Origin of the sequence: Oceanobacillus saliphilus, assembly GCF_023522835.1 — a bacterium.
GTDB classification, from domain to species: Bacteria; Bacillota; Bacilli; order Bacillales; family Amphibacillaceae; genus Oceanobacillus; species Oceanobacillus saliphilus.
On sequence record NZ_JALCZU010000001.1, the window covers coordinates 668996 to 712128 of the forward strand.

The following is a 43133-nucleotide window of genomic DNA, read 5'->3' on the forward strand; positions in this document are numbered from 1 at the left end:
CCTTCTTTATTTGCCCACTCCCCCATATCTAATTCCTCAAAAAGCATCTCGACCCGCTTCGGATCAAACTTTTTCCCTGCACGCATTTTCCCCATTAGTGTTACAGCCTGCTTCGGGGTAAGAAAACCTAATGGTACTTGGGACTGCGGCTGCACGGAACAAATCGAGCGAGCTCGAGCAGGTGACCCGAGTACCGATTCGCCTAACAACGTAATATCCCCACAATCAGGGGTTATTAAGCCTAATATTTGGTTCACTAACGTCGTTTTCCCAGCTCCATTCTGCCCGAGAAGCCCAAATATTTCACCTTCTTGAATACGAAGGGAAATGTTATCATTCGCAACCATCTTGCTGTTCCTACGACCAGTAAATACTTTTGTTACAGACTTTACATCAAGAGTCATGCGTTTGACCTCCCTTTGCAAGAGCGACACATTTGATAAAATCAATCACATCTTTATTCATTGGATAAAAAGCAATACCTTCCTGTAAGTTTTGCAGAGCTTCCCACATATTTCCAAGTAATTCTTCATCATTTCCAAACATTTTATCTGCTTGGTCTGCCCAGCTTAGCACGAGTTGCTCTGCCTTTTCTGAGTTAGGATCAAGGTGTAGGTTATTTCTAATATCACCAACAACCCTTAACCATGCCTGGATGTCTTCCTCACTCATATTTTCAACACTCATGTCTACAATCTTCTTCATTTCATCTTCGTTAAGATATTCTTTATATTTCTCTAAAACATCTCCCGGATCTTGTTGATACAACTTAATCATACTGAAAATAATTGGCCAATTGATTTCCCCTTCAAATTCAATGGAATACGAAACGCCGAGAAGTGCTTGTTCTAACATTTTTAAACGTTCTTGTTCCCGTTTAACCAGCTCTAATTGTTGCTGGATAGACTCCAGCCAGTTCGATGTGGAATTTTCCAATATATCTTTAATTTGTTCCAGTGAGAACCCCATATATTTTAATGCTAAAACACGTTCTAACCGCATCACATCATCTTCGCTATATAACCGATGCCCTCCACTCGTTTTTGATGAAGGTTTAATCAAACCAATTTCATCATAATAATCTAATGTTCTGACTGTTACACCTGTGTTCTTTGACAATTTCCCAATCGTATACATTCCCTCACCCCTCTTCATTTTCTTTAGTATAAAACAACACGTTGCGTGTGGTTCAATAGGTTAATGGAGAAAGTTTGTTTTTTTACAATAATTTAATAAAAAAAGAGTAAATCGTATTTTATAAGTAATACAATCTACTCTTTTGTAGATGGAGTTAAACTATTTTACTTGCCGATCGTTATCAAACAACCCTTAATACAACGAGTTCACTTCTTGGGAGAAGCACCACATTTTACAAATTTATTTCTCTAATAAAAAGGGAGATACCGACTTATTATTGATATCTCCTTTATATTCATCATGCAGATGGAACTTGCATATTTGTCATAGTTAAACCAATAAGATGAAACATAAATACAGATTCCACTTGTAAGTTAACTTTAAAACACGGTTAAGGACTTTACTGTTATAACGTGGTGGGGACTGACACTTATTCTTTTCATGTTATATCATTTAAAAAATCTTCCACCATCTTATTAAACTTTTCACTATACTCCCAAAACATCATATGTCCACCCAGAACTTCTACCTTTGATTCTGGAGACAGTTTTTTCGTAAAAGCTGTTGCTGTTTCCGCCCAATGCTCGGCAACAACTGTGAGTGTGGGAATAGATTGACTGGCTATCTTTGCTTCTTCACGATAATCAGAAAACATACCGGATGCAAACAAATTCCCGGCAACATAATATGGGGTGTTCAGTGACATCTCCACTAGCCAATACAACTCTTTCAGTTCCAGATCCCGTTGAATCATAACATTGTTTATATAGTCTGTGATAAACAATCGCTGCCCTTGGGGATTTCGCAAAAATCTGTTATAGATGGCTGCAATATCATCAAGCTGCCCCTCAACCCAATCTTCCTGAATAGCGGACAATGATTTTGGTGGCATATCGATGAAAACGGAGGCGTTCACGTTGTCTGTTCCGACTTGTTTTACATATTCCCAGATAGTTAGACACCCAAAAGACCAGCCGACAAGCGTTGGATTTTTCACTGCCAATTCTTTCAGCACTTTTTCCAAGTCCGTCCCATGTGTGACATAATCATTTCCATGAAGGGCGATAGTTGAGCGTCCGTGACTTCTTGGATCGATAACAATAACACGGTTCGTTTTCGAAAAATGTGCAACCTGTTCTACAAATACTTCCGATGAAAATGTAAATCCGGGAATAAAAACAATCGGCTCCCCACTCCCAATGTCCTGTACGAACAATTCCACCCCTGAATCTACTTCAACATAGTTACCTGCTTTGTTTTGCATTGCCTCAACTCCAATTTAAATAGTTTGAATTTTCCTATAATTTTAATTAAAAAAATTCAGTTTGTCAATTTCTTAACAACCTTGAGGTCCACGGGGACAGGTTGAGATCACTGAAATAGTACCCTTTTTTAGAGGAAAGTATCGCTGCTATCATCATCAAATTAACTGCTAATGCAGTTAATTTTGCTTGGCTTGTAAAGTCATGCCTTTTAGACCGTACCCCCTAGCACGATCTAGCCCATGAAAATAGGCTTTATTTCCATAAACTTCTCCGATGGTTACGCCACTTTCTTTTGTTAATTCTAATTAACTCATCAAACTCTTTCCCGTCGACATAGGCACCATCACCGACATTTACTGCGGTAATGATTCGGTCTTCCGTTGTTAACATAAATTCTGTTTTGTAGCCAAAGAAATGGGAGGTCTTACTTTTATGGCCAACTCTAGCGTCCTGATCTACAATAGAAAGAACCCCTTTTTGTTTTATAAATTTAGGGTCTTCTAGTATCTCTTTCGTATTGTCTAGTAAATTCTTCGTTTTAGGGCTGTTTTTCTATTTCTAAATAGGATATCAATACAAAATCATAAAAAGTGAAACAATATAAAACACTAAATAATAGGTAGAAACTCAATAATTTGTAGTGATAAAACTATATATAGATACAAAAATAGTTAATGTTGAAAATATGTATACCATTCAATTAAATTATTGTATAATTATGAAAATAAATAGAGGGAGTTAACGATCAACATCATGAATAGACTGTAAGAAAGGTATTAAAGACTTGAATTATATTAATAGGAGGATGAATTTTGAAAGCTTTCGTTACAAACAAGTATGGGTCACCCGATGTTTTAGAACTGCAAGATGTTGAAAAACCGATTTGTAAAGACAATCAAGTACTAGTAAACGTACACGCAACATCTATAAACTATGGTAACATTGTGCTTTTGCGTGGAACGCCTTTTGTTGCACGTTTTGCTTTTGGTATTACGAAACCGAAATTTAAAATTCCTGGGGGGGATATTGCAGGTACCATTGAAGCTGTCGGGAAAAATGTAAAAAACTTTCAAGTTAAGGATGAAGTTTTCGGAGATTTATCGAGTAGTGGCTGGGGTGGATTTGCAGAATATGTTGCTGTACCAGAAAACTCAATTGCCTTGAAACCTAAAAACTTTTCCTTTGAAGAAGCAGCTGCATTACCAATGGCTGCATCCACTTCCCTTCAAGCACTTCGAAATAAAGGAAATGTCCAAGAAGGTCAAGAAGTTTTAATTTACGGTGCTTCTGGTGGTGTTGGCACCTTTGCAGTTCAAATTGCAAAAGCATTAGGGGCGAACGTGACCGCTGTTTGTAGTACAAGAAATGTTGACATCATTAAATCTTTGGGTATAGATCATGTAATAGATTATAAGAAAGAGACTATTTTCGAAAAAGACAATACGTATGACTTAATTCTTGGAGTAAATGGATATCAACCAATTTCAGAATATTTAAGAGCATTAAAATCAAATGGAAAGTTTATACTTGTTGGTGGCTCTCCAAAGCAAATGCCTCAGGCCATGTTTCGTTCTATTGGAAACAAACAGATAAACATTTTCATGCAATCTCATAAACAAGAAGATTTAAAATTCATTAAGGAACTCGTTGAAAAAAATCAATTAACTGCTGTTATTGATCGACGATTTTCATTTAACGAATTGCCTAATGCTTTTAAGTATTTTGAAGAGGGCCATGCTCAAGGAAAATTAGTTGTTAAGGTTTCATCTGAAAAGACCCATTGAGACCCCACTTTGAGATCCGGAGGGCACTGAAAAACTTGTGGTTTTAAGAACATAAAAATTAGACTTTTGAAAAAATAACCATGGGAAAGAATAACAAAAAAATGAGCGTTTCTCAACATCCAAATAATTGGTATCCCTATGTAAATAAAAACTAACTCCTTTTCTGTCCATCCTTTCATGATTATTTCAACATCATCACCCTTTAGGCTTGCCAGTTCATAAAACATGTTACTTATACTGTCTTGAATAAATAAAAGCAGTAATTGGCTGTATGACAAAAGTAAGACAGACCACAATCAGTAAAGGATAATTCTTTATATCACTTAAATTACCTACCCCTTCCGATACAAATAGTACGAAGGCAGACAAGATCATTAGAGCATAATAACTAATTTTTGAACTTTGTGTATCAATATGTTGTTCCAATTCATCCATATCTTTGTTACCCTCTAAATCTCCCCATGTAAGGGAATTAAAAACATATGACAATGCTAGAAAACCAAAGAATATAGTTGCACCGTCAATTTGTTCATAACGTAAATATTTATATATAGAATATCCTATAATAACTAAAAAAGTTGTGACAGAAATAATAATAGCAAATCTCTTTGTTTTTCCCATATCAGTTCACCTCATTTGTTTGAATCAATTGTCCCGCATTTCGTCAGGTTTATTTTACTTTCATTTTATATCCTCCTTAAAAATAAATAATTGATCTACAGTTGTGTTAAGATTTTGCGATAATTTAAATGCCAATGCTAGGGTAGGATCATATTTATCGTTTTCAATAGCGTTTATGGTTTGTCTGGTAACACCACACTTTATAGCAAGTTCTTCTTGGGAGATTTTCATGCTTTTTCTAATAATCCTAATGTTATTTTCCAATTTACATACACCTCTTAAAAAGTAAAAAACTTTTTACATTTTTATTGTAAAAAAGTCACCCAAAAATGTCAAACTATTTTTACATTTTTGGGTGATGTAAATTTATTTACCATTTTGTATTTTAAATTAAATTAGTTATATAAATAAAAATCCAATAATACCTGATGCGATTAAGTAAAATGTTACCAGATTCATAGGGCAGGTTACTTGTCCCAGATAGTTAATTGTAAAAGCATTCTGTGCAATGATCTCATCCATTGCTACATGCACATTAGCAATATTGACAGGTTCCATGAAGTGGAGTGGATTTTAGATTTTTATTGCCGTCTCAGGCCAAGGAATAATAAAAAGGAACGGTATATATACCGTCCCCTAAGCGTTATCTCGGAAGCCATTCCCCATATCTTTTCATACTTACATGTTGCGTATATTCATCTACTTCTCTCAATTGTTTCACAACCGTAGGCATATCTAACCCCTCAACAATCTCATTAATAGCTGCGACACCAGATTCGGCATAGGTTTTACGTTCTTCTGGCGTTTTCAGTAGTGGTGTATATAAGTGATCGGAAGCTTGGTCAAAATAATAGCCAACCGCACCGGATTGCAATGCATACTTTCCAAGGGGAGCTGCTGGATTATCTGCATTTGCCTTCATTACTTTTTCCAAATCATAGCTAACAGAATTGGACTCTGGTACGTTAAGTGGAACATCTTCCAATCTACCTAAAATATCATACGCGCCTATTGCCATATCATTGAACTTCTCAAAGAAGTTAAATGATAAATCTTTTACTGTACCAATCGTCACCATTAAATCCATATAAAGAGCAGGTGCTTTGGTACGGTCGAAAAAGTCGCGGATCATTGGGCCAACAGTTAAATATGCAGGTCCATGTAACGTAACATAAACTTGTCTTCTGAACCCTTGATTAAGTAGTGACTGTGCAATTCGATCCAAGTATGCTGTACCATCTTTTGTCGTCATTTGTACGGTCCCACGTCCAGTAGGTGTTGCTCCTGCAAAGAAATATGGGAGATTGTGCAGAACCAGTCCATCCGCAGCCTCCGCCATTTTCAGGGCAAACGCTTCTGCCAAAACCGTTTCTGAATCTAATGGCAATGCGCCATGAGTTTCTGTTACACCGACTGGTACAAAGATAAGATCATTTCTATCTAGATAATCTTCTACTTCTCCATTTGTTAGTTTCGATAAAAATCTTGTACGCATTTTTCTCTCTCCTATCTATTTGATGATTAGTATTATTTCTCTTTAAGTAAATGAATTAGGATGCTTTCCTTCTTAATTCTAGCTCTTCATACATCGCATTTGTCTTCTTACCATTTAAGTTAAAGATTAATAATAAACCGATTAACATTAATGCAAACGCAATAATTGGCAAGCCATTATACATACGAAGAACTCCTTCTGCCACTTGTTGTGATTGTGAAGCAGATCCAGTAGCATATCCTACCCAACCAAGAGAATAACTACCTAATGCAGATCCAACCCCCATACCAACTTTGCGGGAGAAGGAATATATTGAATAAAGCGTTCCATCATATCGTTTTCCCGTTTGCAACTCTGTATAATCCAAAGCATCTGCTACAAGTGCCCATACAATCATAATAAAGACACTGCTCGCTATCATACCAATATTATAAAGCCCAATATAAAGGTAAACGTTCTCAATAGGAACCAAAGTGAGAATTGCCATTGCAATGATACTAAATACAGATGTTACAATTACTAGATTACGCTTTCCAAATGATTTTACTAATTTTGGTATGATAAGGAATAAGATTAACGTAACTCCTATTTGTACAAAGGCGTTAATTGTAAAGGCACCTGGACTACCAAAGTACTCTGCAAATACAATCGGGGCTAATTGGTTTACACCGTTGATAATAATTAAAGAACCAATAGAAGCTACCATCATCCCGATTAATTGTCTATTTTTCAGTGCTGCTGTTAAAGCATCTTTAAATTTATACTCTACTTTTTCACCAGTTGGATTGTCATCTCGCACACGTTCCGTTGAAAGCTTCACTAAACCTGTGTAAGCAAGCAATGAACAAATCGCAAAGACAATCGAGATAATGAAGAATGCATCCGGAATAATTGCACCATTACTATCATAGATAAACATTGGCACGAAAGAAAGTGCTCCAATCCCCACAATCAACCCACCAACCGCACGTGCGCGTGATAATTTCGTACGTTCAATTGGATCTTGCGTAATAACCGCTGCAAGTGATCCATAAGGAATGGAATCAGCCGTGTAAGCAATGCCGTAAAATAAGTAAACAAATACTACCCAAACATGCGTTGCTGCTGAACCCCAACTTGATACATCAGCAAACGCTAACATTACGGAAGCTGCTAAGAACCATTTGGATATATTAATATATGGTAAGAACTTGTCCCCACTTTTCCCGATTTTAAAGCGGTCTGGAATGGATCCCATAATAACATCGGTAAATGCATCAAATACCCTGGCAACTAAAAATAATGTCCCCATAAAGTATGGGCTTACCCCTAATACGGAGGTTGCAAATAATAGAAAGAAACTTCCTATATATAAATTAACAAAGCTACCCCCAATATCCCCTAAAGCATAGCCAACCTGGTCTCTCGCACCAAACTTTCTCTGTTTCATCTTAACCCCTCCTGTTTATTACTTTGTTTTGTAAACAAAGTAAATAGTGAAAAATTTGAAAGCGTTTTAAAATTATAGACTAATTATAATGTAAATGCTTACACTGTTTTTAATCTAAAGTTTCCTGTTTTTATACTAAAATTGCATTTATTCGTTAAGAGAAAATCCGGAAGCAAAACAAACTATTCATCCATTCTGTTTACATGTGCTTTCTTAAAGGCTTTAGGCGTGACTCCTTCTTCTTTCTTAAATATTTTAGAAAAATACTGAGAATTATTAAATCCAACCATGATGGCAATATCTGTCATCGAAAGGTTTGAATGCATAAGAAGTTCCTTTGCTTCTTTAATCCGCTTTTGATTACGCCAATGGCTAATCGTAGTTCCCTTCTCTTTCTTGAACGAACGCATCAGGTGGGATGGATGGACGTGTAAATCACGAGCCATCTCTTCTATCAAAAACTCATCAGCAAAGTTTGTTTCAATATAATGAATAGCTTTATCCGCAATACTTGGATTTGTTCGTTTGTCGTAACGAATAGAGGGGTCTCCATATTCATCAATCATGTTCAAATGAATCGTATCAAGTTTAGAGATTTGGTCTGTATGTTCAATCATAATGGCATATTTTTCCGAAATAAAGTGAGACTTCGCAGCGCTGAGCCCCCCTTTTTCCGCACTATAACTATAAAGGGTATTATGTGACAGCAGGAAATTCTTATAAGAACGAAGCCTGTTCCCAGGTACGCGTTTAAAAATATTCAACGTATCATCTTTCAATACCTTCAATAATTCCTGCTTATAGTAGTCCATTTTCTTCGTATCACAAGTTACGATTGCTTGAAGAAAATCTTCCCTCGTTTGATGATCGCGTTCAATTCGTTGATTCATGGAGTTGCTATTTGCTTCCATCGATGGTTTCTCCTTGCTGCATTGGTTGCTCAAATAAAACATTCTTTCGGTCCACGGGGACAGGTCTATCGTCCCGTAGTTTAAACGAAAAGCGAACCCGGACAAGGTTTCCTGTTCCACGGTCCTTACGCTAATCCATAAGCCCCTGTTGAAACGCATAGCTTGCTAGCTGCACGCGGTTCTCTAAATGAAGTTTACTCAATATGTTTTTTAAATGACTTTTAACTGTATGCTCTGAAATAAAGAGAATCTCTGAAATTTCCTTATTTGACAATCCTTTCGCTACCAATTGGAGCACTTCTATTTCACGGGTAGATAAAGGGCTTTTCTCTTTCGTTGCAGCTTTTCTTTGGGGAAATTCCTTTAAAATTTGAAAGGCAATTTCTTTGGACATCGGGACTTCGTCTAGGGCAAAGGCTCTTAGATGGTCACACCATGCTTCCGATTGGATATTTTTTAATAAATAGCCTTGCGCTCCTTGCTTTAATGCAGCGAACAAATCGGTAATATCGTCTGAGACCGTAATCATCACAATTTTTACGTAAGGGAACTTAAGCTTGATTCTTTTTGTCGCCTCAAGCCCGTCCATGATTGGCATTTGAATATCCATCAGAATAATGTCGGGCATTAATTCCTCCGTGAGCATAATCGCTTCTTCGCCATTCTTCCCTTCTCCGACAATCAGAAAGTCGTCGTGTTCTTCTAAAATTTCTCGAATGGCTTCTCTTGCATGCGCGTGATCATCAACGATTAGTATTCGAAAAGGTTGCATCTACTTACCCTCCTTCTTTATTTGCACGACGGTTTCATTGTCTATTTTCTTCATCGTAAATCCCCATTCCATATCTCTGGCTCTATCTTTCATAATTTGTAATCCATAACCTTTACTCGAGTGAATGGCTTCGTTCGTAAAACCGCTTCCTAGATCCTTAATTTGGCAAATCCACCCATCATCTATTTCCCAAGCAACAATCCATACTTGATTTGTCTTGGCATGCTTTATGACATTCATCACAGCTTCTTTTATACAGGCAAATAGCTCTACTTTCTCTTTCGATGATAGTGTTTCCTCTTGAATTTCCCATTCTAACCCAACATCCATTATATGTTGGCGCTTAAGTTCGGTTACATACTGATAAATCGTTTCTGTCCAACTAAATGCAGCTTCATCTGGTACATACTTCAAGTTTGTAATAGCTTGACGTGTATCCTCGTGCACATGCTGTAAGGTTTGCTTTATTTTTTGAAAATCAGCATCATGCTCCAAATGATTCCTCCTTCCAAACTTATTCATTTTTACAGATACTAGAAATAAAGATTGGGCAATCCCATCATGGAGTTCCCTTGCTAGCTTTTCCCTCTCCCCACGTGCAGCTTCCTTAGCCTTTGCCACCCTTAGCTCCTCTTGCATTCTTTCTAAAATGGAAAACAAGTGCCGTAAAAAGACGAAGGTAACGATAAAGACGAATATAGGAGAAAGGATATTCCCCATTTCCATGTTAATATACGATAGGAGAAATTCATGCCGAATATACTCCCAAAGTGCGATTGTAATGGTTGGTAAAAATAGAATGAGCCATTTAATTTGTTTATACTTCACGCCTTCACCACATTTCTACATATAAAATGTGTCTATATTTTATCATTTAATCACAAAATGACATCAATTTTGTGTTTAAATCACTCTTTCGAGGTATTATCTACGATCATTATTGGATTTATAATGTTTTACAGGGAACTCGCATCCTTTTTTTAGAAGCAGTTTCCTGAACATGTAAGGGAGGAATCATTTTGAAACGTATCGTTAGTGTGGCAATAGTCGTCTTAGTCATGACGTGTTTTTCTACGAGTGCATTTGCTCACTCACATTTTCAAGAATCGAATCCTGCAGATGGTGAAGTTGTAACAGAACCGTTGTATGAGATTGTTCTAGAGTTTGATGGTCAAATTGAACAAGGTAGCTTTATAGAGGTAACTACAGCAGCGGAAGAAGCTGTTGAAGTACAAGATATTATCATCGGTGAGGGTACATTAACAGGTACGTTCGCTGAGCCACTTGCAAACGATGACTATCACGTATATTGGAGTATTATTAGTGCAGATGGTCACCCACTAGAAGGTGAATTCTCATTTACGGTTGATGCCGAAGTTCCTGAAGCTGGGCAGGAAGAAACAGAAGAGCCATCTGAAACTGAAACCGTTGAGGAAGAAGCACCAACAGAATCAGCCGAGCAATTAGATGCAGAAGAAGAAGAATCATCTTCTATGATGGTTATTGTCTTTATTGCTTTAGCAATTATCGTAATCGTTGGTTTCTTCTTACTTTCGAAAAGAAAGAAATAATACATGGACATCCTAGTCATGATTAGTCAGGTGCTTTTATATGTATGCTTTTCGATTTTAGCAGGAAGTTTTCTACTCCAGCTGATTCCAAGCACCTATCGTCCGGATGTAAAAATCCCAACGAATTACTTATTGATTAGTGCCATTATGGTACCGATTTTTGCCTTTGTTCCGGTACTTGATACTACCTTATTTATTGCTCCACGCCTAGGCTTTGGTGAAGCTATAAAAACAGTTTTACTAAGCTATACGGTTGGGAATGCATGGAACTTTACCGTAATTGGTTCTGTTTTGCTAGTACTCGTCATTGCCTTGATGAGGTCGAATGAAAAGCGCACTTCCGCTTTTATAGCGCTAGGCTTAACATTCGGGCTCATGTTAAGCGTCGCTTGGTCAAGCCATGCGGGGGTTATGGAACCACTTATGGGAATTACCGGCCACTTCATCCATTTAGCAGCAATTAGCGTTTGGGTTGGTGTTGTACTCGTCGTTGGCTGGTTTGCAACGAATCATCACCATTGGCTGACATTTTTAAGCTGGTTTTCCAAGGTCGCTATTGGCTGTTTAGTTGCTACAGCGCTTAGTGGGATCCTATTAATGGATATCTTGGTTGATGGGTACGCGAATTCTTGGATGGTTTCGTATGGACAAGGTTTATTAATCAAACATTTATTCCTGATTCCACTCGTATTCTATGCATTCTTAAATGGCATCGTTGTAAAAAATTTACTATCAAAAGATGCGTCATTTAATCCAATTCCCTGGATTCGTCTAGAGGGCATCATTTTATTCGTTATTTTTACGATGACAGCTTTTTTTACCCAACAATCCCCACCACATGGCAATTCTTTAACGAATGATGACGTGTCACCTTTATTCCGCCTATTTCACGGAGGCATCATCGATTCTAGTAGTACCATTGGCTTTACGATCAACATAGAAATCGTCTATTTCTTTTTGCTATCGATTTTATTTTTAGGATTAATTATATGGTCGATTTACAAAAAAGCTTCTATTATAATAACTTTCCTATTAAGTTGCTTGTTGGTTGTGAATATCTACATCATGTTGATGATATCTGTAGTAGTTCGCTAACATACAATCATCATAGAGAATTTAAAAATGGTTCACGGTGTAATCTCCGTGGGCCATTTTAATTGCGCTTATGGGGTCAGTCCCTCACTTCACTATCGCTTTAACGTCGTAGGGGACTGACCCTTATTACCCAATAATCAGGGATATTCCATCGACAAGATATGTTACTATTTGTCGATAAGAAAAGATATCCATTTTTATTAATAGCACCTATAATGAACATATAGGTAAATATACACAGTTCGTTAACGTGGCCACGGAACTTATCGATGTATATTAACTGAACTAAGGACTTTTTACTCTGTTTGAAGTTCTTCGATTAGGTAAGCGATGAAGTATAACCTCTATATGGACACTTGGGTTATATGGAGCCAGTAGTGTAACCGGACCTCTTACTTAAAAAATTAGTTAAGAGGAGAAATTTAAGATGAAAACATTAAGAAAGTTAAGTGCGGTTATTTTAGCTGGAATATTCGTTCTTTCTACGAGTACTGGCGTCTTAGCAAAAGGAGCCGTTGAAAAGGAAAAATCAGTGGACGTGTCCATGATGGTAACTTCCGAACAAGAATTTGAAGTTATTTATACTGGAGAAGAAATCGAACTTCAAGCAATTACCCCTAAGCATGGATCTTCATTTAAGAATGAATGGAAAGTATTCTCCGATGATAATGAGGTTGATTTAGATGTAGAATTCGTAACAGAGTTTGCAGATGTGGATGGAGTTAACTCCTATGTTTCAACAGCAGTTTTTGCAGCAGAAGAAGCAGGCACTTATATTCTTACGTATTCCATTGAAATGACAGCCGGCAAAAGCCATGTCCGTTTCGCTGGAGAAGCACAAAGTGAAGAAATTGTAGTTGTTGAACCTGAAGAAGTTCACATTACAGGAGTTGTCGTTGAAAACTATTCTGTTATCGAACAAGGTTCGAACTTCCGAGCTGCAGGAGACATCTATTTTACAATGAGTGAAGGCGGAAATCAATTAGCTCAAAGCTTCAGTAATATTATCTTAAATAAAGGAAATAGCTATACAAACACGGTTGAAATTGAAGCTGATGATCAAGCGTATACGATTACCGTTACCAAAACTGGCTGGACGTTAACAAATTAAAAAAGAAGAGCAGGGACGGTCTTCTGTTTCCTATTCTTAATTACTTTAGGAAGCATGAGAACCGTCCCTGCGCATCCGTTTAACTTGTTAGACAACTGACCATTTATTCTCCTATTATTTAGTAGCTCTTATTGTTGCCAAATCGGCACGTTGTTTAAGGAATCTCGTAAAATATTCAGCCCCGAGTACCATGATAAACATGACGATCGTGACCCCGAGCATCTCATTATAGGCTATCATTCGCGAGGCACGAATCAATTCCCAGCCAATTCCTCCTGCGCCAACTACCCCTAATACAGTTGCATAACGCAGATTAATATCAAATCGGAATACGGACCATGAAATAAAAATACTCGAAATAGTAGGAAGAACTCCCTGCATGACTACTTGAATGGGACTTCCTCCTGTAGCTCTAATTGCATCAATGACCCGTTGATCAATCTCTTCAATCGTCTCTGCGTAAACTTTAACAAGCATTCCAACACTATTTACTGCCAACGCTAAAATACCGGGTGTAGGCCCGAGTCCAACAGCTATGATGAATAAAAGCGCCCAAATAAGCGCAGGGACAGCCCGTACAAATGCTGCCAATGCTTTAACGAGATAACTGATGGAAATATGGGGTGTCATATTTTTCGCGGCAAAAAAAGCTAATAGTATGGAAAATATGATCCCCCATAAAGTGCCCATAACAGCAATTTGCAATGATTCTATCGCGGCGCCAGCTATGTTGATCGGATCATCAATGACTGGGGGAAACATATTATCCAGTAATCTTTGCGTCCGGGAAAAAATGTTTGCGAGTTTTTCTGGAGCAATATCCAATTGAAGTAGACTGATCACAAAAAAAATAAACGCCAAGCTCCAAAGGATTCCCCGAGATAGGTTATTATTCTGCTTATTCATTTTACTCATATAATCTTCTCCCGCAACTTCGCTGTAATAAATTCAACGACTAAGATAAGCGCGAAAATCGCCAGTATTCCAACAGATGCTTGTTGATACTGGAATAAACTGATGCTTCCTTCCAGTGCAAAGCCAATTCCACCTGCTCCAACCACTCCAAGGACAGATGCTTCACGAATATTTAAATCCATTTTATACAAAGACCAGCCGACAAAGCCTGGTTTGAATTGTGGCCATACCGCTTGACCGATGACTTGGTACCAATTTGCTCCAGTAGCTCTTACAGCGTTGACTTGATTTTCATCAATTTCTTCCAATAGATCTGCAAAGGCTTTGCCAAGAATACCAATTCCGGATAACCCTAATGCCAGTGTCCCCGCGAGAGGTCCCAGTCCAATGGCCGCCACTAATAAGATTCCCCATACCATCGCGGGAATGGAACGCAAAAATGCGATGAACGAACGGCTCACTATAGCAACTGCCGGATGAACAGTTGTGTTTTTTGCTGCCATTAACCCAAAAAACAACGAGAACGTAACGGAAAATAAAAGTCCAACATAGCTCATATATAATGTTTCTAATATAGGCCCTACAAAAGAAGGAATTGTAGTAAAATCCGGTGGCAATAAATCCTGAAAAATGAAAATAGCCATATTTGAAAAGCCGGAAAATAGGTCCATTATATGAAATTTTGTACCGACCCAAGACCAAATGATAAGGATGGCAAGAATTCCGAGAATGAAATAACGATTATATAATAAACTGCGTTTCCTACTTTTGTACGCTTCATATTGTAATTGCTGTTTGTTTGATTGTTGCTGTAAAGCTTCTTCAAGAGGTAAGTTCATTCACTAACCCCCGTTGATCATAAATCTCATTAATTCTCTGTTCAGTCAGTTCATTTGGCTTCCCGTCAAATACGACTTCTCCTGCTTTAATTCCTATAATCCGACTAGCAAATCGTTTCGCAACATCCACTTGATGCAGGTTGACGATCGTCGTAATCCCGTCTTCTTCGCTAATGGTTTTTAAATAATTCATCACGTTAGAAGAAGATGATGGGTCTAGGCTTGCTATCGGTTCATCTGCTAGAATAAGAGCGGGCTTTTGGGCAATGGCTCTTGCAATACCAACGCGCTGCTGTTGCCCGCCACTTAGTTCATCCGCTCGTTTAAACGCATGATCCTCCAGCCCAACACGCCGGAGAATCGCCAAAGCTTCTTTAACATCTTCTTCTGAAAATCTGCCGAAAGCTCCTTTTAAAGAAGACATGTATCCAAGTCTTCCATGCAGTACATTTCGAACGGTAGTGGACCGTTTAATCAAGTTAAAATCTTGGAAAATCATCCCAATTTGTCTGCGTACCAACAGTAATTTCTTCCCTTTTACGTTTGTAATCTGTTCGTTCTGAAAGATAACTTCACCGGAACTTGGCTGATTTAGTCTATTAATTGACCTTAAAAATGTACTTTTTCCCGCTCCACTTGGACCAATAATAGAAACCAGTTCCCCTTTGTTGAATGTAAGTGTAATATTTTTTAATGCTTCCGTACCATCCGGATATACTTTCTTTAAATTACGTGTCTCCAAAAAAATATCTGTCATGGATATTCCCCTCAGTCATTAATTTAGCAATTCTTCTGGACTCATACCCAGGTTTTCAGCAGTTCTGCGGACAACATCGTATGCCTCATCTTCTATTGGATAAAAACCATTAATTCCTCTTTCTTCAAAATATTGTTCGTCTTCATAGGAATAATAAAATTCGCGAATTGCTTCTTTTAAATCATCTGGAAGGTCAGAGCGATAAGCATCCGGACCACGTGGAATATCATCGGATGAATGGATAATTTTAAAATCGTTTTCATCAATTTGCCCTTGCGCAATCATAGCATCCATTACATCCGTAGCGATTGCAGCTCCATCTACATCCCCATTAATAACGGATAAAATCGACGCATCATGACTACCGGAAAAAGAAACATTACCAAAGAAATCGTCTACCTCTTCATTCGTAATCCCCATTTCATCAATAACAGCGGAACGAGGGAAAATATGTCCCGAGGTTGATGCTGGATCGACAAATAAGAAATCTTTACCTTCTAGATCAGCAAGCTCCTGTACTTCTGAATCAGCTGGCACAATAAAAGCACTTTGATATGAAATTTCATCTTCACTTTTTGCCCCAATTGCAAATACTTCCGCACCGCTTCTTTCATTTGCCAATATATAAGCAAATGGACCAAAAAACGCAATATCTACATGTTCATTCCTTAGTCCTTCAATGACTGCATTATAATTCGTCCCCATAAATACTTCTATATCAACATCTAATTCTTCACTCAATTCTTCCGCAAACTGTTCAACTCGTGGTGATACAGAAGTTTGATCCTCGGAAGGTACAACACCTATAACAAGTTCATCCGGCCAATTCCCAGAAGAAGACGCTTCACTTTCTTCCCCATCTCCACATGCCGCAAGTAAAAGAACCAACGATATAGCAATTAAAATAAACAAGTATTTTCTCATATTCACTAACTTCCTCCTTGTTATTTTTATATGTACAAGATTAGTATAAATCTCTAATATTTATAGAGTGTTAAAATAGTATAAAAATTTGTTAATTTTCTAGACTATTTTAACGATAGGAAGTATATATAACAAAAACACACCCAACGTGCTTGTTTAGGTGTGTTTTAGGCCTTACTTTCAAACACAGGAATAGGAGATAATACTGAAAAAGTTGTTCAGATAATGTAAAGGTATATATTATAACTTGAAAAAAAAGAGTAGAAAGACAGTTTATACCTTTCTACCTTTAATTTAGTTCTAACAACTCTTCAATATTATTGTTTTCCTTTATTAAAACTCTGATAATTCTTATTCCCACCGGAAAGATTAAATACCTCTTTAAAGCCCATGTTTATTAATATATTCTGCGCAGCATTTCCGGTTACACCCTTATTACAATACGTTACAGTTGGAATATTAGGGTCTAGATTCCTTGCTTCTTCACGTAACTTAGCTAAAGGAATATTAATGGCTTCATCCACTTTTGAAGCTTCATATTGCTTCGTAGCTCTTGTATCAATGATTTGGAACCTCTCTCCGTTCTCTATTCGATCGGTTAATTCCAGTGGGGTAATCAATTTATTTTTCTTATCAATCGCATTTTGTAGTGCCATTCCGGTGTACATAACAGGATCTTTTGTTGTACTGAATGGTGGCGCGTATGCTAAATCCAAATGGAATAAGTCTTCTGCTTTAGCGTTAAATGAAATAGCCGTTACGAATACGTCGATTCGCTTATCGACACCATCTTCACCAACAATTTGAACTCCTAAAATCCTGCTTGTTTTTCTATCGGCAATCGCCTTGATCACTAATTCTTTTCCACCTAGATATTCTGCTCTTGCTGGCTTAATATTATGAAGAACTTCTATATCATAACCATCTGCTTTGGCCTCTTTCTCACTCAATCCGGTATAGCCCACTGCTAAATCGAAAACTCGTAAAATCCCTGTACCTAAAATACCTCGATGTTCTAAGTCACCACCGGTAATTACATCTCCAGCAATTCGCCCCATCTTGTTAGCCGTAGAACCTAATGGACGATACACTGGCTTTCCGGTTACTATGGAAAAACTTTCTGCCACGTCTCCAACTGCATAGATATCAGGCAGATTCGTTTGCATCTTTTTATTTACTTTAATTGCTCCAGATGCGCCCACTTCTGCACCAATCGTTTGCGCCAGTTTCGTATTCGGTCTCACGCCAATAGCTAAAATAACCATATCGGAATCAATCTTATTTCCGCTCTTCATTTCCACAGCTTTTTCCGAAATCGTCGTTACTTCTTCGTTTAGTAATAACTTTACGCCATTGTCTCTCATATGCTCTTCCACACGAAACGCCATATCTTTATCCAAATGTGTCATAATCTGATTGCTACGTTGAACAATCGTTACGTCTAATCCTTTATGAGTCAGTTGTTCTGCCATTTCAAGTCCGATGAAACCAGCACCAATGATCGTCACCTTTTTCGGATTATTTGTAACCATATAGGAGTGTATAGATGCTGTATTTTGGATATTGCGGACATGAAAGACATGACCCATATCTACCCCTTTAATCGGTGGAGTAATTGGAGTCGCACCAGTTGCAAAGACCAAGGTGTCGTAATTGTCTTCTTTTGTCTCATTGGTATCTAAATTTTTAACTGTGACTTTTTTCTTGTCTGGGTCTATCTCCATCACTTCATGACGGGTGTGAATATCCACGTTATAACGTTTTTTAAACCATGCAGCACTTCTCGGTGTCAATGTCTCTAATTCTTCTACTTCACCGCCCAAAAAGTAGGGAATCCCACAAATTGAATAAGAGATGTCATAATCTGCATTATATAACGTGATTTCTGCATTTTCATCGTTTCTTCGCGCTTTTGCCGCAACTGATGTACCAGCTGCAACCGAACCAATAATAATTATTTTCATGTAGTTATATTCCTCCAAAACTTTTCTTGTTTTATGTTAACAGCACTGGTCCATGCCTAATAATACAAATTGTGAACCTTGTGGTGTTTCATCATCATCTAATGTTAAACCTTCTACTGTATCTTTGACATCTTTATCAATGGCCACTTTAATACCATCGATTTCTTCAACAATATCATTTTCCTCTGGTGCAGCTAGGGAAATACCTAATTGTGGACCACAACATCCTCCTCCTATCGAATAGAAACGAATTCCTTCCGCACCCTTTTCTTCGAAGATCACCTGTAATTTATTTTTAGCTTTTTCTGTAATATTCATTTTCATTCCTCCTCGTTTTTTTAAAGTTGAACAAATTCTTTCATTTGTTCATAGCCAACTTTACTTCCTTCATCCATGGTATTAGCGCACAATTATCAGCTAATTCTTCTTGTACTTTCTTAATCCATTGCTTTTCCGATGCTGCACGTATCTTTAATACATTATCTGTTGTTCCGGTTGCATACAAACTACGATTAATTACCCACCATTTTGGAGTAATCTCTGCTCGTATTAAGTCATTCCGCAGGCGTGTTGCCTCAAATACTGGAGTTGCTTCTGGCAATGTGACAACGACTACGCCTGTTTCTTCTGGATTACGCAGTCTTGGCAATAACTTTTTAACACTTTCTGGAGTATCACCTGTAGAACGGCTCATTTCCTTGTGATAAGCTTCGGATGAGTCAAGTAAAAGTAACGTATGTCCAGTTGGTGCCGTATCAATCACAACAATTTCCTGTTCGGACCTTTCTACTACATCTGCAAAAGCACGGAACACCGCAATTTCTTCCGTACATGGAGACTCCAGGTCCTCCTGCAAGTAGGCAATTTCGTCATCATTCAACTCACCAGCATTTGTAATTACTTCTTTTTTGTAATTATCCACTTCTACTTCTGGATCAATGCTGCTGATAGATAAATTTTTATGAATTGCACTGTCTTTAAACATATAATCCAAATGTGCTGCAGGATCAGTTGTTGTTAAATGAACTTTATGCCCTTTTTCCGTCAAGCCAACGGCAATTGCTGCTGCGATAGATGTTTTTCCAACTCCGCCTTTACCCATCGTAAAAATAACACGCGTATTATTATCTGAAAAGTCATCGATAACATCTTTTAGTTCGGAAAGTGGTGCTAGCTCTGTATTATCATCGTCCTCCTTGAATTCAACTAAAGGTGTATCACTCACAATCTGACGAAGACGATCGATACCAGTTAGAGAATAGGATACAAAAGGTAATGAGAATGTCTGAATTGCTCGCAATTCTTCTGGTGTTTTCTTTACTGCTTCTTGCTGACCCTCGTAAAAAGCTGCAGACACCTCATCATTTTCATCATGAGTCTGCAATAACCCATTGATGATAAGCATTTGATGTCCAATACCAATCTCTCCAAGTTCGAATGATGCGCGGTTTGCTTCAATGAGCGTGGATTCTTCGGGTCTTGCAACAAGGATTAAGGTTGTCTTCTTACCATCAGACAGAGATTCAACTGCTTTTTGATACATATCCTTCTTATCCCCAAGGCCTGACAATGGACCTAAACAAGACGCACCATGTGTAGCTTCTTCCAGATACCCTGACCATGCTGTCGGCAAGGTTAATAAACGAAGCGTATGACCAGTTGGAGCAGTATCAAACAATACATGGTCGTACTCTTTAAATATCCCATCATCTGCTAATAAATGAGAGAATTCATCAAATGCGGCTATTTCTACCGTACATGCCCCAGAAAGCTGTTCCTCCATCTGATTGACTACAGATTCAGGAAGTTTATCACGATACGGTCTCACAGTATTTTCCCGGTATACGCTAGCTGCTTCTTCTGGATCAATATTACTGGCATATAGGTTTTTTACACTTGGGATTTCAACTGGCTCACGAGATAATTCTATTTCGAATACGTCCTGTAAATTAGAAGCGGGATCCGTACTGACTAACAAAACTTTTTTTCCTTGATCGGCAAGTGCTACTGCTGTTGCACACGCTACGGACGTTTTCCCAACTCCGCCTTTGCCAGTGAAAAATAAATAGGGTGTTTGGACATGCTGTTTTGGATTATATAGTGTATGCATGTTATGATTCTCCTTTAGTCGAGTTTTACAGAAACACGGACACGAGGTTTCTGAGTCAATGCTTCTACACTTACATCCAACCATTCCGCAAATTCCTCGTTCGTTGGGTAAACACCTACTTTTGTGACTTCTCCATCTAAAAGGGTTACGGGAAGTGCATCTGCTCCCTTGTCCTGAAGTACTCGATTAACCGTTTCATTATCTGCAAAAGCTGCAGGATCATTTGCTAAATTAAATCTTTTGATGTCCATACCTTTTTGTTCCAGTGAATAAACTGTTGAAGCAACTCTTGTTAGGTTCTGATCGACACTTGGTCCACAAACTCCTGTTGAACAGCACATAGCTGGGTCAAAAATCTCTACTTTTTTCATCGATAATACCTCCAGTTTATTTATATATAACTATATACTTATATGCCATCAAATAGATAAGCCTTAAGCTTTCTTAAGACTTATTTTCTAATTATTCCCCAGTTTCGGTAAATCGTTTTATTCGTTCTCCAATTTCATCACGGACACGCTGGAATACAGCCCATTTTTCCTCATCTGTTCCTTCTGCTTTTGCAGGATCATCAAATCCCCAATGTTCTCTTCTTACATGTGGGGGTGTCATTGGGCAGCGATCAGCGGCATCACCGCAAAGGGTTACTGCTAATGTCGCGTTATTGAGGTACTCCGTATCAATCATTTCTGATTCTTGGTTAGATATATCAATTTCTACTTCTTTCATTGCTTTGACAGCATTCGGGTTCAACCCATGTGCTTCAATTCCAGCGCTTCTAACTTCCCACTCATCTCCAAGAAGTTTCTGCGCCCACCCTTCTGCCATTTGGCTTCTGCAAGAGTTACCAGTACATAAGAAATAAATTGTTTTTTTAGCCATATTGATGCTCCTTTTTTAGAATATAATCAAGGTTAAATATAGACCTATTAATGTAATAAACAGAACTGGTATCGTTATAACAATACCAATTTTGAAATAGGTTCCCCAGGAAATGTTAATTCCTTTTTGTTTCAGAACATGAAGCCATACCAATGTTGCCAATGAACCTATTGGTGTGATTTTTGGACCTAAATCTGATCCGACAACGTTAGCATAAACAAGTGCTTCTCTTAATACACCAGACGTATTGGTTTCCGCAATTGCTAAAGCGTCAATCATTACCGTTGGCATATTATTCATAATGGAAGATAGAAAAGCAGCAATGAATCCCATTCCAACAGTAGCAACAAATAGTCCCTCATCAGCGACCGTTTGAATGACACTGGCGAGTGCAGAGGTGAGTCCCGCATTTCCTAGACCATATACCACGACATACATTCCGATGGAAAAGAACACAATATCCCATGGCGCTCCCTTAATTGCTTTTTTGGTATCTACTACAGGACTTTGTCTACCCATAATGATGAAGAAGATAGCAATGGTTCCTGCAATAATGGAAACAGGTATATTGATGAATTCACTCGTAAAGTATCCAATTACTAATAAGCCAAGTACATACCATGATAGACGAAACATTTTATGATCTTTAATAGCACTTCTAGGTTCGGCTAATTTAGAAACATCATACGATTTAGGAATACTTTTTCTAAAGTAAATTAGTAAAACGGAGATCGTGGCTACTAGTGAAAATAAATTTGGAATCATCATTCGTGAAGCATATTCAACAAATCCGATACCAAAGAAGTCTGCAGACACAATATTTACTAAGTTACTTACAACGAATGGCAATGACGTTGTATCAGCGATAAACCCACTCGCCATGATAAACGGAAAAATCATTTTTTCTTTGAAATTCAAATTTCGTACCATCGCAAGTACGATTGGTGTAAGTATCAATGCTGCACCATCATTCGCAAATAAGGCAGCAACAATCGCACCTAATATACTGATGTAGACAAACATTTTTATTCCATTGCCCTTTGCAAAACGAGCCATATGTAAAGCAGCCCATTCGAATAATCCTATCTCATCTAATATTAAAGAAATAAGAATAATAGCAACAAAGGCAAGTGTTGCATTCCATACAATTTCTGTTACTTCGATTACATCCGTAAAATCTACTACTCCTACTAATAGTGCAATCACAGCTCCTCCCATTGCGGACCAGCCAATATTTAAACCCTTTGGCTGCCAAATAACTAGGACGAGGGTTGCTACAAAAATTAATAGTGCAAGTATAAGCGTTGCCTGCAAAATAATTCCCCCAATTTAACAACAGATAATTCGTGTACCTTTTTCTTCTAGTTCATTTATTTTATAATCCTGACTAGGAAGTTGATCAAGAATTGGTTTAATAAATGAATAATACTCATTGTTTTTATTTACCGAATAGAAAATCCATTGTCCTTTTCGTTCTTCCTTCACTAGCCCTAAATCTTTAAGCTTACGTAAATGCTGGCTGATAGATGGTTGGCTGAACTGAAATATTTCTACAAATTCACATACACAACAAGCATGACTATCCATTAATTTCATCATCGTCAATCGCGTTTTATCACCAAGTAATTTTAAAATCACTGCAGCTTTTTCCGTTTGAATAGATGTTTTCAGCATATAAATTCCCCCTTTCTAATTATTTCAATATTATTATATAACTATTCGCTTATATATACAACGAATAAATGTATAAAAAATGAGATTTTAAAGAGAGAAAGGTGCCATATCTAAATCCCATTTTATTCGTGGAGATTCTATCTGCTCCTGGCATTTCTTTAAATTATTATTCTCAATAAATCGATTAAAATCGCCATTTGTTTTTGAGTTATTCGATGTTGAGTGAGTTTTTCGTATTTTTCAATGGCTTTATGGAAATATCCTTAAAAGTTATAATCGAGGCAAATGGTTCAGTCCCCTACTTCGCTTTAACGTGGCGGGGGACTGAACCTTGGGATAATAAAGAGGCAAAAAAAATAGGCATTGGAATTATATCCAATGCCATTATGTTATTCAAAAATTCTCTAACCAGAGATCATTTGTAGAATATTACACCCTCGATCCCTTCGGCCACCTTTAGTTCAGATCCATCGATGCCATCCATGACATTTTCAACCATACTGAGTTTCTCCCCAGCATCGATCCTGATGCCGTTAGCCGCCTGACGAATGACGTTGGACTCCATCCTAATGTCTGTGGGGATTCCTTTGCCCCGTCCGTCAGTACCGCGATCATCACGGAGCCTGATAGACCAGAACCCATCAGTCCCTCCCGTGATGTGATTACCAAGCATCTTTGTACCCGGTGCATTGCGAATCTCAATACCAGCCTTGGAATCCTCCCCAGCGGTGATCTTGTTGTCTTCGATTAGGGTGTCAGGAGTTCCCAGGATAACGAGGATTCCTTGACGGTTTCCAATCAGATTGTTGGAGTACACCCAGTTTCCAGGTCCTGAGGCATCGTGCTTGTTCTTGGATCCACCAGAATTGCCTAGCGCGATGCCCGCCCGTTGACCACCAATGACGGTGTTGTCCCGAATTTCATTCAGGTATTCGCCCTCGCCGTGAAGGTCAATGGCGTCGAGGTGGCTGCCAACGATGGTATTATCCGCCACGAGATTGTTGTGTGTTGGGAACTGCAGCAGAATGGCGTGTCGCAGATGCCTACCATCGAAGGTGTTGCTTATGACGACATTATGCCGTGAATCGTTGGCGGCATTCGGGTCATGCTGGTCAACTGAACCCTCGATAGCGATGCCATAGCCCTGTCCGCCGGGGCCAACGGCGGTTGCCTCACTGATGTGATTACCAGAGATTGTCACTTCACGGCTGGCCTTGACGGAGATACCGTGACGCTCGAACCTGCGGATGCTCAGATTCTCCACTAGAACCTGAGAACTCGACTTCCCTTCATGAGGTCCAAGGTAGACACCATACATCGGTCCGCCACCCGCGTCTCCGTCGTCAGGGTCATCGCCTAGTGGTCCCTCATAATGGGAGGTGATGGTAAAGTCCGCAATGATGACATCGTGGACGCCAGAACCACGAATCACTCGGCTGTTATCCTCGCCGTCGAGGGAGGTCAGCAGTACAGTATTCTCCTGACCTTCGCCACGCAAGTCCACTCCGCTTTGTAACACGATGTTCGCCGACTCGTCGGCCGGGTCAGTAGAACGTAGGTCATACGTGCCAGCTGGCAGCACGACCTCGTCACCCGGTTCGGCCGCATCAAGTGCCGCCCGGATGGCTGCTGCATCGTCTTGTGAATCTGGTTCTGGATCTGCCCCATAGTCCGTGACGTCCAGGGTCCTACCAGTTGCAGAACCAGGCGTCGGAACCTCGATTGGCTCGCCAGACCGATCCACCAAGCCAGGATCCTGCCAGTCGCCACGCCCAGTCGGGGCGGGTTCCACGGTATCATCACTTTCGATAGGCCCGCCGGATTCCTCGACGTTGCAAGCAGTCAAGAGAATCACCAGTCCAAGAATCATCCACCACGAATGTACCGAACCACGCCCGCTGTTCGGAACAGATTCCTTCTTCAAACTTCTCACGTCCTTTCTTGACTCCTTTCATCCCCTCTCGTCCCTATGAGGACACTCGAGAGAAAGTAGTGAGCCCGCGAGCCTCGGCTTGATTCACCGAGCCCGCGGGCTCACTACATTCAGGGTGCCTGACGACCCATATCAGGTCGCCGAGGTCATCCCATGGCCTGGGTTTTATTTACGGGAGTTCCCCTTACCCTAGGCCTTGCTATTGTCCTTGCTGAGTTTAGAAGTTCAACGGAACGTCTTTTTCTAACGGAGTGTCTGCAGAGGAACCACCGACATGCAGGCGGTATTTCCCGTCAGCAGTTTCCCACTCGCCGTCAGCCCAGTTCGCTAAGTTGTCCGGCTCTTCCGGAACGAAATAGGAGAACGGGTGGTTAGAGTCAGCATGGTTAATCTGTAGAGTCACTCGCTCACTCTCACCGGGATCAAGCTCAACCTTTTCGAAGTTGACGAGTCGCTTAGTCGGCTGCCCCGCCTCATCCGGAAGTGTTAGGTAGACCTGTGCCGCTTCTTTCCCGGCAACGTCACCAGTGTTTGTGATTGTGAAGGACACTTCAATTCCAGATAATGATCCTTTTTTACCTTTGTTGCCTTTACCTTCACCGCGAACCTTCTTCACCTTGAGGTCGTCATACTCGAAGGTCGTGTACGACAATCCATATCCGAATGGGAAGAGTGGCTTCACGTCGTTACCCTCGTACCAGCGGTAGCCCATCTCAAGGCCCTCTGTGTACTGAGCAATCAGCTGATCGGAACCGTCGCCGTATGGGCCTGGTCCACCTGGCTTGCCAGTATCTTGACGCGTTCCAGGATACTGCACTTCTGTCGCGAAGGCAGCTTCACGCTCAGTTGCACCGAACGTCATAGGTAGTTTACCGGAAGGATTGACTTTACCGTAAAGCAAGTTGGCCACGGCATTGCCATCCTCCATGCCCGGGAACCAAGCTTCAAGTACTGCTGGTACCTCATCCAGCCACGGCATAAGCACCGTACCGGAAGTCTTCAGAACTACAGCGGTATTCTCTGCGTTCGCATCCATGACTGCGTCGATTAGCGGCTCTTGTTCCACCCAGTCCTCTCTATCCTTGTGCTTGTCAAGGTCGATAGCCGGGAAGCCGAGTGTGTCACGGTCCGCAGTCTCATGCGGGTTGTCGCCGATCATGAGTAGCACGACGTCGGACTCAGCGGCCAGCTCTGCGGCAGCCTCTGGGTCACGGCCATCGTTGTACGTCACTTCGGTGTCATAGCCTAGTTCCTCGATAACATTCTCTAAGCCTTCCTTTGGTGTGACCGTATAAGGAGTCACGACGTTCTCATTGTTATCCCTAATGGAGCGTGGAGACATTTTTGCCTCACCGGCAAACCACTCGATGCCGATTAATGCGATTGACTTCGGCTCGCCGTCTAATGGTAGGAAGCCGTCATCGTTCTTCAATAGTACGGAACCTTCCTCTGCCATCTTACGTGCGCTAGCGCCATTGACCATTGGATCAACGATTTCTGGCAAGAATTCATCGTAAGGCTCATCCATGTGACCGAACTCTATCATCTTGATGTAACGTGGACGAAGCAGATTATCGATGTCGTCCACGGTCACTAACCCTGAGTCAAGAGCTTCCTGAACCTTCTCCTGGGTATAGTACTGTGGTGCCCAGTCTAGTTCAACATTTGTGCCCGCTTTGATAGCAGCCACTGTATCGTGAATTGCGCGACGGTCACTCATAACGTAACCATCGAAGCCCCAGTTGTCCCTTAGGGCATCTTGAAGCAGTTCAGAACTGTCACAGGCATAGGTGCCGTTAACATCCGGGAACGAGCACATCACAGAAGCCGGGTCAGCATCCTTAACGGCCATCTCGAATGGTAGCATATACAGCTCGTTCATAGCCTGTGAGGGAACTTGGACACCCATCGTCCATCGCTCAGTCTCCTGCTCGTTTCCTGCAAGGTGCTTGAGTTGAGCTTGTACACCTTGATCCTGGATACCCTTAACCTGCTCAATCGCCAAGATACCAGTTAGGTATGGGTCCTCACTGAAATATTCATAGTTACGGCCACCGTACGGGTGACGAATTAGGTTCATGCCCGGTCCGAGAAACACTTGATGCGCGAATGCTCGTGTCTCCTCGCCAAGGATTCGGCCAGCCTCATAGTTCAACTCACGGTCAAAAGTTGCTGCCATAGCTGGAGTAGATGGGAGACCAGTTGCCATCGGATCATTACCACATGATCCGCCTTTCACACCCGTACCACCGTTAGTCATACGGAGTGTTGGGATACCAAGTTCCTCAATACCACGGATTTGTCGCCCAGTGTCCTGCCACTCACATCCAGGGAGGGTACCTTGGGGTGCAAATTCGCCGTTCTGGTACTTACTTGTGCCACCCTTGTTGATGACAACCGTCTCACCAGTGTCGTTCTCATTGAAGCGCGAAATAGCGATTTGCTGGATTTTCTGTTCCATCGTCATCGCATCAAGAAGCAGCTCCGTGCGCTCTTCAGCAGACAGCTCGGTGTTCATCCAAGTGAGATCCCCTTCTGTTCCATTGCCCATCGCACTTACAGAATTTACTAACGAGGACATGAAAATAGTTGCAATCATAAAAATTGAAATAATTCGTTTTGTCATGTTGTTCTCTCCTTCTAGTTGTCTATTATTCTTGACATAATTCTTTTTATAACCTTAACCTCTCCCTTTTCTACTAGGTCTCTTAATATACAGAAAAACTATTACGGTAGCATGTACGATTCGTAACAAAAAAGTAACAAAAACTACGAAAATTATACTGCCCCTAAAGTCACAAAAATCATTTAAACACTGTATTATCAATGGTTTGTCAAATAAACAATCAAAATGAATAAATTAAAATAATCTACAATAAATTATTCTAAATATACTGGAATATGGTGGAGTAACCTCTATTTACTAAATATGATAATATTTGGAAATACAATCGAGGGTGGCATGATGATGTTAATGAAAACTGGGGCAAAAAAAAATTGCCGATCATCATAATAAAATTGGGAAACGAACAAAGAAAATGCTCAATCAACAGTCAATACCTTATTAAAAAACCTTGTCTGCAAGAGATATGTTCGTTTTAACTAGGTAGTAGATTGGGAGAAAGAGAGAAGAAAAGGGAAGCATAGGGACGGTTCTTCTGCTTCCTTTTTCTACATTTAATTACTTTAGGAAGCACGAGAACCGTCCCTATGCTTCCTTATATACGGTTGTTTGATTTCTACCTTCATTTTTTGATTGATATAGGGCAGTATCTGCTTTCTTAATTACCTCTTCTGGCTTGTGATTTTCTTCTTGATAAGTAGAAATGCCTAAAGAAATCGTAATCGGTTGACCTGTAGGACTCGGTGTTTCTGCTATTTTTGTTCGCAATCGTTCTGCCAATGTAAAGGCCTCTTGCCTATTCTTCTCTGTTAAAAGAATCGTAAACTCTTCTCCCCCATAGCGATAACACAAGTCTTCTTCTCGAGACATGTCCTTCATCGTTAATGCAAGGAACCTTAATACATCATCGCCAACTAAGTGGCCGTATTTATCATTGACTTTTTTAAAATTATCGATATCAAGCATAATCAATGAAAATGGGATTTTCTGATGGACCAATTCTTCTATTTGAAGATCAAATGACCTTCGATTATATAATCCTGTTAGGCCATCTCGATGGACTTGTTTATTTAATAATTGAATATGTTTTTGAATATATTGGCACAGTTGACGAACTTCATAGATCGATGACTTGAACTCTAAGTTGTGAGCAGTAGGTGTTTTTTTCGTTAGCGTTGCTTCTTTCGAAAATTGCGCTAACTTATTAATAGGCTTCGTTAGACGATTCGTGAATATCCATGCAATCCATATAATTAATACTAATAGCGGGAGAGACTGAACAATCATTTTTTGCGTCATGGTTCGAAGGGGGGCTTCTATTACAGATGAAGGTGTCTGGGTAATGATTCCCCACCCTGTTTCCTCTACAGATGCATAGCCAGAAAAATATTCGGTTCCTCTATTATTGATGATTTGGGAAGACCCACTTTTTCCTTGAATCGCGCTTTGAATAAGAGGATGATCAGCAACCGATTCATTGATTCGACTTACATCGGGATGATAAATAATATTACCTTTTCGGTCAACAACAAAAACAGAAGATTCATTTAAAAATTCGTGCTCATTAAGGATTCCGTTGAGTGAACTTTCACTTTCCAGATAGATGGTGCCATCGACAACCCCTTTATAGTTTCCTGCCGTATCAAAAATAGGATAAGATAGAAGTACCACTAAATTTCCCGTCTGTGCTAAATAGGGATTGGAAATAAAGGGCTTCTGTTCTTGTAATGCTTGCTTCATTAAGTCGGACTTAATTTTTGTTCCAGGTTGTACACTATTTTGATTGTTGGGCACGACTTGAGGACTCATTAATTGAACGGTACCGTCTGAATCTGTTGTAAATAGTGAATTGTAATATTGACTACTCGCAGCATACCAATGATCTAAATCGGATTGGCTAAATTCTTGTTGACCTATTATTTCCGCTAATGTACGAAGATTTTGTTCCATATCGTTTAGTAACACACTTGTACTTATGGAAACTTTCTGTGCATATCTATAGTTATTTTCTAGACGATTTTCTATTAAGGTGTTTCTGAGAGAGTTGTTGGATATATACCAATTCGTTATGGTCGCGCTAAAGGCGGTAAATACTGCTAATACAATGATCGCAAATTTTATGGTTATCCCCTTTTTTTGCAACATTGTGGTGAACCCCCTTCCATAAATAGGTATAATTTACCATCTACAGTAATTTTATCATATAATTACTGGGTTTATTTACCTATAATCGGTATTTAGTGTGACAATTTTATTCCTCATGTGAATGCAGAAGAGACCAACGCTGATGCTAGCAGCGTTGGTCTCTTTTTTATAAAAACTAGGTTTTATCACATTTCCGGATTAAGCTTTGAGCAGGTTTCACGATGAATTGGTGGCAAATATCCGCCCAACGTGGTTAGCGACCATTTAGTCCTAGGAAGACTTTGAAAAAGATATTATCTTTCAATTCATTCTATAAATAAATGAAAATCTCTTTTGAAAAATATAGTACTTTAAGTTTAAAAACTTGAATAACAGCCAAAACTAATAACTAAAAAGAGAGTTCTCTATTTAATAAATACAGGAGAGGTTGTAATGGAACTAAGCTTTATGGAAATATCTTTAAAAGTTATAATCGGATTTTTTCTACTCTTTCTTATTACTAAAATATTAGGTAAAACGACAATAAAACAATTGACTCCTTTCGACTTCGTTTCAGCTATTGTTTTATCCGAACTTTTAGGAAATGGAATATATGAAGAAAAGGTAAACATCATATATATTGTCTACGCAGTATTTTTATGGGGAATTTTAATGATTTTTATGGAAAAATTATTGCTCAAATATAAAGGATTCCGAGGTTTTCTGGAAGGAAAACCTTCAATTATTATTCGTGATGGTAAGATTGATAGATATCAATTAAAAAAGAATCGAATGAATATTAATCAATTATTAAGCTTACTAAGACAAAGTGAGATTTTTTCAATTCGTGAAGTTGCATATGCAATCTTGGAATCAAATGGATCAATAAGTATCCTAAAGAAAAATAAATATCAAAAAGTTACAATGCAGGATTTACAATTACCTGACCAGCCTGTTTTTCTTAGTACAACATTAATTATTGATGGAGAAGTTTTAGAAGATAATATGAATGATTTAGGTTTTGATAAAAACTGGCTAATAAATCAACTTGCTACTAGTGGTGTGAATAGTATTAAGGAAGTTATTTATGCAGATTGGTTAGACAACGACGGTATTTATATAATACCTTACAAATCATAATACCATAACCAACCTAGTTAATATTGCTATGTATTAGGTGGACACCCTTTCCTACATTTCAAAAGGATACCTGCTCTTAGCTACATTAATTGGCAGAGGAGCAGGTACTTTGTTTATTTAAGCAACTATTTATGATAAGTTTCTCCACACTATGTCTAAATGAGATTTTTAAAGCATCGAAATAGTTACAAGGAACGTAACTAAACATAATATATTTAAAAATCTATCTTTTCCCCGTTAATACTGAACTCAATTATTTCAGCAATATTAAAATCATCTCTGTGTTCAATTACGTAAGCAATTTCGTGAGGTTCTCCATCTACATGTAGCTTCTGATATACAGAGGTAGTTAAATTTTCCTCGTCTAATTCAGACCCACCGCTAATATGTTCTATATTTTCTCCTACGATGTTTTTTTCAAGAATTTCACTAGTTAATTTATGATAAGCCTCTGACAAAATAGCATAATTCCCATTATCACCATACCATTTTGCGTCAACAATCTCTAACCAATTAAACCACAGCTCTTCAGGATCTTCTCCGTATTCTTCAGCTATCTCGTATACTGTCTCCCGATCACCTGAGAAATCATCTATAGCATTTAATCTTGTCATAATTATATCGTACCACTCAAGATCTTCTTCGGTAAGATGTCTTAATCTAGTTACTTCTGGATAGAAGGTTGTTGTAATTTCATCGGCTACAATACTTCTTTCTTCAGTTTCTTCAATTGCTTCTACAGTTTCTACTACGGTCTCTTCTGTTGTATTCTCTGAGCTTTCTTCCGTATCGGTTGCTGCAGAACAAGCACCTAGCATTAACCCTAACAATCCAATTAATAATGATTTATTAACAATAAACCTCATTTTCTTCTTCCCCCTAAAATATTAGATCGAAAAAGTCATAACTAATAGTTACACCCAATTGTTATTTTATCACTAAACTCAATTATATTTATTGTAATATTTGAAAAATACTGTATACAAGCATCATTTAGTTTAATTCTTCCAAATACTTAAAGCAAACCAACTTCCTAAACAATAGCAAAAATAAAATTTTCGGTGTTTTCCACTTTATCTAGACAAGAAGTTTAAAATATTGCTTATTTCAGTAACTGATCCTGTTGCAGAATAGCCATTTTTTGTTTTTTCAATTCCTCTTATGAATGAAGAAGATAAAAATTCTAATGCACCCTCAATTTGATTCAACGTAGGAGATTGACTAAGATTTTGGTTCATTTTTAACATGATATATATGTCACGAGCAGACAATTCCCCTTTTGTGACTGGGTCATCTCTTTCTTCTGTCAGTACATCTAGAACTGAATATACTAATTTTTTTTGATATATTAACTGAGCTCTATCTTCTGCCAAACTATCTAGATTCACAATTCCACCTTTAGAAAATATCTTTTCATATTCTTTATACCCTAAAGGAACTTCTCTGTGATTTTTCAATAAGTCAGCTAAAGCATCCACATCTAGCAAAGCTACCTCATGCTCATTAGCTCTTTTAACTACTCTTCCTTTGTCAAACTTTATTCCTACTACGACAATGTAATCAGCATTGTACTTCTGTTTGTGTTCTTTTAAAGTATCAAAGTCTATTAGCGAATCACTGACTGTAGGTGATGAGGTGGATTTTGCATCAATAATTATTTTATATTGTGAAACCGGAGCTGTCTTAGTTTGTGCTAGCACATCTGTTTCACCTGATTTCCCTAACCATTTACTATCATACCCTAAGTTGATAAAGCACTCATTTATAACTTTTTCAAACCGTGAAGGCAGAGTGGAGTCTGAAGCTGCTTGCCTCAGCTCTATAATTAATGAATCAATTGAGTCTGTTGGAGTAAAACTATCTATGTCAATATCATTCTCATTGATTTCAATATTATCACTAGTAAGTGACGATTCAATATTAAAGTATGATAGAACTGATTTTCCTAAATCAGAGGTTGCATATGTATAGTAATCAACTTTATATATTAATTTAGCTACTTCTAAAAAGTTCAATCGTTTACTCATACTGTCTTTATTAACAGAATACTTCTCTTTAGGTATTGCTGTTAACTCTTTTAAGGTTTGAGGTTTTCTATTTAAGTATAGTAGAATTTCTAGAACAAATGTACAAATCTTATCGAGATAAAATACAAACTGAAAGTCATTTAATGATAGGATTTTCACTCCAGTAGCTGTTACTTTGTAAGTAGTTAATGACTGACGTTCAATTAATCCCATATCTGTTAATGTTTTAATATGATGCTTTACACTATTTTCTTTTAAACCTGAAAAGACTGAGCTCTCTATAAAATCCGACAGATCATTTTGCTCATTCTGTATCAACCGTATAGTTTCTTTAATAGTATTTAAATAATTTTCTTTGCTTCCTGCAATATATCCTAAATTGTCTAAATCCTTCTTTTTATTTTCAAATATCCAATTTGGGATGCTATTCATAATTTCATCGTGTTCAGTAGTTTGATTTTTTTTGTGTAGTTCAAAATTATCAGTAATTATTTTTAAATAAACCTGACCTTTATTATTTATTTTATAAAGGTTTTCAAAACCGGAATATTCCACTACTCCCAAATCTCTCAGCCACTGCAGTCGGGTATAAATCTGGTTTTTCTTCTTCCAATTTACTATTAAGTACTCCTCATTAGCAATCTTCAATAGTCTTCCTATATTCATACTATCTTGATTCAATAAGTATAGTATTTCTCCCAAAAAAACTACCGTATTACTTAAGTGTTCAAATAATATCTCATTATTTCTTGTGTTTAAAATTCTCTTCGAAATATCAGTTAGTTTCCAGCTATTGTTCTCATCTTTAAGTAAAAACCCATTCGTTCTCAATCCTAAAGCTATCTTTTCTTCTAAATTGTTATTTTTAAACTGTTCCAAATAGGTATATAAAGATTCAACAAAATTATTCTCTCTAGGAATTTCTGGCATCGAATAAATCTTGTCACTCCAACCTTTTAAACGTAAGTAATCCATTTTTTACTTCCTTTCAACTACTTTAAATTTAATTAAGGTTACTTTTTTATTATATATTTTTCATCTTTTCTCTATGAGTGGAGGTCTATTGCTTAAAAACAAGAAAACTGTCATTCACATCTTGTATTAATTATACAGGTTATTATTTAGTAAGAAAAATTAACTTTAAATCACCAAAAAACCTCATTTACTTATGATACGGTTCCCCCCGATTTATCCGAAATCCCCGATAAATCTGCTCCAGCAAAATCAGCCTCATCACCTGATGAGGAAAGGTCATCTTAGAAAAAGATAATGACAGATCACTCCGCTTCTGAACATCCTCACTAATACCTAATGACCCGCCGATAATAAAAGCAAGTTTACTTTTTCCGTAGGTTGCTAGCTCATCCATTTTGGTGGCCAGCTGTTCCGAGCTTATCATTTTTCCGTTGATTTCCAATGTGATGACATAGGTGTCCTGATGGATATGGGAAAGAATCCGTTCTCCTTCTTTCCGCTTCACTTCCTGCATTTCCGCTTCGCTCATATTTTCCGGCGCCTTTTCATCTGCTACCTCGATGATATCCACTTTTGCATAGGCACCGAGTCGCTTCATATATTCTTGAATCCCTTGCTTTAAATACTTTTCTTTCAATTTGCCGACTGAAACAATCGTAATTTTCATAAGTACCGTTCCTTTACTGATTTCTTTTCTACAGTGTACCAGACAGCGTATAAAAATCCCATCTATCGAAAGACAGATGGGATGAAAAATTGTTTACTCTATTATTTGATTATTTGAACCTGTTTAATGGATCTTCCATCCACTTCAAGGATTTTGAAGGTAAGGTTTTCCCGTTCAATAACATCTTCCTCTTTAGGAAACTCATTGAATTCCTTCAGCAGATATCCTGCTAGAACATCCTCTTCCTCCGGGATATCCGTGTCAAAAACGGAATTCAATCGGTGAAGTGTGATTTTACCATCACAGATAATTTCGGTTTCTGTCAGTTTTACGACAAGGGAGTCACTATCAATATCCATTTCATCTTCTATTTCCAACCCAATCATCGCTTCGATAATATCTTCATGTGTCAGAATCCCTTCTGTACCACCATACTCATCCAAAACAATTGCCATATGCTTTTTCTCTTTCGTCATTTTACGGAAAACATATTCAATGGAATGGAATTCATATACGGTCAACGGTTCTGTATCACTATAATACTTCAAGGATCTCCCTGTCTCAATTGTCCAGGCAATTAGGTATTTGGAATGAAAAACCCCGACAATATTATCAATATCATCTTCATAAATCGGGTATCTTGTAAATGGATTTTGCAGAACTGTGTCCCTTACTTCTTCATAAGTCGCTGTACTTGGTAGTGAGACAATTTCCACACGCGGTGTTTTTAAAACATCCTTCACATTCATGTTATAAAAATCGAGAACTCCTTTAATACGATTGGATTCCTCCTCCATAAATGTCCCTTCCGAATCAGCAATATCAACGATTGTCATTAATTCTTCTTTGGAAATGGAAACATGTTGGGGCTGTCCTTTAGAAAGGGCTCTCGTAATAAGCCCGGTCAAACCATTCAACAATAACGTAACAGGCTTTAAAATGACGACAACAAACTTGATAATCGGGTAAACTATAAATGCTATCCGATCAGGGAACGTCGCTGCAACCGATTTTGGGATTACCTCCGAAAAAATGATAATTGTAATAGTTAAAATGGCCGAGGCTATAGCAACATTCCAGCCATATTCAATTGCCAGCATCGTTACAAGTGTTGGTAACAATATGTTGGCGATATTATTCCCAATCAGTATTGCTGTAATAAACTCACCTGGTTTTGAAACGAGATCCAAAATCTTTCCAGCTCTTACATCATTATTGTTCGCCTTTGTTTGAAGTCTCATTTTATTTGTTGCCGTTAAAGCTGTTTCACTTCCGGAAAAGAAAGATGAAACAATTAATAGTACGATGATCGCAATGATCACGAGCAAATTCCTCCTCTAATTGGTACAGAAAAAAATGAATAATTAAGTTAATCATAGTCTATTTCTTACAAAGAAAAAAGTATTTTGCAATGATGGCATCTGTTTTTTCGTAACCTTAAACCATTTTATCTATCCGATCATTGCTCTATCTAAGTATCATGAAAAGCAGGTGTGGATACTTGAATACATTGGAAGAACAGGAGATGCAAGTGGGGCATCTAAGGACGAAATTGGAAAAACACTTTCTCTTTGAACGTATTTTTCCAATTTTTTATGTTAGATTTTCGATAAATACGCGGATGACATCCACACCGCCAATTAGCGTTCCCAATGAGCTTCCTAAGTTTGCAAAAACAACGACTAGCAGTATTTGCGTTACCTTATTTCGCCAAAATCCTTTTACCGTATGCACATCATCGGATAGACGTTCAAAGTCGCTTACATTGGGCTTCTTCACATATGCCTGTACAAAACCTGCAAACCAGCCCGCCGCAAGCAGTGGATTCAATGATGTGATTGGTGCTACAACAAAAGCAGTGAGAATTGCCAATGGATGAGCCAATGCTACGATCGCGCCAATTGCTGCCAGTGAGCCATTCCAGATGACCCAGCTGATTGTCTGCTGAAGTCCTGCAGATGGATTCATATAAAATGTATAGGCAATAATGGCAATGATGACGATTGGGATCGCCCAACCAATTACTTTTGGTTTCTTTGATTTCGCTGGTCGTTGGGAAAGTCGTTTTAAATCATGATCATTATATATTTCTTTCTTTATTCCCGGAACATGGGCCGCTCCCAGTACAGCAACTACTTTCTCACCTGGGGCATCTTTTATTTTCTGTGACAGATACTGATCTCTTTCATCGATCAGCGGGGTCTTCAGTTTAGGGAAATGTTGCGTGAACTCCTGCAGCATTGCATTGATTGTATCCTGCTGCTTCATTTTTTCCAGTTCTTCTTCCGAAATCTTCTCATTGCTGAATATACTTCCTATCACTTGCATCAGAAGCATTGCCTTGCCTTTTAATCCAATGTTTCCCCAAATACGTGAGAAGGTTACTTGGATATCTCTATCTGCCAATACTAGCTTTGCACCGTGTTCTTTTGCCGACTCAATTCCTTGTATCATTTCCTGGCCTGGACTGATTCCAAACTGTTTTGCCATTCTTTTCTGAAAGGAGGATATTGCCAGATTCATTAATAGGAGGATGGCTTTTTTATTCTTAATCACTGCAAAGATGTCGGTATCCTTCCACTTTTTCCCCTCTGTGACGGATTGATATCTTTGTTCATCAAGCTCAATACAAACAGAATCTGGTTTCTCTGCTTCTATGACAGCTTTCACCTGTTCAGCGCTGTTTTTAGAAACATGTGCTGTTCCAATAAGGATATATTCCTTATTATTTATATGTAATCGGGTAATATTCTCTTCGGTCATATACAAACCTTCCTTTTATGCATTCAACAACTGCAATCTGTTTACTAATTACATTCTAATACAACTCTAACTTCATAATAAACTAGAACGATGCAAAATAGAAATATATTTTCTCATTGTCCGCATTCTTGAATGTAATCATTTTCCTCATTACTAAAGAATACATGTCAATAAGAGATAAATTAAGACAAAAGCTCTTTCTTTTTTCTGACTATTTATATGGTATGATTATTTTTAGAGTATGTCGAACTTGAAGAAGGTGGATACATGTTTGTTTATGAAGTAGATGAGAATATCGTATTGAGGCAGCTGAAACTACAGGATGCCAATGAACTGTTTCAGTTAACCGATCATGCACGTGATTACTTGCGGGAATGGCTTCCTTGGGTAGATACAACGGTCAAACCCGAGGACACCTTGGCGTTTATTGATCACACATTAAAAAGCTCAGAAATGAAAAGTGCGCTTACTACTGGAATTATCTTCAAGGGAAAACTGGTCGGACTTATTAGTTTTAACAGTTTGGACTGGGCAAATAGGATTGGCTATGTTGGTTACTGGCTTTCTCCTGATTATCAAGGGAACGGCATTATGACTCGTGCAGTCAGGGCATTAACGGATTATGCTTTTAATACGTTGGGCCTGAATCGGGTAGACATTCGGGCTGCATATGAAAACAAAAAAAGTCGTGCCATCCCGGAAAGATTAGGCTTCACAGAAGAGGGCTTGATCAGGCATGCAGAATGGTTGTATGACCATTATGTCGATCACGTCGTCTACGGCATGCTGGCAAGTGAATGGTATCGTTTTTAGTAACTTAAATGGCGTATGTATAGTGGAAAAAATGTATGTCGTTTTTAAACCGAGGAAGCATCCTTTAATTATCGGGTAGTTGGTGGATGCTGGATGGCGGTCGGGACGTGTTCTCTCCCGGGAGAGGCTGCACGGCCGTACAGGATGGGGCAAGTTCTCTCCCGAGTTTTGCGGTTGCTCTCCCGTATTGGGCAGGGGTTCTCCCGTATTTGGCCATCGCTCTCCCGTATTGGGCAGGGGCTCTCCCGTATTTGGCCATGGCTCTCCCGTTCAGTTCAGGTGCTCTCCCGAGTCAAGCGATGGCTCTACCTGCTGCCAAGTTTACACTTCTACAGGTTAGCTATCTCTTCAGCATTACACAAATTAGATGATAAACAGGACGCTATCGTTATCGATCTGTCTCTTCAAATGTAATCTCTATGACTTCATCCGTTTCCGTTTTGAATTCAATCGTTATAAGAACTCCGAACTCTCTATTGTCAGCATTTAGCCATAACTTAAATTTTTCCACCGTATTTTCATCGATTTCTTCTTTTCCAATATGCAAATAGTCAACTATATTTGCACCCGGATACTTTTTCTCGGTTTCCAGTATGGCAAGCCGCCCCCATTTTGCATAGGACGGGATTCCTTCCTCCTGTGCGCTCGCTCGTTCATGGAGATATAAGGGTCCAGTATAAGGAGCCGTTATAATGAAGATGATACCTACAACAAAAAGTAAATTTCGCATTGATTCTTCCTCCTTTTGATTAGGTTTTGTAAGTTAGCCGTTTTTATTAAAAAAGTTTATTTGGAAGTGGAATCTATGGGGATTTAGCATTCTTATTCGAGCATCACTTCATAAGCAACAGGGGGAAGGTAGAAGTGAGAAACCTTATCAATCGTTACACCTTTGGCAAATGCCTTTTGTGTCGTTCGGAACAAATGCGGAAGTATGTGTAAAAATTAATTGGTGAGAACATTTTATACGATCATCTCCTTCCAGCAAGAACCCTCCTCTGCTAATCAGAGGAGGGTTACATTTCCCGGGAAATATCGACAAAATAAGATAAGTGTTAGTTTTGAATTGGATAGCTTGTTTTAATTTTCAAAACATATCAACAAGTTATTAACAGTCGTGGATAACTTTGATTATTTTAAACTCTTATGTAAAAGTTTCAATGTAGCACGCAGTTCTGAAACACGTACTTGACCTGGTGCAGATGCTTTTTTGGCAGCTCCAAATGTTAATGCGGAGCCAAAAACTTCTCCGGCCAAACGGCTAATCACACCTTTCCCAGCCATGGACATCGTAATAATTGGTCTATCTGCATATTCTTCGTTCATTATTCTTGTAGCATCCAACAATGTTAGTACATCAGCGGTATTTGTGGGCATTACAGCGATTTTTGGCAGGTCTCCGCCCAATTCCTGTGCTCTTTGCAATCGTGATATAATTTCATTTTTTGCAGGTGTTTTCTCAAAGTCGTGGTTGGAGATAATGACAAATACTTGATGTTCATGGGCAGCCTTTACTAATGTCTTTACGTCCTCTTCATCATTGAATAGTTCAACATCGATGATATCGACTTCCCTTGTCTGGGCAATCGCTTGGTTTAGTTCCATATAATAGGATGTGCTGATGTCTTTTTCTCCACCTTCTTTGGCACTGCGAAATGTAAAGATTAGCGGGATATCTGGCAAAATTTGTCGTATGTCAAGCAGTGCTTCTTTCACTTTTTCGACGTTCTCTACATGCTCAAAAAAATCAACACGCCATTCGAGAACATCATAATCGACTGATTTGAGAAATTCTGCTTCTTCCTTTAACTGTTCAAGTGTCCTACCAACGATAGGTACACAAATTTTAGGAATTCCCTCACCAATTACGACATCCCTTATTTTAACGGTATGATTCATGTCATCGGCTCCTTCATGTTCTGGATTTTTTTATCCATCAATGGAAGGATGTCCACTGATGGATTTGCTAACTTGTTTTCTTAATATAAATTGTTCGATTAAGCTTTGTTAATGTCCCCATTTTCTCCAATGAAATCATTAGATGTCCTAGCAAATTTATTTCATCTGTACATTATGCAATTGGGCAAAAATCCCGTCACGTTGAAGCAATTCTTCATGTCTCCCTTCCTCTTCAATGCCTTTCTTTGTAACGACCATGATTCGATCTGCATTTTTAATCGTTGCGAGACGATGCGCAATAACAAGGGTTGTGCGATTTTTCGCTAGTTCATTCAAAGCCTGCTGAATAATCATTTCAGTTTCTGTATCAAGTGCCGATGTTGCTTCATCCAAAATCAGAATTGCTGGATTCTTTAAAAACATACGCGCGATAGCAATGCGCTGCTTCTGTCCGCCTGACAGTTTCAAACCACGTTCACCAACTTGTGTCTCGTAGCCGTCCGGTAATTCCTTAATGAATTCTTCCATATGGGCCTGACGTGCAGCCCGTTCAATTTCTTCATTGGTAGCGTGGAGTTTCCCATATGCTATATTTTCCCGCAGTGTCCCTGTAAACAGGAATACATCTTGCTGTACGACACCAATCTGATTGCGGAGGGATTCCTTTTTCATATCGCGAATGTCTACCCCATCAATTTTGATACTGCCATCATCCACATCATAAAAACGTGGGATAAGCGCAGATATCGTTGTTTTTCCAGCTCCAGATGGCCCAACAAAAGCAACTGTTTCACCGGCATGTATATCGAAGCTGATGGCGTTCAGGACTGGCTTATGTGAGGATTCATAGCCGAATGTAACATCATGGAAAGAAATATCGCCTACAACAGTTTCTATGTTAATGGCATCGTTACGATCTGTAACATCGGGAGCCACATCCATAAGTTCCGTAAATCGCTTAAATCCAGCCATCCCTTTCGGATACATTTCCAGGAGCGCCGTAATTTTATTGATTGGATTTGTCAATACATTAACAAATAAGATAAAGCTAACTAGTTCACCATAGGACATCCGGTCATTAAATGTTAACCAGGCACCGACAACAAGCACGAGCAATGTAATTAAGCGCATAAGCAGATAGATATTGGCATGTACCACGGCCATTACTTTATATGCTCCAATTTTTGCCGTTCGAAAATTTTTATTATCTGTTGAAAAACGTTCCATCTCGAATTTTTCATTTGTAAAGGATTGTACCACTCGCACGCCGGATACAGCATCCTCAATCCGGGCATTGACACCTGCAATATTTTCGTACATTTTCTTCCAGGATTTATTCATTTTTATATTCCCAAAGGTTATCAGGAATATCAAAATCGGAATGGCGATTAAAATGATCAATGCTAACGTTGGATTGATCGTGAACATAATTAAAAATGCTCCAGTAAACGTCATGATGGAAATAAAGAAGTCTTCAGGTCCATGATGGGCAAGCTCCCCGAGATCAAATAGATCGTTCGTAATCCGACTCATAATATGACCTGTTTTTGTATTATCAAAAAATCGAAATGATTGCTTCTGAACATGATTAAACAAGTCTTTACGCATATCGGTTTCTATATTTACTCCGAGTTTATGCCCGATATATGCCACTACATATTGTAGATAAGTGCTGAGGATATAAACAAATAATAGCAAAATAGCAACCGTCATGATGATATTCCAGTCATTCCCCGGCAATAGCTCGTCAATAAACCATTGCACCGCTAACGGAAATGCAAGCTCAAGCAATGCAACAATGACTGCTGCTGTGAAGTCAATAATAAATAACCGCTTATGCGGCTTATAATAAGAAAAAAATCGTCGAAACAATCTATCGCACTCCCTTTTTCAATCTAAGGAAATTATAGTGTTAATTCGTTAAGTTGGCAATGAGAGACGTTTATAGGGGAAAGAACTTTCTATCGTTTTTTGTACTTTTTTCAAAGCCTCGTAGTAGATAGAAAGTGTGTCGTAGGTATCGAGCACTTATTTCAATTTCAGAGCGTTCAGTGGTGATTCTCGACGTTTAGTAGGTTTGACGCCTGCTTTTATGTACCTTTAGCTGTCATATTTTTATATTTTGTTTTCTCTTTAGAAAGATTGTCCATTCTTTCGCATAGGATAGAACAATCGTAAAATTAGGGGGGTAATCGATTGAAGGAAATGCATGTCACAAAATGGATTTGCTATGCGATAGGCTATGTATTTATTATTTCCGGGATTTTGAAATTGACCAACGGTGACTTTAAGGGGACATTTGCAAGCCTTGGTTTGCCTTTTCCAGAGCTTACATTATTTTTAGTAGCGATTGCTGAACTTGCATGCGGGATGCTGATTGCTGGCAGGATGTATATGAAACTTGCTGTTCCACCACTTATTCTCATTATGCTTGGAGCACTATACTTCACAAAAATACCTATGTTGTGGACTGGAGGTTTTTTTACATTTGCTTTTAATGCACGGTTGGATATTGTCATGATTATTTTGCTGCTCCTTCTTTGGCAACAAGTTAAAAATTACAACACCGCTCAAGCTTTTCGTAAAGAATAAACAAGCGAATTTGTTTTTATGTGGATAATGCGTGCATAAACAACAGATAACCTGGTATAACTCTCGCTTATCCACAAAGTTATGCACATATGCACAAGTGTTCGTAGATATTTTGTTATCAAAGATCATTTCTATACTATATATTGATTTCAGTCTTAAAGTTATCCACGATTTGTGCATAACTTTTAAATTCTGTGGATTGTTTTTTCAGGTAATCATGTAGAGGCTGGGACAAAACCCCAGTAAATAAAAATAAGCGTGATACCATTCCATGAAAATTGGAAAAAAGGTATCACGCTTATTTTTCTATTTATATTTATT

39 protein-coding genes, 1 pseudogene and 1 riboswitch (1 of these 41 cut by a window edge) are annotated in these 43133 nt (G+C 38.6%); of the genes and pseudogenes, 7 read left to right on the forward strand and 33 right to left on the reverse strand.

What is annotated here, in order from left to right:
• From MN204_RS02910 to MN204_RS02925, 4 genes and pseudogenes are all read right to left on the reverse strand, one after another.
• Positions 1 to 404, reverse strand: the beginning of a protein-coding gene (locus MN204_RS02910) for an ABC transporter ATP-binding protein (protein ID WP_249869564.1). It extends 529 nt beyond the left edge of the window; only the first 404 of its 933 coding nucleotides appear in the window; its start codon is at positions 402 to 404; the stop codon falls past the left edge of the window.
• Positions 394 to 1137, reverse strand: coding sequence for a MerR family transcriptional regulator (locus tag MN204_RS02915; RefSeq protein ID WP_249869565.1), 744 nt, complete (start codon positions 1135 to 1137; stop codon positions 394 to 396). Before MN204_RS02915 ends, MN204_RS02910 begins: the two co-directional genes overlap by 11 nt.
• A gap of 439 nt (positions 1138 to 1576) precedes the next feature.
• Positions 1577 to 2401, reverse strand: a complete 825-nt coding sequence (locus tag MN204_RS02920) for an alpha/beta fold hydrolase (protein ID WP_249869566.1) — start codon at positions 2399 to 2401, stop codon at positions 1577 to 1579.
• Positions 2402 to 2614: 213 nt separating this feature from the next.
• A pseudogene (locus MN204_RS02925) lies at positions 2615 to 2954 on the reverse strand (IS5/IS1182 family transposase); the annotation flags it as partial.
• 260 nt (positions 2955 to 3214) lie between these two features.
• Between MN204_RS02925 and MN204_RS02930 the strand changes: the two are divergent.
• On the forward strand, positions 3215 to 4186 hold the full coding sequence (locus MN204_RS02930) for an NAD(P)-dependent alcohol dehydrogenase (RefSeq protein ID WP_249869567.1): 972 nt from the start codon (positions 3215 to 3217) through the stop codon (positions 4184 to 4186).
• Positions 4187 to 4414: 228 nt separating this feature from the next.
• Here the strand turns inward: MN204_RS02930 and MN204_RS02935 are convergent, their stop codons facing one another.
• The 7 genes from MN204_RS02935 to MN204_RS02965 all read right to left on the reverse strand — a co-directional run bounded on the left by MN204_RS02935 (position 4415) and on the right by MN204_RS02965 (position 10242).
• On the reverse strand, positions 4415 to 4807 hold the full coding sequence (locus tag MN204_RS02935; protein WP_249869568.1) for a DUF2178 domain-containing protein: 393 nt from the start codon (positions 4805 to 4807) through the stop codon (positions 4415 to 4417).
• 60 nt (positions 4808 to 4867) lie between these two features.
• Positions 4868 to 5071 (reverse strand): helix-turn-helix transcriptional regulator, encoded by a 204-nt coding sequence (locus tag MN204_RS02940; RefSeq protein WP_249869569.1) that lies wholly within the window; start codon positions 5069 to 5071, stop codon positions 4868 to 4870.
• Positions 5072 to 5450: 379 nt separating this feature from the next.
• Positions 5451 to 6302 carry a creatininase family protein gene (locus MN204_RS02945; protein ID WP_249869570.1) on the reverse strand — a complete coding sequence of 284 codons (852 nt, stop codon included), beginning with the start codon at positions 6300 to 6302 and terminating at the stop codon, positions 5451 to 5453.
• A gap of 55 nt (positions 6303 to 6357) precedes the next feature.
• The gene (locus tag MN204_RS02950; protein ID WP_249869571.1) at positions 6358 to 7731 is read right to left on the reverse strand and encodes an MFS transporter; all 1374 of its coding nucleotides are present in this window, start codon (positions 7729 to 7731) and stop codon (positions 6358 to 6360) included.
• Positions 7732 to 7913: 182 nt separating this feature from the next.
• Positions 7914 to 8642: a helix-turn-helix transcriptional regulator gene (locus tag MN204_RS02955; RefSeq protein ID WP_249869572.1), complete on the reverse strand. Its 729-nt coding sequence runs from the start codon at positions 8640 to 8642 to the stop codon at positions 7914 to 7916.
• Between the two features lie 130 nt (positions 8643 to 8772).
• Complete coding sequence (locus MN204_RS02960; protein ID WP_249869573.1) at positions 8773 to 9414, reverse strand: response regulator; 642 nt, start codon at positions 9412 to 9414, stop codon at positions 8773 to 8775.
• Positions 9415 to 10242 carry a sensor histidine kinase gene (locus MN204_RS02965; RefSeq protein ID WP_249869574.1) on the reverse strand — a complete coding sequence of 276 codons (828 nt, stop codon included), beginning with the start codon at positions 10240 to 10242 and terminating at the stop codon, positions 9415 to 9417.
• Between the two features lie 191 nt (positions 10243 to 10433).
• Here MN204_RS02965 and MN204_RS02970 point away from each other — a divergent pair, with 191 nt between their 5' ends.
• The 3 genes from MN204_RS02970 (at position 10434) to MN204_RS02980 (ending at position 13191) form a co-directional block, all read left to right on the forward strand.
• Positions 10434 to 10985, forward strand: coding sequence for a copper resistance CopC family protein (locus MN204_RS02970; protein WP_249869575.1), 552 nt, complete (start codon positions 10434 to 10436; stop codon positions 10983 to 10985).
• A gap of 3 nt (positions 10986 to 10988) precedes the next feature.
• Positions 10989 to 12080, forward strand: coding sequence for a CopD family protein (locus tag MN204_RS02975; protein WP_249869576.1), 1092 nt, complete (start codon positions 10989 to 10991; stop codon positions 12078 to 12080).
• A gap of 314 nt (positions 12081 to 12394) precedes the next feature.
• Positions 12395 to 12478, forward strand: a riboswitch (cyclic di-GMP riboswitch).
• A 29-nt stretch (positions 12479 to 12507) separates the two neighbouring features.
• On the forward strand, positions 12508 to 13191 hold the full coding sequence (locus MN204_RS02980; protein ID WP_249869577.1) for a hypothetical protein: 684 nt from the start codon (positions 12508 to 12510) through the stop codon (positions 13189 to 13191).
• Positions 13192 to 13305: 114 nt separating this feature from the next.
• Here the strand turns inward: MN204_RS02980 and phnE (MN204_RS02985) are convergent, their stop codons facing one another.
• From phnE (MN204_RS02985) to MN204_RS03050, 14 genes are all read right to left on the reverse strand, one after another.
• Positions 13306 to 14106, reverse strand: coding sequence for a phosphonate ABC transporter, permease protein PhnE (phnE, locus tag MN204_RS02985; protein ID WP_249869578.1), 801 nt, complete (start codon positions 14104 to 14106; stop codon positions 13306 to 13308).
• Positions 14103 to 14945 carry a phosphonate ABC transporter, permease protein PhnE gene (gene phnE, locus MN204_RS02990; protein ID WP_249869579.1) on the reverse strand — a complete coding sequence of 281 codons (843 nt, stop codon included), beginning with the start codon at positions 14943 to 14945 and terminating at the stop codon, positions 14103 to 14105. Before phnE (MN204_RS02990) ends, phnE (MN204_RS02985) begins: the two co-directional genes overlap by 4 nt.
• Positions 14929 to 15702, reverse strand: a complete 774-nt coding sequence (gene phnC / locus MN204_RS02995) for a phosphonate ABC transporter ATP-binding protein (protein ID WP_249869580.1) — start codon at positions 15700 to 15702, stop codon at positions 14929 to 14931. Before phnC ends, phnE (MN204_RS02990) begins: the two co-directional genes overlap by 17 nt.
• A gap of 18 nt (positions 15703 to 15720) precedes the next feature.
• Positions 15721 to 16626: a phosphate/phosphite/phosphonate ABC transporter substrate-binding protein gene (gene phnD, locus MN204_RS03000; protein ID WP_249869627.1), complete on the reverse strand. Its 906-nt coding sequence runs from the start codon at positions 16624 to 16626 to the stop codon at positions 15721 to 15723.
• Positions 16627 to 16943: 317 nt separating this feature from the next.
• Entirely contained in the window at positions 16944 to 18590 is a 1647-nt protein-coding gene (locus tag MN204_RS03005; RefSeq protein ID WP_249869581.1) for an FAD-dependent oxidoreductase, read from the reverse strand.
• A gap of 36 nt (positions 18591 to 18626) precedes the next feature.
• Entirely contained in the window at positions 18627 to 18908 is a 282-nt protein-coding gene (locus MN204_RS03010; protein ID WP_249869582.1) for a HesB/IscA family protein, read from the reverse strand.
• A 40-nt stretch (positions 18909 to 18948) separates the two neighbouring features.
• Positions 18949 to 20700, reverse strand: a complete 1752-nt coding sequence (gene arsA, locus MN204_RS03015) for an arsenical pump-driving ATPase (protein WP_249869583.1) — start codon at positions 20698 to 20700, stop codon at positions 18949 to 18951.
• 14 nt (positions 20701 to 20714) lie between these two features.
• Positions 20715 to 21071, reverse strand: coding sequence for an arsenite efflux transporter metallochaperone ArsD (gene arsD, locus MN204_RS03020; RefSeq protein WP_249869584.1), 357 nt, complete (start codon positions 21069 to 21071; stop codon positions 20715 to 20717).
• Positions 21072 to 21162: 91 nt separating this feature from the next.
• Positions 21163 to 21582: an arsenate reductase (thioredoxin) gene (gene arsC, locus MN204_RS03025; RefSeq protein WP_249869585.1), complete on the reverse strand. Its 420-nt coding sequence runs from the start codon at positions 21580 to 21582 to the stop codon at positions 21163 to 21165.
• 15 nt (positions 21583 to 21597) lie between these two features.
• Positions 21598 to 22896, reverse strand: a complete 1299-nt coding sequence (locus MN204_RS03030) for an arsenic transporter (RefSeq protein ID WP_249869586.1) — start codon at positions 22894 to 22896, stop codon at positions 21598 to 21600.
• A gap of 15 nt (positions 22897 to 22911) precedes the next feature.
• Positions 22912 to 23256, reverse strand: coding sequence for an ArsR/SmtB family transcription factor (locus tag MN204_RS03035; RefSeq protein WP_249869587.1), 345 nt, complete (start codon positions 23254 to 23256; stop codon positions 22912 to 22914).
• A 415-nt stretch (positions 23257 to 23671) separates the two neighbouring features.
• Positions 23672 to 25180 (reverse strand): right-handed parallel beta-helix repeat-containing protein, encoded by a 1509-nt coding sequence (locus MN204_RS03040; protein ID WP_249869588.1) that lies wholly within the window; start codon positions 25178 to 25180, stop codon positions 23672 to 23674.
• Between the two features lie 226 nt (positions 25181 to 25406).
• Complete coding sequence (locus MN204_RS03045; RefSeq protein WP_249869589.1) at positions 25407 to 27815, reverse strand: beta-glucosidase; 2409 nt, start codon at positions 27813 to 27815, stop codon at positions 25407 to 25409.
• A gap of 582 nt (positions 27816 to 28397) precedes the next feature.
• Entirely contained in the window at positions 28398 to 29957 is a 1560-nt protein-coding gene (locus MN204_RS03050; protein ID WP_249869590.1) for a sensor domain-containing diguanylate cyclase, read from the reverse strand.
• 432 nt (positions 29958 to 30389) lie between these two features.
• Between MN204_RS03050 and MN204_RS03055 the strand changes: the two genes are divergently transcribed.
• Positions 30390 to 31076, forward strand: coding sequence for a YetF domain-containing protein (locus MN204_RS03055; protein ID WP_249869591.1), 687 nt, complete (start codon positions 30390 to 30392; stop codon positions 31074 to 31076).
• 215 nt (positions 31077 to 31291) lie between these two features.
• On the opposite strand, the gene MN204_RS03060 is transcribed toward MN204_RS03055, so the two are convergent.
• The 5 genes from MN204_RS03060 to MN204_RS03080 form a co-directional block, all read right to left on the reverse strand.
• Positions 31292 to 31942 carry a hypothetical protein gene (locus MN204_RS03060; protein ID WP_249869592.1) on the reverse strand — a complete coding sequence of 217 codons (651 nt, stop codon included), beginning with the start codon at positions 31940 to 31942 and terminating at the stop codon, positions 31292 to 31294.
• Between the two features lie 207 nt (positions 31943 to 32149).
• On the reverse strand, positions 32150 to 34078 hold the full coding sequence (locus MN204_RS03065) for a restriction endonuclease (protein WP_249869593.1): 1929 nt from the start codon (positions 34076 to 34078) through the stop codon (positions 32150 to 32152).
• 187 nt (positions 34079 to 34265) lie between these two features.
• Positions 34266 to 34745: a 23S rRNA (pseudouridine(1915)-N(3))-methyltransferase RlmH gene (rlmH, locus tag MN204_RS03070; protein WP_249869594.1), complete on the reverse strand. Its 480-nt coding sequence runs from the start codon at positions 34743 to 34745 to the stop codon at positions 34266 to 34268.
• Between the two features lie 101 nt (positions 34746 to 34846).
• Complete coding sequence (locus MN204_RS03075) at positions 34847 to 36067, reverse strand: hemolysin family protein (RefSeq protein ID WP_249869595.1); 1221 nt, start codon at positions 36065 to 36067, stop codon at positions 34847 to 34849.
• A gap of 271 nt (positions 36068 to 36338) precedes the next feature.
• On the reverse strand, positions 36339 to 37508 hold the full coding sequence (locus MN204_RS03080) for a TraB/GumN family protein (RefSeq protein ID WP_249869596.1): 1170 nt from the start codon (positions 37506 to 37508) through the stop codon (positions 36339 to 36341).
• Between the two features lie 267 nt (positions 37509 to 37775).
• On the opposite strand from MN204_RS03080, the gene MN204_RS03085 reads away from it, so the two are divergent.
• On the forward strand, positions 37776 to 38321 hold the full coding sequence (locus MN204_RS03085; protein ID WP_249869597.1) for a GNAT family N-acetyltransferase: 546 nt from the start codon (positions 37776 to 37778) through the stop codon (positions 38319 to 38321).
• Between the two features lie 388 nt (positions 38322 to 38709).
• On the opposite strand, the gene MN204_RS03090 is transcribed toward MN204_RS03085, so the two are convergent.
• The 3 genes from MN204_RS03090 to MN204_RS03100 form a co-directional block, all read right to left on the reverse strand.
• Positions 38710 to 39051 carry a DUF3889 domain-containing protein gene (locus MN204_RS03090; RefSeq protein ID WP_249869598.1) on the reverse strand — a complete coding sequence of 114 codons (342 nt, stop codon included), beginning with the start codon at positions 39049 to 39051 and terminating at the stop codon, positions 38710 to 38712.
• Between the two features lie 401 nt (positions 39052 to 39452).
• Positions 39453 to 40220: a type I 3-dehydroquinate dehydratase gene (aroD, locus tag MN204_RS03095; RefSeq protein ID WP_249869599.1), complete on the reverse strand. Its 768-nt coding sequence runs from the start codon at positions 40218 to 40220 to the stop codon at positions 39453 to 39455.
• A gap of 156 nt (positions 40221 to 40376) precedes the next feature.
• Entirely contained in the window at positions 40377 to 42092 is a 1716-nt protein-coding gene (locus MN204_RS03100) for an ABC transporter ATP-binding protein (protein WP_249869600.1), read from the reverse strand.
• 333 nt (positions 42093 to 42425) lie between these two features.
• Here MN204_RS03100 and MN204_RS03105 point away from each other — a divergent pair, with 333 nt between their 5' ends.
• The gene (locus MN204_RS03105) at positions 42426 to 42812 is read left to right on the forward strand and encodes a DoxX family protein (protein ID WP_249869628.1); all 387 of its coding nucleotides are present in this window, start codon (positions 42426 to 42428) and stop codon (positions 42810 to 42812) included.
• The last annotated feature ends 321 nt before the right edge of the window (positions 42813 to 43133 follow it).

Coding starts and splice junctions, on each gene's coding strand:
- phnE (WP_249869579.1), bottom strand. CDS start 14,945: ATGAACTTACCTCTTGAAGAAGCTTTACAGCAACAATCAAACAAACAG.
- MN204_RS03055 (WP_249869591.1), top strand. CDS start 30,390: ATGGAACTAAGCTTTATGGAAATATCTTTAAAAGTTATAATCGGATTT.
- MN204_RS03080 (WP_249869596.1), bottom strand. CDS start 37,508: ATGACCGAAGAGAATATTACCCGATTACATATAAATAATAAGGAATAT.
- MN204_RS02980 (WP_249869577.1), top strand. CDS start 12,508: ATGAAAACATTAAGAAAGTTAAGTGCGGTTATTTTAGCTGGAATATTC.
- arsD (WP_249869584.1), bottom strand. CDS start 21,071: ATGAAAAAAGTAGAGATTTTTGACCCAGCTATGTGCTGTTCAACAGGA.
- MN204_RS02945 (WP_249869570.1), bottom strand. CDS start 6,302: ATGCGTACAAGATTTTTATCGAAACTAACAAATGGAGAAGTAGAAGAT.
- rlmH (WP_249869594.1), bottom strand. CDS start 34,745: ATGAAAATTACGATTGTTTCAGTCGGCAAATTGAAAGAAAAGTATTTA.
- MN204_RS02920 (WP_249869566.1), bottom strand. CDS start 2,401: ATGCAAAACAAAGCAGGTAACTATGTTGAAGTAGATTCAGGGGTGGAA.
- MN204_RS02960 (WP_249869573.1), bottom strand. CDS start 9,414: ATGCAACCTTTTCGAATACTAATCGTTGATGATCACGCGCATGCAAGA.
- arsC (WP_249869585.1), bottom strand. CDS start 21,582: ATGGCTAAAAAAACAATTTATTTCTTATGTACTGGTAACTCTTGCAGA.
- arsA (WP_249869583.1), bottom strand. CDS start 20,700: ATGCATACACTATATAATCCAAAACAGCATGTCCAAACACCCTATTTA.
- MN204_RS02950 (WP_249869571.1), bottom strand. CDS start 7,731: ATGAAACAGAGAAAGTTTGGTGCGAGAGACCAGGTTGGCTATGCTTTA.
- MN204_RS02915 (WP_249869565.1), bottom strand. CDS start 1,137: ATGTATACGATTGGGAAATTGTCAAAGAACACAGGTGTAACAGTCAGA.
- phnE (WP_249869578.1), bottom strand. CDS start 14,106: ATGAGTAAAATGAATAAGCAGAATAATAACCTATCTCGGGGAATCCTT.
- MN204_RS02955 (WP_249869572.1), bottom strand. CDS start 8,642: ATGGAAGCAAATAGCAACTCCATGAATCAACGAATTGAACGCGATCAT.
- MN204_RS03065 (WP_249869593.1), bottom strand. CDS start 34,078: ATGGATTACTTACGTTTAAAAGGTTGGAGTGACAAGATTTATTCGATG.
- MN204_RS03085 (WP_249869597.1), top strand. CDS start 37,776: ATGTTTGTTTATGAAGTAGATGAGAATATCGTATTGAGGCAGCTGAAA.
- MN204_RS02975 (WP_249869576.1), top strand. CDS start 10,989: ATGGACATCCTAGTCATGATTAGTCAGGTGCTTTTATATGTATGCTTT.
- MN204_RS03035 (WP_249869587.1), bottom strand. CDS start 23,256: ATGCTGAAAACATCTATTCAAACGGAAAAAGCTGCAGTGATTTTAAAA.
- phnC (WP_249869580.1), bottom strand. CDS start 15,702: ATGACAGATATTTTTTTGGAGACACGTAATTTAAAGAAAGTATATCCG.
- phnD (WP_249869627.1), bottom strand. CDS start 16,626: ATGAGAAAATACTTGTTTATTTTAATTGCTATATCGTTGGTTCTTTTA.
- MN204_RS03045 (WP_249869589.1), bottom strand. CDS start 27,815: ATGACAAAACGAATTATTTCAATTTTTATGATTGCAACTATTTTCATG.
- MN204_RS03090 (WP_249869598.1), bottom strand. CDS start 39,051: ATGCGAAATTTACTTTTTGTTGTAGGTATCATCTTCATTATAACGGCT.
- MN204_RS03060 (WP_249869592.1), bottom strand. CDS start 31,942: ATGAGGTTTATTGTTAATAAATCATTATTAATTGGATTGTTAGGGTTA.
- MN204_RS02935 (WP_249869568.1), bottom strand. CDS start 4,807: ATGGGAAAAACAAAGAGATTTGCTATTATTATTTCTGTCACAACTTTT.
- MN204_RS03010 (WP_249869582.1), bottom strand. CDS start 18,908: ATGAATATTACAGAAAAAGCTAAAAATAAATTACAGGTGATCTTCGAA.
- MN204_RS03050 (WP_249869590.1), bottom strand. CDS start 29,957: ATGTTGCAAAAAAAGGGGATAACCATAAAATTTGCGATCATTGTATTA.
- aroD (WP_249869599.1), bottom strand. CDS start 40,220: ATGAATCATACCGTTAAAATAAGGGATGTCGTAATTGGTGAGGGAATT.
- MN204_RS03105 (WP_249869628.1), top strand. CDS start 42,426: ATGCATGTCACAAAATGGATTTGCTATGCGATAGGCTATGTATTTATT.
- MN204_RS03005 (WP_249869581.1), bottom strand. CDS start 18,590: ATGAAAATAATTATTATTGGTTCGGTTGCAGCTGGTACATCAGTTGCG.